Source organism: Kitasatospora sp. NPDC032757, assembly GCF_055579305.1.
Map to the genome: position 1 here is coordinate 1 of NZ_JBVINN010000054.1, position 52,522 is coordinate 52,522.

Below are 52,522 nucleotides of genomic sequence, written 5' to 3' on the forward strand. Positions count from 1 at the left end.
CAACGCCTCGAAGAACCTCGTCTTCAGCGCCTCAAAATCCATGATCCCCGCAACCCCTGAACTCCAGGGTGTTGCGGGGATCAGTAGAACCCACGGGTGGCACGCGGGACGCCGGAGTGCGCCCCGCGTGCCCACCGCCGGGACGGGTCAGATGCGGGTGTCCTCCACGACGGGGAGGAGGTCGCGGGGCGCCACGCCGCTCTGCTGCTCGCCGCCGCCCCCCTGCGAGGTCAGGGTGCGGGGCGCGGCGGCGGGGGCGGGCTGCTTGCCGCAGAAGGCCGGCTCCAGCACGTTCATCAGACCCTGGGTCACGGCGCCGTTGTTGGAGGCGTTGGCGAAGACGACGACGCTGCGGCGGCCGTCCGGGGTCGCGAACGACTGGGTCTGGAAGCCCTGGACGATCCCGCCGTGGCCGAACACGTTGCCGCAGGAGAGCGCGATCTGCCGCAGCCCCAGCCCGTAGCTGATCTTCGCGGTGGGGGTGGGGAGCACGCTGGTCATCTGCTTCAGCGAGGCGTCCGAAACCAGCCCGCCGGCGCTGCCGGCCATCAGCGCGGTGAGGAAGCGGTCCATGTCGCGGGCGGAGGAGACGACCCCGCCGGCGCTCCACACCCAGGAGGCGGTCTGCTCGGTGGAGTCCAGCAGCGGCTTGGAACGGTCGTCGTTGGTCAGGTAGCCGGTGACGTGCCGCCCCTCGATCTCCTCGTCCGGCACCTCGAAGGAGGTGCGGCTCAGGTCCAGCGGATCGATGATCGCGTCGCGCAGCACCTCCGCGTACGGCCGGCCGGTGAGGTGCTCGACCGCCAGGCCCATCAGCACGAAGTCCGTGTTCGAGTAGGAGTAGCGCGATCCGGGCGTGTACTGCACGCCGTGCGCGACCGACATCGCCACGAGCTTCGCGGGGTCGTAGACGTTGTGGCGGATGCGCGCCTCGAAGGCGCTGGTGGTCTCCTCGCCGGCCTGCTCCAGGAGGTCGTTGGTGTGGTCGTAGATGCCGGCGCGGTGCTCCATCACCTGACGGCCGGTCATCGTCCAGCCCTCCGGCAGCGTGCCGGCCGGGAGGTAGTCCCGCAGCGGCTTGTCCAGGTCGATCCGCCCCTGCTCGGCAAGCTGCATGACCAGGACCGCGGCGAACATCTTGCTGTTGCTGCCGACCCGGAACCGCAGGTCGGAGTTGATCGGCGTCCCGTCCAGATCGGCCTTGCCGACCGCCAGCGAGACCTTGGTCTCCGCACCGCCGTGATCCCTGATCACCGCGAACGCACCCGGCGCCCCGGCGTTCACCGTTCCCTGCAGGGCGGCACGCACCCCGGCCGTGTCCGGCACCGCCGCTGCCGCCGGCGCCGCCACGGCCCCCGTCGCCCCCGTGGCCACGACCACCACACCGGTCGCGGCCACGGCCAGCGCACGCACAAATCCAACCCGCGTCATCAGAAACGCCCCTGACTCTCCGTCACCTGGGAAACCGGTCCCGTCGGGACCATGATCCAATATCCCGGACGGCGGGTCATCCGACAAACGGAGCCGCTGTGGCCGCTGCTGACGGCGGGCCGGCGGCCCGTGTGGGCCGGGCGCCGGTGATCCTGTCCACTCGGGGAACGGGGCCGGGACGCGCGCGGGTTCAGCCGGGCGTCCGCAGCCGGGTCCGGCCACCCGGACCGCCGTGCGTCCCCCGGCGGGTTCAGCCGCGCAGGCCGCCGGGCGTCCGCGGGTGGGCCGGCTGCGGGGCCGCGGAGCGGCGCAGCTCGGTGGCGATCAGTGCGGCCTGGACGCGCCGTTCCACGCCCAGCTTGGCCAGCAGCCGGGAGACGTGGTTCTTCACCGTCTTCTCGGCGAGGTAGAGGCGCTCGCCGATCTGCCGGTTGGTCAGTCCCTCGCCGATCAGCGCCAGCACCTCCTGCTCGCGCGCGGTCAGCTCCGGCCCGCGCGGCACCGGTCGTGCCGCCGCCGCATCGCTGCGCAGGCGGTTGAGCAGGCGGGTCGCCGCACCCGGGTCGAGCATCGAGCGGCCGGAGGCGACGGTGCGCACCGCCGCGACCAGGTCGGTGCCGCTGATCTGCTTGAGGACGTACCCGGCGGCGCCCGCCATGACGGCGTCGAGCAGCGCCTCCTCGTCGTCGAAGGAGGTGAGCATCAGACAGGCCAGGTCGGGCATGCGTGAGCGCAGTTCACGGCAGACGGCCACACCGTCGCCGTCGCCGAGCCGCACGTCCAGGACGGCGACGTCGGGGCGCAGCGCGGGCACCCGGACGAGCGCCTGCTCCGCGGTGGCGGCCTCGCCGACCACCTCGAGGTCCGGTTCGCCGTCCAACAGGTCGTGGACGCCGCGGCGCACCACCTCGTGGTCGTCCAGCAGGAACACCCTGACCGGTGCCTGCGCGCCCGCCGTACTGCTCGCCATCGCGCGACTCCACCTTCCTCGTGCCCGGCACGCACCTGCTGCGGGCCCACCGCATCATCCCCGACCGGGCCGCCGCGCCCCAGGGCCGAACGACCCCATTGAGCGCCGTCCGGGGGCGTTGATCCACGGTCAGGCCGGGGCGTGACCGCGGCTGGCGGTGGTGATGGACGTGACCGCGGCCGAGGATGCCGCCGAGGCCGCGTGGACGGCCTTCCCGGCCCTGGCGGTGTCCCGGCATGCCGGAGCGCGGGCCGGGGAGTTCGCCCGGACTCCCCCGCCCGTGCCGGTGCGGCCGCGGGGCCGCTACCCGGCCCCGGCGGCGCCCTCGGTGAGCCGGTGGCCGGTGACCAGGTCGGGCCGGATCGCCACCATGTGCTCCATCGCGCCCGCCACCCAGGGGCGCAGCAGTGCCCGGTAGCGCGTCAGTCGGTCCGGGTCGGTGACCGGGCGGGCGTAGCCGGTCACGACCACGCTCCAGCCCAGGTGGGTCGACGGGTCGATGGCGTCCGCCTCGTAGGCGACCACGACGCCGGCCGCGTCCGCCCCGAGTGCCTCCGCGCTCAGGGCCGCAGCGTCGTGGGTGCGGATGACGATCGTGTCGTCGACCAACACGTGGTTGACGGGCCGGACGGCCGGCAGCGCCCGCGCGGTGAACACGATCCGGCCGAACGGCGCTCCGCCCAGCAGCCGCAGCGCCTCGGCGCGTCCGATCGGCACCAGGTGGCGCGGCGGGGCCACGCCGTCCGGCAGCGGGCCGGGCGGGCCGGCCTCGCCGGTCACGGGGCGGCCGCGATCAGGCCGAGCCCGCCGTCGTAGCGCCGGTAGAGCACCCGGCCGCGGCGGGTGCCGGGCTGGGCGAAGAAGAGGAAGGGCAGGTCGGCCCCGGAGAGCCGCGCCACGGCCTGGTCCTCGGTCAGCTCCGGCGCGCCGCAGGGGCTGACGGTGAGCGGCACGGCCGGGCCGGTGGGCGGAGCGGCGGCCACCGTGCGGGCCAGCCGGTAGCCGGTGGGGCCGACCCGGTAGACCACGGCGTCGGTCTCGGTGGCGGGGTCGGTGAACAGGTGGATGTCGAAGTCCATCGCGTCCATGGTCCGGGCCGCCGCGTCGGGCGAGCACCACACCAGGGCGGCCGCCTTGCGACGGACGATCCGCTCCGCCCGGGCGCCGTGCGGGATTTCGGTGCACGGATCGGCCCCGACCGGGCCCGCGCCCACACGCACGAGCGAACGTTCGCCCCGCGGCGCGCCCTGCGCGGCGACCGCGCCGAGCAGCCCCCGGCCACGCATCCGGTGCGGCCAGGGCCTGGGCGTCCAGCCGGAGGTGACGGCCGCGATCCGGCCGCGCAGCCCGTCGGCCAGCCGGTCCAGCGCCTCGCCGAGGTCGGCGGCGGCCTCCTGGACGCGGATCCGCCGGCCGTCCACCTCGGCGTTGACCTGCGCCAGCACGGCGACCCCACCGACCGGTCCGACCCGCACCCGCGGCGCCTCGACCAGGGCGTCGGCCCCGCTCACCACGGCCGCGATCCGGGCCCTGGCGTCGCCCGCGGCGCCTCCCGACATCCCCTCGCGCACCTGCACCGTGACCAACTCGCCCATCTCCGGCCTCTCCCGTCCCATCACGCAGATTTCCGTACTTTCACGTCCTGCCACGTCTGCCCTCGGCGCACCCCGCGCACACACCCGCACGGCGATCACGATCCCCGCACCGCTGCGGACCGGACAAGGGCCGAACGGCCCACCGCCCCCGGCCGGCCTCTCCCGCCACCGCTCGGCCCTGAGCCACCCCGCGCGGCCGTGGGCCACCCCCGCTCGGCCCCGGCCCCACCCCCGCTCGGCCGTACCCCGCTGCGCGAACGGGCGTGCGATGATCGGGACATGCCTGCTCTCGACAACCAGTCCGACTACTGGAACTCCACCGGGACGGCGAAGACCTTCGGGCACCCGCTCCACCCGGACTGGCTGGCGCGCCTCGACCGCGGCGCGGCCGTCCTCGACTACGGCTGCGGCTACGGCCGCCTCGCCGGCGAGCTGGCCGCGCTCGGCTTCACGGACGTCGAGGGCGTGGACGTCGCGCCCAGCCTCGTCGCCCGCGCCCGGGCCGAGCAGCCGGCCGCCCGGTTCACCGTGCTGACCGACCCCCCGCGGCTCGCCCACCCGGACGGCACCCTCGACGCGGCGCTGCTGTTCGCCGTCCTCACCTGCGTGCCGGGCGACGACGGCCAGCGCGCCCTGGTCGCCGAGCTGCACCGGGTGCTGCGGCCGGGCGGCCTGCTCCACGTCAGCGACCTCTGCCTCCAGCCCGACGCGCGCAACCGCGACCGCTACGCGGAGTTCGCCGAACGGTACGGCCGGTACGGGGTGTTCGAGACCAGCGACGGCGCGGTCTGCCGCCACCACACCCGGCAGTGGCTGGACGAGCTGCTCGGCGCCTTCGAACCGGTCGCCGAGCGCGAGCTGCCGGTGCGCACCATGAACGGCCGGCCGGCGGTGGCCACCCAGCTGCTGGTCGCCCGGCGCTGACCCTCCGGCCCGCGCACCGCGGGACGACGGCCCGCACACCCCAGATGATGCGGGCAGGCCACCGCAAAGATGGGGGCCTGCCCCCCATGCCCCGGTGGCCACGGCAGCGCAAGGATCGGCCCGAGGGCGGCGTCTTCGACGGCAGCGCTGCCCTCTCCCGGCATCGGAGGTGCGGTGGTGGCTGAGGTGAACGCCGTGCGAAGAGCACGCCCCGACGGGGGTGGCGCACCGGTTCAGGGCCCGGTCGCACCGGCCGCAGCCCCGGCCGCCACGGCTCAGCGCCCTCCGGTGCCCGGTGACGCCCCCAGCCGCGTGGCGGTACCCGGCCCGTCGCGGCCGCCGGCGCAGCCCCGGCCGGCTCGGCTCCGGCTCACGGGGGCCGCCGCCTGCGCGCCGTGGTGGGAACGGGCCCTGACGCCCGGCCGGCCCCTTCCGGCCGGCCGGCCCGAGTGGGCCGCCTTCGCCGAGGCCGCCGTCGCCGCGGCGCCCGTCCGCCCGATCGTGCCGCGGGCCGCCTACCCGGGTCTCACCGGCTTCGGCCTGGTCCTGGCGCCCTTCGCCGAGCGCGCCCTGGTCCGGCTCTGCGCGACGCTGGAGACCACCGCCCACCTCGACCTGCCCGCCCTGCGCGCCGGCTTCACCGCCCGCCTCACCGCCCGCCTGAGCCGGATCGCGGCGCGCACCCTGGTCCTGGAGCTGCACACCGCCCGCGCGGCCGGCTGGCTGAGCGGTGCCACCCCGCAGGACCGGTTCCGCTCCTTCCTGGCCCTCACCGCCCGGCGCGACGGCCTCGCCGTGCTGGTGCGCGCCTACCCGGTGCTCGCCCAGCTGCTCGCCCAGGCCTGCCTGGACGCCGCCGAGGCGCAGGCCGAGCTGCTCTCCCGCTTCGCCGCCGACCGCCCGCTGCTGGTTCCCGCCCTGCTCGGCGGCACCGACCCCGGCGCGCTGGTGGCCGTCGACTCCGAGGCCGGCGACCGCCACCGCCGCGGCCGCGCCGTCGCGGTGCTGCACTTCGCGAACGGAGCCGCCGTCGCGTACCGGCCCCGGCCGCCCGCCGCGCACCGGCACTTCAACGCGCTGCTCGGCTGGTTCAACGCCCAGCCCGACGTGCCCCGGCTGCGCGCGCTCGGGCTGCTGGACCGCGGCGGCCACGGCTGGACGGAGTTCGCCGAGGCCCGGCCCTGCCGCACCCCGTTCGAGGTGGAGCGGTTCTACCGGCGCCAGGGCGCGCTGCTGGCGCTGCTGCACGTGCTGGACGGCACCGACCTGCACTTCGAGAACGTGGTCGCCTGCGGGGAGCACCCCGTCCTGGTCGACGTGGAGACGCTGTTCCACCCGCCGGCGCAGGCCGGACCGGCGGAGGACCCGGCCGCCCGCGCGCTGGAGGAGTCGGTCCACCGGGTCGGTCTGCTGCCGCAGTTGCTGCTGGGCGACGACGGCGCCGTGGACGTCTCCGGCATCGGCGGCGGCCGGCGGGCGACCTCCCCGGTCGAGGGCGTGGACTGGGCGGGAGCCGGCACCGACGAGATGCGGCTGGTGCGACGCCCCCGCCCGTTCGGCGAGGCCCGCAACCGGCCCCGGCTGGACGGCACCCCCGCCGACCCGGCCGCGTACACCGAGGCGCTGGTGGCCGGATTCCGCGCCGGGTACGCCGCGCTCGCCGCCGGCCGCGGCCAACTCAGCGGCCCACAGGGACTGTTGCACTCCTTCGCCGAGGACGAGGTGCGGGTGGTGCCGCGCGCCACCCGGGTGTACGCGCGGCTGCTGGACGAGTCGACCCACCCGGACGTACTGGGCGACGCCGCGGCCCGGGGGGCGGTGCTGGAGCTGCTGCGCACCGACGCCGTCGCCGACCCCGGCCGGCCCGGCCTCGCCGGCCACGAGCTCGCCGACCTCCGGGCCGGCGACGTCCCGCTCTTCACCACCCGCCCCGGCAGCCGCGACCTGTGGACGTCCGGCGGCCGCCGGCTCCCCGGCGAACTGGCCGAAACCGGACTGTCCCGCGCCGAGGCCAAACTCGCCGCCCTCGGCGGGGTGGACCGCAAGGACCAGGAGTGGATCATCCGGGCGGCGATGGCGGGCGCCGCCACCGCGCCCGCACACCGCCCCGGCCGCCCGGTGCCGGAGAACGTCTGGGCGACCGCGCCCGAGCCCGAGCAGCTGCTGGCCGCCGCCCGCGGTGTCGGCGACCAGCTGGTCGCCGCCGCGTACCGGGGGCGCACCCGTACCAACTGGCTCGGCCTGGAGCTGCTCGCCGACCGGTACTGGCGGGTCCGCCCGCTCGGCGCCGACCTGGCCGGCGGGTACACCGGCACCGCGCTCTTCCTCGCCCAACTGGCCGCGCTCACCGGCTCCGACCGCTACGCCGAGGTCGCCCGCCGCGCGCTCGCGCCCGTCCCCGGCCTGCTCGACCTGCTCGGCGCGCACCCCGACCACCCGGCCGCCGTCGGCTCCGGCGCGTTCGCCGGGCTGGGCGGCATCGCGTACGCGCTCACCGAGATCGCCCGCGCCCTGGACGACCCGCTGATCCGGCAGTGGACCGGCCCGGCGGTGGCGCTCACCGCGGCCGCCGCCGAACGCGAGAGCGACACCGGCGTGCACAGCGGCACCGCCGGCGGCCTGGCCGCGCTGCTCGCCGTCCACGCCGCCTCCGGCCGGGCGGAGGCCCTGCGCGCCGCCGCCCGCTGCGCCGAACGGCTCGCCGCGGCGCCCCTGCCCGCCGGCCCCGGCTTCGCCCACGGCGCGGCGGGCACCGGCTGGGCGCTGCTGCGGTACGCGCGGGCTGCCGGCGAGACGGCCGACGGCCCGCACCACCGGGCCGGCCTGGCCGCACTGCACGCCGCCACCACCGGGCGCGCCCGCGAGGCGTCGTGGTGCCGCGGCCGCCCCGGCATCGCGCTCGCGGTGGCCGACAGCCCGGGCGCGCAGGCCGACCCACAGCTCGCCGACTGGCTCCCGCGCGCCGTCCGGAACACCGCGCGCGCCGCGCCGCTGCCCGACCAGAGCCTCTGCCACGGCGAGCTCGGCGTCCTGGAGCTGCTCGGCCGCGGCGGGCCGGCGTACGGGCGGACGCCGTGGGTGCGGCGGGCGGCCGCGCTGCTGGCCGGGGTCGACCAGGAGGGCCCGCGCTGCGGCACCCCGGACCACGTGCCGCACCCCGGCCTGCTCACCGGCCTGGCCGGAATCGGGCACGGGCTGCTGCGGCTGGGCTTCCCCGAACAGGTGCCGCCCGCGCTGCTGCTCCGCCCCCGGCTCCCGGCTCCGCCGCCCGCCCTTTGACCGCACCACCGTCCGCGGTCCGCCCGGACCCGGTACGGTGCGGTGCGGCGGGCGGGCGTTGCCGCCCGCCCGGTTTCCACCTGCCAACACCCGGTCCAACGACGAATGGGAGTACCTGAGCACATGCGCGACACCGACCTGACGCCCAGCCGGAAGCACGCGACCGGCCGACCCGACGAGGCGGCCGACCACCCCGCCGGCGAGATCCGGCTGCGGGCCGGCGGCGGCCTGGGCCTCCGCTCCCAGCTGCTCGCCTCCGGCGGCACCACGGCGCCCGCCTTCGAGTTCCCGACCATGACCGTCCCGGCCTGACCGGCCCGGAACGAATCCATCGCCGGCTCCCGGACGACGCGTGCCCCGCGCACGCGCCCGCCCGGCCGGACCGCCACCGGGGACCGGGCAGCCTCCCGGTGGCGGTCCCGGCGGTGAACCGGAGGCCACCGCCACGAATGTGGTCGTACGGTAACCATCCCGCAATGGCACGGTGGACACTTCGTGGCCGATTCTCCACCCTACAGATCCGACAGACCGTCAAGTAGCCTGCGGCCATGCGCACCACTTCGTCGATCACCATCGGGCGGGCGGCCGAGATCGGCCTGCTCGGCAGCGCGCTCGCGGCCTCCCGCCAACAGTCCGGGCAAGCGGTCTTCCTGCTCGGCGAGGCCGGGATCGGCAAGTCCCGGCTGGTCGGCGAATGCGCCTACCAGGCCTACGGGCTCGGGCTCCCGGTGCTGCGCGGCCGCGGCTCCTCCACGCTGACCGTCACGCCGTTCCGGCCGCTGATCGAGGCACTCTCCTCCCGCTTCCGCGCCGCCGGGACCCCGGCCGACCCCGAGCTCGCCCCCTACCGCCCGGCCCTGGCCCGGCTGGTGCCCGAGTGGCGCAGCGAGCCGGCGGGGGCGGCCGGCTACCCCGAGACGGTGGTCGAACTCGCCGAGGCGCTGCTGCGGCTGCTCGCCGTCCTCGGCCGGGATCAGTGCTGCGTCCTGCTGCTGGAGGACCTGCACGACACCGACGCGGAGACGGTCGCCGTCCTGGAGTACCTGGTCGACAACCTGGCCGGCCTGCCGGTCCTGCTGGTCGGCACGCTGCGCGCGGAGCCCGGCCCGGCGCTGGACCTGGTCCGGGCCGCCGAGCGCCGGCGGGCCGCGACCGTCGCCGAACTGCGGCCGCTGCCACCGGCCGACGTGCGGGCGATGGCCGCCGCGATCCTGGAGACCGAGGTCGCCGAGGTGCCCGCGGCCGCCCTGGAGCAGCTGGCCGAACGCGGCGACGGCTGCCCCTACCTGATCGAGGAACTGCTCTCCGACATGCTGACCTCCGGCGCACTGCGCCGCGCGGGCGACGGCTGGGAGGTGGCCGGGGACCTCTGTACCGCCGTGCCCAGCACCATCGTCCGCAGCTGGGGCCGGCGGATCGACCAGCTGGACCCGCCGGTGCGCGAACTCCTGCTCACCGCCGCCACCCTGGGCAGCCGGTTCTCGGTCGCCACCGTCCAGCTGATCACCGGCCACGACGACCGGACGCTCTTCAGCCACCTGCGGTCCGCCTCCGAGGCCAACGTCATCGTGCCCGACGGCGCCGCCCCCGACCGCTACGCGTTCCGGCACACGCTCACCGCCGACGCCGTCACCGCCGCTCTCGCCCCCGCCGAGCGAGCCGCCGTGGCCCGCCGGGCGGCCCGGGAGATCCTGCGAGCAGACCCAGAACTCGGCGACGAGCGGCGCCAGTTGGTCGCCTCCCTGCTGCTGGCCGGCGGTGACCGGGCGGGCGCCGCGGTGCACTTCGCCGAGGCCGGCCGCCGGCTGCTGGAGGCCGGCGCGGCCGGCTCGGCGGTGGTGCTGCTGGAGCGCGCGCACGAGCTGGCCGGGGGTGCCGAACGGGCCGCCGTCACCGAGCAGTTGCTGCCGGCACTGGCCGAGTCCGGCCGGCTGGACCGGGCGTTCGAGCTGGCCCGCACGCTCCCGTCGGTGCCGGCCCCGGCGCCGGACACCCGGCACCCCGCCGTCGAGCGCCGGATCGAGCTGCACACCCGGCTCGCGTGGGCGGCGGTGATGGCCGAGCGCACCGCCGAGGCCTCCGCGCAGGTCGCCGCCGCCCGTGCCCTCACCGGCGCGCACCCGCGCCCCGAGCAGGACGCCGCCCTCGTGGTGGTCGAAGGCCACCTGGCCCTCCTCCCCGACCACCACGCCCCCGACCGCGTCTCCCCCGCCGAGACCGAGCGCCTGGCCCGCCGCGCCGCCGAGGTCGCCGAACGCGCCGGCCTGCCGGTCGTCGCCTGCCAGGCCTGGCAGTTGCTCGCCCTGCTGGCCCGCGAACGCGGCTTCGACGACGCCGACGCCTGTCTGGAACGCATGCTCGCCGTCGCCGAGTCGCACGCCCTCCCCGTCTGGCGCGTCGAGGCACTGCTCCGCCTCGGCGCCAACGCCTTCATGCGCACCGGCGACGGCACCCGCCTCGCCCACGCCCGGGAGGCCGCCGCCGGGCTCGGCGCGATCGTGCTCACCCAGACCCTGGACGGCCTGCTCGCCATGAACGCCGTGCTGCGCGGCGACTGGCCGGCCGCCCAGGAGATCATCGATCGCTGCCTCGACGCCACCGCCCGGCTGCACAACCTCGCCGCCCACCGCTACCTGCTGCTCGGCTCCGCCACCCTGGCCGCCCACCGCGGCCGCGGCCGCGAGATGGAGCGCGAGCTGGTGCGGTTCCGGCAGGCCGGCGGCGAGGAGTCGTTCCTGGTGCCGCTGCGCTACGGCCTCTGCCGGGCCGTCGGCGCCCTGCTCGCCGAGGACCGCACCCGCGCCCGCGCCGAACTGGCCGCCGGCCTCGCCTGGGAGCTCGACCACCCCAGCGTCTTCTACCTGGCCGGCCGGCACGGCCTGCACCCGCTGCTGGAGGTCGTGACCGGCGCCTGGACGCGCACCGAGTTCGCGCCGGCCACCACCGCCCCCGCCGCCGGGCTCGCCTGGAACCGCCAGTTCCTGCTCTTCGCCGAGGCCGTGCTGCTCGGCCGTGAGCACCGCCCGGAGGACGCCGCCCGCACCCTCGCCGAGGCCCGCGCGGCGGCGGCCCCCTTCCCGCTCGCCCACCACCTGGCACTGCGGCTCACCGCCGAGGCCGCGCTCGCCGACGGCTGGGGCGAGCCGGTGGCCTGGCTGCGCACCGCCGAGGAGTACTTCCACGCCGCCGAGGTCCAGCCGGTGGCCGCCGCCTGCCGGTCGCTGCTGCGCCGCGCCGGCGCCAGCGTCGCCCAGCACCGCGGCGGCCGCGACGCCGTCCCGGCCCGCCTGCGCACCTTCGGCGTGACCCTGCGCGAGTACGAGGTGTTCGTCCTGCTCACCGACCGCCCCGGCAACCAGCAGCTGGCCAGCAGGCTCTCGATCTCCCCGCGCACCGTCGAGAAGCACGTGGCCAACCTGCTCGCCAAGACCGGCCGCCCGGACCGCGCCGCCCTCTGCGCCCTCGCCGCCGACCTCTGCGCCGAGCCGTCCACCCCCTGACAGGGTTCACCGACGCCGTCGGACGGTCACTCCTCCGGGGCCTGCGGGCAGGGGCGCCGCGGCACCGGCGCGAGCCGCAACTGCCACGGTGCGGACTTCAGGTGTGCCGAGAGGTCCGGCAACGGGCGAAGTCGTTCACGCCCTGCAGGCCAGAGCCGCTCCACTGTCATCTCCTGTCAGCGGAAGTGAATACTGGCAGCCATGCGCGCCGGCCGACTGATCTCGCTGCTCCTGCTCCTGCAGAACCGGGGGCGGATGACCGCCCATCAGCTCGCCGACGAGCTGGAGGTCTCCGTCCGGACGGTCTACCGGGACGTCGAGGCGCTCGCCGCGGCCGGCATCCCGCTCTACGGGGACGCCGGGCACGGCGGCGGCTACCAGTTGCTCGACGGGTACCGCACCCGGCTGACGGGGCTCACCGCCGATGAGGCGCAGGCCGTCTTCCTGGCCGGGCTGCCCGGCCCGGCGGCCGAGTTGGGCCTCGGCGAGGTGCTGGCCGCCGCCGAGCTCAAGCTGCGGGCCGCCCTCCCGGCGGAGCTGCGCGAGCAGGCCGGGCGGATCCAGGAGCGCTTCCACCTCGACGCACCCGGCTGGTACGGGAACATGGACGAGACGCCGCACCTGGCGGCCGTCGCCGCCGCGGTCTGGGGCCGGCACGCGGTACGGGTCCGCTACCGGCGGTGGAAGGCGCCCACCGAGGTCGAGCGGCGGCTGGAACCGTACGGACTGGTCCTCAAGGCCGGCCGCTGGTACCTGGTCGCCGGCGCGGGCGGCGGCGCGGGCGGCGGCAGCGCGCGCACCTACCGGGTCGACCAGATCCTTGAGCTGCACCCCTTGGAGGAGCATTTCGAGCCACCGGCGGGCTTCGATCTGGCCGCCCACTGGCGGGACCGGCTCGCCGACTTCCACGCGCGGCTGCACACCGCGGAGGCGGTGGTGCGGCTGTCGCCGCGCGGAGCCGCCCGGGTCCGCGAACTACTCGGCCACGCGGCGGGCCGGGCGGTCGCGGAGGGCGGGGTGGTGGAGGCGGACGGCTGGACCAGGGCGGCCGTGCCGATCGAGTCGCTCGACCACGCCCACGGCGAGTTCCTGAAGCTGGGCGCCGACGTGGAGGTCCTCGAACCACCCGCGCTGCGGTCCCGCCTCGCGGCGACCGTCCGCGAGCTCGCCGACCGGTACGGCACCCAGGCCCCGTGACCGGCCCGCCGGCTCAGACCGCCAGGCGGACGATCTCGCCGATCTCCAGCGCCGCGTACACGGCGCCGTCCGGCCCGACGGCGATGCCGTGCGGCTCCGCGCCCTCGACCGGCAGCCCGTACCCCTCGTAGCCGCCTCCCGGGGTGAGCGAGCCGATCCGGTTGCCGGCCCACTCGGTGAACCAGAGGCGCCCGTCCGGACCGGCCGCGACGGCGTGCGGGCGGGCGGCCTCGTCGGGCAGCGGGTACTCGGTCACCGTGCCGTCGACGGCGATCCGGGCGACTCGGCCGGCGCCGATCTCGACGCACCAGAGCGCGCCGTCACCGCCCGCGGTGATGCCGACGGGCGCGGCCCCCTCGGTGGGCAGCGGATGCACCGTGACCTCCCCGCCGAGGGTGATCCGGCCGACGGCGTGGGCCTGGTTGAGGGTGAACCAGAGCGCACCGTCCGGCCCGGCGGTGATCATCGACGGGTAGGCGCCGGCCACCGGCAGCGGATACTCCGTCACCTCGCCGTCCGCCGTGATCCGGCCGATCCGGCCGGCGGCGAGCTCGGTGAACCAGAGCGCGCCGTCGGGCCCCGCGGCGATCCCGAACGGCCCGGCGCCCTCCGCCGGCAGGTCGAACGACCGCGCGCGGCCGTCCGCGTCGATCCGCCCGATCCGGTGGTCCCGCATCCGGGTGAACCAGAGCGCACCGTCCGGCCCCGCCGCGATCACCGACGGCCCGCACTCCGGCGCCCCCAGTCCGAACCGCCGCACCGTCCCGTCCGCCGCCAGCCGCCCGATCTCCCCCGCGTGCACCAGCGTGAACCAGACCGCGGCGTCCGGCCCGATCGCGACCCCGTACGGCCCGGCCCGGCCGTCCGACACCGGGAACCTCTCGAACGTCATGCGCATCCCCCTTCAGTGCTATCACGACTTCCGTCGCATTAGCACTCTCGCACACGCGCCGCCCGCAGGACAAGCGCCGGCCGGCCCGGCTACTCCTGCACGGGTTCCTGCTCCTGGTCGGATGCCCGCCCGGCCGTCGCGCCGCGCCGGCCACCCGGGCGGGAGCGGCCGATCTCGCCGCGCAGGACGGAGACGACACCGAGGCCGGCGGCGCAGACCGGCACGGCGAGCAGGGCGCCGAGGATGCCCGCGATGCCTGAACCCGCCACCACGGCGACCATGATCGTGGCCGGGTGCAGCTCGACGGTGCGGCTCTGGATCAGCGGCTGGAGGACGTTGCCCTCGATCATCTGGACGGCGAGCACCACGCCGAGCGCCCAGAGCGCCGTACCGAGCCCGCCCTCGGCGAGCGCGACCAGCACGGCGACCGTCCCGGAGAGGAAGGCCCCGACGAACGGGATGTAGGCGCCCATGAAGACCAGTGCGCCGAGCCCGGGCGCGCCGGGGACGTCGAGCAGCAGCAGGCCGACGGTGATGAAGAAGGCGTCGATCAGGGCGATCAGCGTGGTGCCGCGCATGAAGCCGGCCATCGCCTCGAAGGCGCGCTCGGCGCAGGCGACGACCGTCTCGGCCGTGCGGGCCGGCAGGTAGGAGCGGACGGCGTCGGGGGTGCGGTGGCCGTCCCGCAGGAAGAAGAAGACCAGGGCGAGGGCGAGGACGCCGCCGGTGGCGATCTGGGTGGCGAGGCCGAGCCCGGAGAGCACGCCGTTGGTGAGCGCGGAGACCAGCGAGCTGGTCTCGCCCTTGGCGTTGTCCAGGGCGTGGCGGATCTTCTCGCCGAACGGGCCGAGCCAGTTCGCGAGCCGGTCCCCGGCCTGCGGGAGCGCCTCCGCGATCTGCGGGGCGCTGTGCACCAGCGAGTTGACCAGCAGGGCGATCACCCCGCCGACGGCGGCCACCAGCAGGGCGCAGGTGAGCCCTGCGGCCAGTCCGCGGCCGGCCCCGCGCCGCACCATCCACGGCATCGCGGGGTAGAGCAGCGAGGTGCCGAGCAGCGCCAGGATCACCGGAACGGTGGCGGCGCGCAGTTCGACCAGGGCGAAGACGACCAGCGAGGCGACGGTGATGAGGAGGATGCCCGCCACCGACCAGGCGGCCGCGGCCCGGACCGGGGGCGGGAGCATCAGGTACGGCCTGCGGTGGTCCGGCCTGCGCTCGCGGGCGGTACCGTCCGGATCACTGCCGGAGGAGGGCTCCGCCGGCTCCCCGGCCTCTCCGGACTCCCCCGACATCTCCACCTCCGCCTGGGCCGATCAGTCCGCGTTCGCCCCATCTCAGCAGATGATCTGACTGATCGCCCGTTTTGCCCCGGCACGCCCGGGCCGGCCGCCACCGGTCCGGGCATTCGGGACACTCAACCCCGGCCGGTCACTCGTGGAAGTTGAACCGGAACGCCTGCCGCTGGTTGCTGACCTCCAGCGGCCGCAGCGCGAGGCGCGGCGGGAAGATCCGCAGCAGGCTCAGGTCCATCGCCAGTTCGGTCCCCTCGATCGGGCCGCCCGGGACGACGACATGGAAGGAGAACGGCTCCGCGGCCTGGTAGAGCGCCCACGGGCGGGGCTCGGTGCTCCCCATGATCATCTCGTTGATGTTCGGGTCGCTGTCGTAGGTCAGGTACGTCCCGTGCCGGAGGTTCTTGATGGTCACGTTGCCGTCGTCGAGCCCCTGCACCTCCCACTCCTGCTCACCGGGGTTGCCGGTGGGCGGCAGCAGGACCGCGAGGTCCTTCGGGTCCAGGAGCGTCACCAGCTGTTCCTGTGGCTTGCTGATGGCGTAGACGCCGTTCGGTACGGGTGCCATGGTCGACTCCACTCTGACGGGCGGCGCCGCACAGGCACCGCCGACTATTGGGCGAGTCGATTCAAACGGCGACACCCCGGCCGTACACGGAGGAACGCCGGAGCCTCACCCCATCGGGTTCATTCACCCGCACACCCGCATGAAACTCGAACACCCACACTGTCCGGCCTCCTCGCACCGGACCGCCCCGCCGGAGAGCCCGGACCACCGGCCACCGGACCACCGGCCCGAACGCCCACGGGCCGGGCAGCCGGGCCGGGCCGGGCCTAGGGAAGGTGGATCAAGAAGTCCCAGGCCTGCTGCCGGTCGTCGACGTCCAGCGGTCGCAGCGCGATCCGGGTGGGGAAGATGTCCAGCACACTGATGTCGAGAGCCAGCTCCTCGCCCTCGACCGGCCCGCCGGGGACGACCAGGTGGAACCGGAAGTCGTCCTGACCGCCCACCGGGCGCGGCTCCCACTCCCGGGCCTCGGGCGAGCCGACGACCTCGGTGTTCTCCTGCGGGTAGCCCTCGTAGCCCGCGAAGGACCGGTGCCGCTGGTTGCGGAGCACGATGTTGCCGTTGTCCAGCTCCTCCACCTCCCACGACTGCGCCTCCAGCTCGCCCTCGGTCGGCGGGATGAGGACCACGAGCTCCTTGGCCCCCGCCAGGGAGAGCAACTCCTCGTTCGGCTTGCTGATGCTGTAGGTGCCGTTGGGTACGGATGCCACGGTCGACTCCACTCTCACGGGCGGCGCCGTGCGGGCACCGCCGGCTGCTGGGCGAGTCGATTCAAGCGGCGGCGCCCCGGCCGTACACGGAGGAACCGCCGGAGCCTCACCCCATCGGGATCCCGGCCTCGTACGCCCGCACGAGGCTCGAACGCCCGCGCTACACCGCCTCCTCGAACCGGACCGCCCCGCCGCCGCCCGCGAAGGCCAGCACCCGCTGCGCCTCGGCCTCCGCCGCCTGCCGGTCGGCCCGGCGCAGCGCCGCGTACGGGCGGATCACCACCGCGCGCTCCTCGCCCCGGCCGCCCTCCGCGAGCTGCCAGCTGCCGGCGACCAGGCCGTCCACCAGCAGGATGCCGGGCACGATGCCGTTCTGCGTCATCAGCCGGTGCCGGTACTCCTCGGGCAGGACGCGGCTGCGGTCGGCGTGCGAGAGCACCAGGTTGTCGAAGGGGGCGACCAGCCGGACGGGGGCCGGGACGGACGGGTCCGGCCGGGGCGCGTCGGGCAGGTCGTAGAGCAGCCGTCCGTGCTCGTCGCGGAAGGTGAGCAGCCCCGGGGCGAGCCGCTTCAGCACCGGGCCGAGCCGGCTGAGGCCGCACCACTTCTGCAGGTCGGCAGCGGTGGCCGGGCCGAAGGCGGCGAGGTAGCGCAGGGCCAGGTCGTCCAGCGAGGGGGCCGGGTCGAGGGGCCGGCCGAGCCAGTGCTCGGCGGTGGTGTGCGCGGCGCCGCCACCGCGGCCCCAGACCCCGCGCGGCGGGACCTGCACCAGTGGCAGCCGGCAGCGTGCGGCCTGGGCCAGCGCGGCCGGGTCGCGGTCGGGGCGGGTGGCGGCGAGCAGCGGGCCGAGCTGCCGGAAGGTGCGCGGCTCCTCCTCGACCAGGGCGCGGGCCTCGTCGGCGAGCGCGCCGAGGTCGAGGCCCGCAAGCTGCTTGCCGTAGCTGCCGCGCAGGCCCTGGTCGAGCTGGGGCTGGAGGAGCGGACGCAGGGTCAGGCAGTCGTCCCCGGTGACCAGGTGGATGGTGCCGCGCTGGAGCGCGATCCGGACGACCCGGCGCTGCTCGATCAGCGCGGTGAGCTCCTCGGCGGCGAAGCCCTCCAGCCGGCAGAGCAGGCCGAGGTAGGGCGGCTGCGGTGCGGCCTGGGCCTGGAGCCACCGAGGTGGCGGACCAGGTCGGCGGCCGTCATGGTGGCGCGGTCGAGCAGGTGCTGACGGGCCAGCAGGGCGCGGCCGAGCGCGCGGGGGCCCAGGACGTCCGGTGAGGTCACCGAGGGCCGTCCAGGACGGAGCGCAGCACGCCGATCCGGTTGCTGGTGATCGAGTCCACGCCGGCCCCGCGCAGCCGGCGCATGGTGCGGCGAAGGTCGGCGGTCCAGGTGGAGACGGCGAGCCCGGCGTCGTGGGCGGCGGCGGTGAACTCGGGGGTGGCCAGGCCGAACGGCGGGTTGAGGTAGCGCGGGCGGAGGTCGTCCAGCAGGGCTCGGGCGGGCAGCCGCGGCTGCTTCCAGGTGAGCGCGATCTCGGCGTCCGGGGCGAGGGCGCGGACGGCGAGCATCGCGGTGGCGGGGCCGCAGAAGGCGACCCGCTGCTCGGCGCCGAGGCCGGTGACGGCCTGCCAGGTGGCGGCGGCGGGGTGCGGGTCGTCCAGGTCGATCAGCAGCCGGGCGGCCGGGGTGGCGGCGACGGCCTTGACCGCCTCGGCCAGGGTGGGGACGGCGAGGTCGCCGTCGCGCAGCTCGTCCAGCTGGTCGAGGGTGACCCGGCGCAGGGGGCGCGGGTCCCCCCAGAGGCGTTCGAGGGTCTCGTCGTGGAGCAGGACGGGCACGCCGTCGCGGGTGAGCCGGACGTCGACCTCGACGGCGTCGGCGCCGGCGGTCAGCGCGGACTCGACGGAGGGCAGGGTGTTCTCGCGGTACCGGTAGGGGTCGCCGCGGTGGGCGACGGCGAGGACGGGGCGGCGGTCGGCGGGGATGGGTGCGTTCACGGCGGTGGCGGTCCTCGGGGCCTTCGTCGGGGTCTCGGGTGGAGTGCTCGGCAGGCCGGCGGGGTTCACCGGATCAGCCCCGCGAGCCACGGGGAGAGGTGCTGGTGGGTGACGGCCTCCCGGTAGGGGGCCTCGCCCGGCACGGTGACGATCAGCATGCAGGACGGCGGGAAGGTCCGCTGCCTGACCTGGACCAGGCCGCTCCAGACCGAGTCGAGGAAGGCCGGCACGCTGTCGCGCGGCACGTCGAAGGCGATGCTCTCGACGGTGACCACCGCCTCGTCGTGGACGAAGAGCCGGACGGTGGTCCCGGGCCGGCCGGTGATCTCCAGCAGCGCCTCGTGGGGTATCTCGTCGAGTTCGCCGTCGGCGCCGCCGACGCCGACCAGGCCGGCGAAGGTCTGGTCGCGGCCGATGTCATGACCGGCCCGGACCTCGCGGCCGTGCCGGGCGGCCATCGCCTCGACCGCGAACACGGCGCTCTGGGTGGACGGCAGTGGCGGATGGGGCATCGGGCGGCGGTCCTCTCGTCGGCGGGGCTCTGCGGGGTATCGGGGGTCTACGGGGCGTCGGGGGTCTACGGGGCGTCGGGGGTGCTCGGCGGGGCGTGCGGCCGGGAGCCGCAGGGCGTCGGCGGGCCGAAGCGGCGGAGCCGGCTCAGCGCCTTTCGACCATCACGTTGGTCGACTTGATGACCGCCGTCGCGGGCGCCCCGGGCACCAGGTTGAGCTCCTCCGCCGACTCCCGGCTGATCAGCGAGACCACCCGGAACGGCCCGGCCTGGATCTCCACCTGCGCGGCGACGTCGCCGAGCACCACGTGGGTGACGATGCCCGGGAACCGGTTGCGGGCGGACGACGGCCGCCCCTCGGCCTCGGCGTTCTCGGGGCGGGCCAGCTCCCGGGCGAAGGCGGCCAGCTCGGTGCCGGGGATGATCCGGTGGCCGTGCTCGTCCCGCTCGGCGGCGACCCGGCCGGCGTCCACCCATCGCCGCATGGTGTCGGCGCTCACGCCGAGCATCGCCGCCGCCTCACCGATCCGGTACGGGTTGACCGGTCCCTCGGGGTGGCCCATGTACGACTCCTGACGGTGGTTCGGTGGCACGGCGGACTCCGGTGTCACGGCGGTCTTCGGCAGCACGTCCGTATCACAGGGGGCGACGGCGGTGGTCCGGCCGTCGCCGCCATCCTGCCGCACCGGGGGCCCGCTCGGCCAAGCGGAGCACCCGCCGTGGCGGCGCGGCCCGGCGGTCCCGGCGAGCCGGGACCGCCGGGCGGCTCGCTACGGCTCGCCGAAGAGGTCCCGCCGGACGGCGTCGCCGGCGGTGAGGACGGCGCCGCCGAGCACCGCTCCGCCGCCGGCCGTCCCGGCCCGGACCTCGGTGCGCAGCGGGGAGAGCCCGGCGAGCCGGCGCTCGACCCGGCGGGCCAGCTCGGCGCCGCCGGCCCGGCCGATCTCGCCGCCGAGCACGACGCAGCCCGGGTCGAGGACGACGCAGACGGCGGCCGTGCCGACGGCGATCCGCCCGGCCAGCTCGTCCAGGAACGGCCCGCCCAGCTGCCCGTCGCCGAGGGCGTCGAGCGCGGCCCGGACGGCGGCTTCGGCGGCGGCCGCGTCGTCGCCCGGGCCGGCCGGCAGGCCGTGGGCGCGGGCCAGGGCGCAGACGGCGGCGCTGCCGACCAGGCCGTGGAAGCCGCCCTCGCAGTCGGTGGCGCTGGGCAGGGCGACGGTGCCCGGCACGGGCAGGAAGCAGATCTCGCCGGTGCCGCCGGAGGCGCCCCGGCGCAGCCGTCCGTCGATGATCACGGCGGCGCCGACGCTGTGGCCGAGCCAGACCAGGACGAAGGTGTCCTGGCCCCGGGCGGCACCGGTCCGGTACTCGGCGCGGCCGGCGAGGTTGACCTCGTTCTCCAGGATGACGTCGGTGCCGGGCAGCTCGCGCAGGGCGGTGAGCAGTTCGGCGTGCCAGGCGGGCAGCGCGCCGGTGCTCTTGAGCCGGCCGGTGGCGGGGTCGACCAGGCCGGGGGCGCCGACCGCGACGGTGTGCAGCTGCTCGACGCCGGACCGGCGGGCGGTGTCGAGCAGGGTCCGGACGATCCGGGCCGCCGTGCCGCTCTCGCCGTTGCCCTCGACGGCAAGGTCCGCCGCCGCCAGCGTCTGCCCGGCGAGGTCCGCGACGACCAGGCTGACGCCGCCGGAGCGGACGTCGATGGCGCCGATGTGCGCCCGGGAGGCCACCAGCGCGTAGAGCCGTGCGTTGGGGCCGCGCCGCTGTTCCCCGCGTTCGCCGACCACGGCGACCAGGCCGGCGCGCTGGAGGCGTTCGAGCAGGTCGGCGACGGTGGGCCGGGAGAGCCCGGTGAGGTCGCGCAGCTCGGTCGCGGTCAGCGGTCCCTGGTCGAGGAGCAGGTCGAGCGCCAGCCGGTCGTTGATCGCCCGGGCGGTGCTGGGCGTGGCCGTTCGCGCGATGGTCATGGAAGCGCATCCTTCCAGAGTGTTTCTATCAGGGTCCCTTCCTGATAATTTATCGAACCGCGGCGCCGCACACGAACCAGGTCGCGCCGGGCACATGGGGGCAGGACACCTGTGTGCGGAAACCACCCACAGGGCACCGCCGCGCCTCGGCGCGGCCGGGAGGGAAGACCGGATGACCGACACACCGACCGCAGTTCCGCGCCACGACCCGGCCGGCCCCGGCCCGCTGGAGCGGCCCCGCCGGGCCCGGACGGCCGTCGCCCTGGTGTTCGCCGTACACGGCGCCGTCGGCGGCACCTTCGTCACCCGGATCCCGTGGATCCAGGACCGCCTCGACCTCTCCCCCGGCCAGCTGGGCCTGGCGCTGGTGATGCCCGCCATCGGCTCGTTCCTCGCGATGCCACTGGCCGGCCGGTTCGTCCACCGCTTCGGCGGGCGGGCCGCGGTGCGCGGACTCCTCACCCTCTGGTGCCTGACACTGACCATGCCCGCCCTCGCCCCCTCGCTCCCCGCCCTCTGCGCGGTGCTGTTCGTCTACGGCGCGACGGCCGGCATGGCGGACGTGGCGATGAACGCGCAGGGCGTCGAGATCGAGCAGCGGCTCGGCCGCTCGATCATGTCCGGGCTGCACGGCATGTGGAGCGTCGGCGGGCTGCTGGCCTCCGGCTTCGGCATCCTCGCCGCCCACCAGGACCTCGACGCCCGGATCCAGCTGCTGGTCACCGCACTGGTGCTGACCGCCCTGGCCCAACCGGTCTGCCGGGAGCTGCCCGACTTCCGGGCCGCCGACGGCGCCGAGGCACCGCCGCGGTTCGCGCTGCCGCCGCGCAGTTCGCTGGTGATCGGGCTGGTCGGCTTCTGCGCGGTGTTCGCCGAGGGCGCGTCGATGGACTGGAGCGGCGTCTACCTCAAGGACGTCACCGGCGCCTCGGCCACCCTGGCGGCCGCCTCCTACACGGCGTTCTCGCTCACCATGGCGGTCAGCCGGCTGGCCGGTGACGCGGCGATCCGCCGGCTCGGGGCCGTCCGGGCGACCAGGCTCGGCGGCGCCGTGGCCACTGCGGGCGGCCTGCTGGTGGTCGGCGCGGACAGTCCGGCGCTGGCCATTCCCGGCTTCGCGCTGATCGGCATCGGGATCGCGGTGATCGTGCCGCTGGCCTTCGCCGCCGCCGGCCGGATCGGCACCAACCCGAGCCAGGCCATCGCGGGCGTCGCCACCGTCACCTACACCTCCGGCCTGGTCGCCCCCGCGATCGTCGGCGGGCTCGCCCAGGCCACCTCGCTCACCGTCTCCTTCGGGGTGGTCACCGCCCTCGCCTTCGCCCTGCTGCTGAGCGCGGGCGCGCTGCGCCGCGCCGAGCCGGACTTCCCGGGCGGCGCCGACCCCCGGGAGAAGGCCGCCGAAAACGTGACGGCATTGTCACCGAAATAGCCTTTCGGAAATAATCTCCGAGCGATATGATCCATATCCGGAAGAGGATTTCCGCACTAATATCGCCAGCTGCCGGACGCACCCGCGCCCGGCAGTTCCGCGACCAGTGGAGTCCTTTCCCGTGTGCTATGACGCCCATGCCGCGCCACCTGCTTTCACCCCTCCCACCAGCGCGATCGCCGAGTTCACCCGGGTGACCCTGCGGTCCGCCGACGGCACCGCGTTCGCCGCCTTCCTGGCCAGGCCGGAATTCCCCACCGGCCCGGGAGTCCTCGTCCTGCCCGACAACAAAGGCCTTTCCGGTTTCTATCGGAAGACCGCCGTCCGGCTCGCCGAACAGGGCCACCCGGCGCTCGCCCTGGACTATTACGGCCGCACCGCCGGACCCGAGCCGGAAATGCGCGCCCCGGAATTCGGCGAACTGCCGAACCTGCTGCCGCACCTGCTCGCCCTCACCCCGGACGGGCTCGACGCCGACCTCGCCGCAGGCGTCACCCGTCTCCGGGAGTCCGGCGCGGCCGAGGTGGTCGCGCTCGGCTTCTGCTTCGGCGGCCGCCAGGCGTTCCGCGCCGCCGCCCCCCGCTTCGGCCTGGCCGGCGCGGTCGGCTTCTACGGCTACCCCGACGCCCTCAACGGCGCCCCCGGCCCCACCCAGCTCGCCCCCGGCCTCACCGCCCCGGTCCTCGCCTTCTGGGCCGGGGCCGACGAACACATCCCACCCGCCGCCGTCGCCGCCTTCGATGCCGCGCTCACCGAAGCCGGCTGTCCGCACGAGTTCACGACCTTCCCCGGGGCGCCGCACAACTTCTTCGAGCGCGGCGAGGCCGAGCACGCCGAAGCGGCCAGGACGGCCTGGTTGCGGCTGCTGGCCTTCCTGGCCCGCCCCGACGCGTCCGGGCCTGCCTGACCCCGCCCCCGCACGTCCCCTCCCCGGGCCCGCCGGCCCGGCCGTCGTGCCCCGGACCTGCCCCCGGGGCACGACGGCCCACCGATTAGGCTCGGGGCCGTGCCCCTCCCCGCATCGCCCGCACCGGCCGCCACGCCCGTGGCGCCGGCCCCGCCGAAGCCCTCCGACACCGACCCGCACCCACCGCTGCGCTCGTCGTGGCTGCGGTTCGCCCTGCTGGTGGTGATCCTCGCGGCGGCGGCCGGCTCGCTGCTGCTCTGGAGCCCGACGGCGCTGCTCTCCGGCGGGCTCCCCGCCGGGATGCCGGGGTACTGGCTGGCGCCCGCGTTCACCGCCGTCTACGCGGTGGGGACGCTCGCCTTCGTGCCGCGGCCGGCGCTGAACGCGGCGGCCGGCCTGCTGCTCGGCATCCAGCAGGGCGTACTGCTGGCCGTGCTGGGGACGACGCTCGGAGCCGCGATGGCCTTCGTGCTCGGGCGGCTGCTCGGACGCGAGGCACTGCGCCCCCATCTGCGCGGGCGGATGCTCACCGCGCTGGACCGGCGGTTCACCGAGCAGGGGTTCCGCAGCGTGCTGCTGCTGCGCCTGCTGCCCGGACTGCCGTTCCAGGCCGGCAACTACGGCGCGGCCTTCTCCGGCGTACGGTTCCTGCCGTTCCTGACCGCGACCGCGCTGGGCGTCGTCCCGACCACGGCGGTCTACGTGACGGCGGCGGCCAGTGCGGGCGAGCCCGGGTCGGCGGCGTTCCTCGTGTCGGCCGGGGCGATCGCCGCCCTGGTCGTGGTGAGCCTGGTCTCGCTCTGGCGGGCCGCGTCCCGGCGGCGCTCGACCGCCGCCTGAGCGCCCGCCGGGCCCGCCGCACCCCGGCGCCGCGCGCGCCCCGCCGGCTAATCGGTGGCTTCCGCCGTACCCCTGCGCCAGGATGACCGCCATGACAACCCCCGTGACGACCGCCACCACCCGGTCCGAGCCCCCGTTCGCCGCGGACGAGACCGCCATGCTGACCGCCTGGCTGGACTTCCACCGTGCCACCCTCTCCGTCAAGTGCGAGGGCCTGAGCGCCGACCAGCTGCGGCTGCGCTCCGTCCCGCCGTCCTCGCTCTCCCTGCTCGGCCTGGTCCGGCACATGGCCGAGGTGGAGCGCTTCTGGTTCCGCGCCATCCTGCTCGGCGAGGAGACCGGCCCCGGTGGCCTCTACTGGAGCGAGCAGCACCCCGACGGCGACTTCGACCTCGTCGACGCCGCCGACGCCGAGGCGGACTTCGCCACCTGGCAGGCCCAGATCGCGGCGGCCCGCGCGGCCTGCGAGGGCCTGCCGCTGGAGACGGTGGGCAAGCGCGACCGCCGGGGTGAGCAGGTGACGCTCCGCTGGATCCTGGTGCACATGATCGAGGAGTACGCCCGGCACAACGGCCACGCCGACCTGTTGCGGGAGCTGGTGGACGGCACAACCGGCGAGTGAAATCGTTCCCGCATTGTTGACAGAAGGTCAATTAAGCGGTGACCGCGACCGATATGGTCTACGCGCGCAACCGTCCGCCGTTCCGCTGCGTCGCAACAGTTGCCCGGGTTCGCCCGGGTTTCCGGCGCGGCACGACTCGTACGGGTCGCGAGCGGGCACGGGACCGGTGATCAGTGCGATACTCGGACAGTTCCGACGAGTGGATGACGTGTCAAAAGGGCACGCGCACCGGGGGACCTGTACGGAACGAGGCAGGGAGGCGCGGCATGGGAGCACTTCGCGACGAGCACCACAACGGGTGGCTGATGCCCTCCGGGAACTACCCGGCCGCGGTGTACGACGACGAGTGGATCGAGCAGGAGACAGTACCGTCCTCCCCCGCTCCCACGAAGATCGTCTCCCTGCGGCCGACGGGCTTCGAGGCCGCCCGGACGGTCGGCGAGCACATCCGGGCCAGCACGCCCGTGGTCATGGACCTCACCGAGATGGAGGAGGCCGAGGCCAAGCGCATGGTCGACTTCGCCTCCGGCCTGATCTTCGGCACCCGCGGCGGCATCGAGCGGATCGCCCGCCGGGTGTTCCTGCTCACCCCGGCGGACGTCGAGGTCATGGTGATCGACCGCCCGCTGGACGACACCGGCTTCTACAACCAGAGCTGAGCACGACCGGCGCCGAGCGGAGCCGGGCCCGAACGCAGTCGGGTCCGAGCAGAGCCGGACCCGAGCACGACCGGGCCCGAGCAGAGCCCGCCGGCCGCACAGCGCGCACGACCGGGGACGGCACCGCCGTCCCCGGTTTTTTTGCTGCCGCCGCACCGGCCCCTCCCGCCTCAGGTGAGGCGTCGAAGAAATTATTGAGACATCCATGTCTCATTCGACGTACACTCGCCCCATGGCCACCGACCGCGACTCCGTCCTCGAGGCCGCCGTGGGCGTGCTCTCCCGCCGCCCCACCGCCCACCTCGACGAGATCGCCCGCGCCGCGGGCATCAGCCGCGCCACCCTGCACCGGCTCTTCCCCGGCCGGGAGGCGCTGATCCGCGAGGTCGGGCTGCTCGGCCTGCAACGGTTCGGAGCCGCGCTCGACACCGCCGCCGTCGAGGACGGCGACGCGCACACCGCACTGCGCCGCCTGGTCGACGCCACCGCCCCGGACGCCGCGCTCTGCGCCTTCCTCGCCGGCGAGAACCAGCTCTACGACGACGACGAGATCAACGACCTCTGGGAGTCGCAGATCTCCCGGCTGCACGCGCTCTTCCTACGGGGCCAGCAGCAGGGCGTCTTCCGCATCGAGCTCTCCGCCGGCTGGCTCAGCGAGGCCTTCTTCGACCTGGTGGCCGGCATCGGCTGGGCCATCCAGGACGGCCGGCTCGCCCCGCGCGACGCCGCGTTCTCACTCGCCGAGCTCTTCCTCGGCGGCGCCCTGCGCCGCCCGTAGTCCACCAGCCCCCCACCCACAGCACCTCGGATCACAGGCCCTCGGAACAGCGGCCGGAAACCGATACCCCATGAGCAGCACCGTCCTCACCCGCCCCCGCCAGCGCTGGACCGGCCTCGCCGTCCTCGTCCTGGCCGTCACCCTGGTCGCCGTCGACGCGACCGTCCTCTCCCTCGCCATACCGTCGATCAGCGAGACGCTGCGCCCCAGCGGCACCCAGTTGCTCTGGATCGGTGACGCGTACTCCTTCGTGCTGGCCGGCCTGCTGGTCAGCATGGGATCGCTGAGCGACCGGATCGGCCGCAAGAAGCTGCTGCTGGCCGGCTCCTCCGCGTTCGGTGCCGCCTCGCTGCTGGCCGCCTACGCGCCGAGCGCCGGCTGGCTGATCCTGGCCCGCGCGCTGCTCGGCGTGGCCGGGGCGACCATCATGCCGTCCACCCTGTCGCTGATCCGCTCCCTCTTCCCGGACGACCGCGAGCGGGCCACCGCGATCGGCATCTGGGGCGCGGCCGCCACCGCCGGCGCCGCACTCGGCCCGGTGGTCGGCGGGGTGCTGCTGGAGCACTTCTGGTGGGGCTCGGTGTTCCTGCTCAACATCCCGGTGCTGGTGCTGCTGCTCGTCCTCGGTGCCTGGCTGCTGCCCGAGTCGAAGGACCCGAAGCCGGGCCGCTGGGACGTGCTGAGCGTGCTGCTGTCGCTGGCCGGTGTGATCGGCGTGGTCTACGCGATCAAGGAGGCCGCGGCCCACGGCGTGGCCCGCTGGGACGTGCCGGTCGCGGCCGTGCTCGGCGCCGCCGCGCTGACCGTCTTCGTCCGCCGCCAGCTGCGGCTGCCCACCCCGCTGCTGGACGTCCGGCTCTTCGCCGACCGCCGCTTCACCGGCGCCGTGCTGGCCTCGCTCACCGCGCTCATCGGCCTCTCCGGCGTGGTCTTCGTGACCTCCCAGTACCTCCAGCTGGTCCGCGGGTACGAGCCGCTCAAGGCCGGCCTGGCCGAGCTGCCGGCCTTCGCCGGCGCGGTGGTCGGCGGGCTGCTGACCGCCCGGCTGGCCCGGCGCACCGGCGCCCGGGCCGCACTGACGCTCGGCCTGCTCGCCATGGGCACCGGCCTCGGCCTGATCGGCTGGGTGCACCAGGACACCACGTACCTGCTGCTCGCCGCCGCCTTCCTGATCGTCGGCACCGCGGAGGGCGTCGTCTACACGCTCGGCGCCGACCTGGTCCTGGGCGCCGCGCCCGCCGACAAGGCGGGCGCCGCCTCGGCCGTCTCCGAGACGGCGTACGAGCTGGGCACCGCGCTCGGCATCGCGCTGGTCGGCTCGGTGGTCGGCGCGCTGTACACGGACGCACTGGCCGTCCCGGCCGAGGCCGGGGCGGAGGCCACCGCCCGGGCCGGCGAGTCGCTCGGCGGCGCCGTCGAGGCCGCGCACGGCCTGCCGCAGACGGTGGCCGGGCCGCTGCTCGGCAGCGCCCGGGACGCCTTCGTGCACGGCATGAACGTGGCGGCGGTCCTGGCCGGCGCGCTGCTGCTGGCCGCGTCGGCCCTGGCCTGGCGCCTGCTGAAGGGGCTGCCGCGGGCGGCGCAGCAGCAGGCGGCGCAGGAGCACGCGGGCCGCGCGCAGACGGAGCAGGAGCGGGCAGCGCAGGAGCAGGCGGGCCGCGCGCAGACCGAGCAGGAGCGGGCGGCCCAGGTGCCGGAGAACGTGGGCGCCTGACCGCACGGGAACCCCTCGCCCCGGCCGGGCGCGGGGTTCCCGTCTACCCGGGAGCCGTCAGACCGTCCCGAAGGGGAGCTCCAGCTCGGCCCAGACCACCTTGCCGTCGCGGGTGAGCCGGCTGCCCCAGCGCTGGGCGAGCTCGCTGACCAGGAACATGCCGCGGCCGCCCTCGTCCTGCTCGGCGAAGGGCCGCAGCTGGGGCGTCTGCCCGCCGGCGTCGGCGACCTCGACGGTGAGCACCCGGTCGCGGAAGAGCCGGAGCCGGCGCGGGGCGTCGGCGTGCAGCAGGGCGTTGGTGACCAGCTCGCTGACCAGCAGCTCGGCGTAGTCGGAGAGGGCGGACAGACCCCAGCCGTCGAGGGCGGCGCGGGTGAAGCGGCGGGCCTTGCCGGGCAGCCGGCCGCCGCCGGTGAGCGGGAGGGTGGCGATCCGGTCGGCGGGCAGCGGCAGCACCCGGGCCATGATCATCGCGATGTCGTCCTCGGTCCCGTCGGTGACCAGCGCGCCGAGGACGGCGTCGCAGCTCTCCTCCAGGGTGCGGCCGGGGCCGGAGAGGGTTTCGGCCAGCAGGTCGATGCCGTTGTCGAGGTCCTGGCCGCGCCGCTCGACCAGGCCGTCGGTGTAGAGGGCGACCATTCCTCCCTCGGGGAGGGTGAACTCGATCGACTCGAAGGCCACGCCGCCGACGCCGAGCGGCACGCCCGGGGGGACGTCGATCCTGCGGGCGGTACCGTCGGGGCCGACCCAGACGGGGGGCAGGTGCCCGGCCGAGGCGACCTGCACGGTGCGCTCCAGCGGGTCGTAGACGGCGCAGATGCACGTGGCGAACTGGCCCTCGCCGATACCGGAGGCGGTCTCGTCCAGTCGGGTGAGCACCTGCTCGGGCGGCATGTCCAGGGTGGCGAGCGTGCGGGCGACGGTGCGCAGCTGGCCCATGGTGGCGGCGGCGCGGATGCCGTGGCCCATGACGTCGCCGACGACCAGGGCGACCCGGCCGCAGGAGAGCGGGACGACGTCGAACCAGTCGCCGCCGACCTCACTGACCACGCTGCTGGGCAGGTAGCGGTAGGCGATCTCCAGGCCGAGGGTGCGGTGGATCTCCTGCGGCAGCAGGCTGCGCTGCAGGGTGAGCGCGGTCTCGCGTTCGCGCCGGTAGAGCCGGGCGTTGTCGATGGCGAGCGCGGTGCGGGCGACCAGCTCCTCGGCGAGGGCGACGTCGGCGGCGGTGAACGGCTCGGGGTTGCGCATCCGGATGAACTCGGCGCCGCCGAGCACCATGCCGCGGGCGGTCATCGGCACCATCAGGTACGAGTGGATGCCGGCCTCTATGCCGGGCCCGACCCGCTCGGGGGTGGCGACCAGGCCGCGCAGCACCTCCGCGTCCACGTGGGCGCGCAGCAGCGGGCGGCCGCTGCGCAGGCACTGGGTGTAGCTGCGGTCGGGCGCGTACTCGGAGACCTCGCCGACGGTGTCGACGGCGTGGACGAGGCCGGACTCGTAGGACTCGCCGACGGCGACGGCGCGCAACTGGACCGTGCGGTCGTCCGGGATGGGGGTGGGTTCGGCGCCGCGCAGGACGGGTTCGAGCAGGTCGACGGTGGCGAAGTCGGCGAACCGCGGGACGACGGCCTCGATCAGCTCCTCGGCGGTGCGCTGGAGGTCGAGGGTGGTGCCGATCCGGGCGGTGGCCTCGGCGATGGTGGCGAGACGTTCCTGCGCGCGGGAGGCACGGGCCTCGGCCTGGAAGCGCTCGGTGACGTCGATGATGGAGGAGCAGACGCCGAAGACCCGGCCGGTGGAGTCCTCCAGCCGGAAGTAGGAGGCCGACCAGGCGCGGTCGCGCTTCGGGTCGCCGGGGACGCGGCCGTGCGAGCGGGCGTCGACCACGGGCCGGCCGGTGACCAGCACCTGTCTCATGGTCTGTTCTATCTCGGCGCTGTTGATGCCGGGCAGGACGGCGCTGATCCGCCGGCCGAGGTGCTCCTCGACGGAGACGCCGTTCATCCGGGCGAGCGCCTCGTTGAGCCGGACGTACCGCAGGTCGGTGTCGTAGACGGCCATGCCGATCGGGGACTGGCCGAAGATGCCGTCGAGGACGGCGAGGTCGGCCTCGACCCGGTGCAGGGCCTGGGTGTCGGAGGCGGTGGCGAGCAGCAGCAGGGTGCCGCCCGGGCCGGCTATCGGGTAGGTGCGGAACTCCAGCTCGACCAGGTGGCCGTCCCGGTGGCGGACCGGGAAGACGCCGGACCAGCCCTTGCCGCTCAGGATGCGCTCGAACAGGGCGAGCACCTCGGGGCGGTCGGACTCGTCGGTGAGCAGCCGGGCGGCGTACCGGCCGACGACCTCGTCGGCGGAGTAGCCGAGCAGGGCCTCGGCGTCCTCGCTCCAGTGCAGGATCAGACCGTCGTCCTGGAGCAGGGCGGTGGCGAGCGGGACGAGGCGATGGCCGTCCAGGCGTGCGTGGGCTCCGCCCGGCGCGGGTCCGGCGGCGTCGGTCGCGTCCCACTCGTGTCCGTGCATGATCAGGCAGCACCCCGGTTCGGCTCGTGCCCGGCCGGGCGGGGGCCTCGCGGTCCGCCGGCCGGGTTCTTCTCCAGACTGCACGGACATCGGCCGCCCGGCGACCCCTTCGGTCAGGAGGTGTTCCGGGCATCCGGGTGTACGGGCGTCATGGGCGTACCGGCCGCAGCGTACCCTCCAGAACGCTTGCCCACTGCCGGATCACCCCGGATCGTCTGGCGCTGTCGTCGGTGAGCAGGTTGGCCAGTCCGAGACCGCGTGCCATGTCGAGGGTGGCCTGGACGGTTTCGCGTACGCCGGGCACGGTTTCGTCGGCTCCGAGGAAGTCCACGGCGGCCCGGTGGGCCTCGCGGCCGACGTGGCCCTCCAGCGCGACGATGCGCTCGCGCAGCGGTTCCTCGGTGGCGGCGGCGACCCACAGGTGCAGGGCCGCGCGGAACAGCGGACCGGTGTAGAGGCGCACGATCATGCCGACGACGGCCTCGGTGCGGGCGGGGCCGGCGGGCGGCAGCTCGTCCGCGTGGGCGCGGACGGCTGCCAGCCGCTCGGCGGTGACGTGCTCGACGGCCGCGGTGAAGAGGTCCTCGCGGGTCGGGAAGTGGTGCTGGGCCGCGCCGCGGGAGACGCCGGCCCGCTCGGCGACGACGCTGACGGTGGAGCCGTTCCAGCCGACCTCGGCGAGGCAGTCGACGGCCGCCGCCAGCAGCCGTTGCCGGGTGGCGCGGCTGCGGTCCTGCTGCGGGGTGCGGGCGGCGGGGTGGCTGGTCATCGTCGGCGGCTGGTCCTGTTCGTGCGGCGGCGCGGCGGGTCGATCCTCGCAGATCTCCGGGTACTGCCCGGTGGCAGGTGCGGTGGCGTGGTCCGCGGCAGGTCCGGCAGCCGCCCCGCGGGCCGGGGAGGGTCAGCGGGCGGCCTCGCGGGCGCGCAGCTCGCGGCGGAGGATCTTGCCGGCGGGGGACTTCGGGACGGCGTCCAGGAACTCCACCGCGCGCACCTTCTTGTACGGCGCGACCTGCCCGGCCACGAAGGCGGCGACCTCCTCCTCGGTGAGCGTGCTGCCCGGGGCGCGCACCACGAAGGCCTTGGGGCGCTCGGTGCCCTCCGCGTCCGTCACGCCGATCACCGCCGCGTCGGCGATCCCGGGGTGCCTCAGCAGCAGCGCCTCCAGCTCCGCGGGGGCGACCTGGTACCCCTTGTACTTGATCAGCTCCTTCACCCGGTCGACGATGTACAGGTAGCCGCGTTCGTCGACGTACCCGACGTCGCCGGTGTGCAGCCAGCCGTCGGCGTCGACCGTGGCGGCCGTTTCGGAGGGGCGGCCGAAGTAGCCCCTCATCACCTGCGGCCCGCGGATCAGCAGCTCGCCCGGCTCGCCGGGGCCGAGGTCGGCGCGGGTGCCGTCGAGGGCGGTGACGCGCAGCTCGGTGGAGGGGACCATCCGGCCGACCGAGCCCGGCGAGGGGTCGGTCTCCGTAGGGGAGACGACGTGCGAGACGGGCGACAGCTCCGTCATGCCGTAGCCCTGGAGGACGCGCGGCAGGCCGAGCCGGCGGGCACAGGCGGCGGCCAGCTCGTTGTCCAGCGGGGCGGCCGCGCAGAGCAGGTACTCGACCGAGGAGAGGTCGAAGCGGTCGGCGATCGGGTGCTTGGCGAGGGCGAGCGCGATCGGCGGGGCCACGATCAGGGCCTGGACGTGCTGCTCCTCGATGGTGCGGCAGAACTGCTCCAGGTCGAAGCGGGGCAGCACGACCACGGTGGCGCCGCACCGCAGCGGCTGGTTGAGCAGGGCGGCCAGGCCGTAGATGTGGAAGAAGGGCAGGACGGCGAGGATCCGCTCGCCCTCCTTCGGATGGTAGAGGGCGTCGGTCTGGGCCAGGTTGGTGGCGATCGAGCGGTGGGTGAGCATCACGCCCTTGGGCAGCCCGGTGGTGCCGCTGGAGTAGGGCAGCACCGCGATGTCGTGGCCGGGGTCGATGACGACGTCGGGCGCCGGGCCGGTGGCGGCGAGGAGGTCGGCCAGCGAGCGGTGGCCCTCGGCGCCGTCCAGCACGATCAGCTCGACCGGCGGGAAGCCCTCGGCGGCAAGCTGGCCTGCGGCCTGGCGGGCGGTGGCGAGGAACGGCGAGACGGTGACCAGCCAGCGGGCGCCGCTGTCGGCGAGCTGGCCGGCCAGCTCGCCGGGGGTGGCGAGCGAGGAGACGGTGGTGACGGTCGCGCCGGCCCGGGTGGCGCCGTAGAAGGCCATCGGGTAGCCGATCGTGTTGGGGCTGAACAACGCCACCACGTCGCCCTTGCGCACGCCCGCCTCGGCAAGTCCGGCGGCCACCCGCCGCACGGCCGCACCGAGCCGGGCGTGGCTGACCGTCTCCCCCGTGACACCGTCCACCAGGGCCGGCCGGTCGCCGTAGCGCTCGGCCTCGCCGAGCACCGCGTCATGGATCGGCAGGTCGACGATCGCGACGTCCGGGAACTCACTGCGGAACACCAAGGCGTGCCTCCAAATAGGTAGTTGACGCACGATCGGGCGCCCGGCGAAGGCGCTGGAGAGCGGCCGGCCGGGCGCGCGGGACAGGAGCATACGGACAGTCACGCGGAACTGCGCCAATGTGGCGAACAATCGGGGGAGCGCGCGTGGCACGCTTGCCGCGTGCGGCGAGGAGACCGGACGGTGTGCGCATGGCCGCCCGCCCCCGAGGGCGGCCCCGGCCAGGGAGCACCCCCACCGTGACACGCACTGCCTTTCTGCCGTCCTCCCCCGCCGGCTGCCGGCCGCCACCGCGGCGGCCGCAGCGCTGACCTTCGGTGCCGCGCCGCTCGCCCTCGCCGCGCCGGGCGACAACGGCGACGTCAAGTGCACGACAGCACCACCTCGCCGGACAGCCGGAACGACGACCCGAAGGTCTGCCAGTTCTATCTGGATGTCTTCAACTTCGACACCGTCACGCTGGTCAACTGGACGGTCGAGCAGCAGCAGCCGACCGGGCAACGCGCTGGTCCTGGCCGGGGCCTGGTGCTGGCCCACGGCACCGGGAGGACGGCCGACTACAGCCTGCCGGACGGGGCACCACCGGCTCAACTGGACGTTCGTGGGCGAGAACCGCAGTGCCAGGCACAACGTGTTCGACGTTACGAGTCCAACACCGTGGTCCTCGCCCATCTCTCCTCCGCCAGGTGACCCGCGTCCGGCCGGCGGTCAGTAGGACTTGGGGAGGCCGAGGGTGTGCTGGGCCACGTAGTTGAGCACCATCTCCCGGCTGACCGGCGCCACCCGGCCGACCCGGGTGGCGGCGAGCAGGGTGGCCAGCCCGTACTCCTGGGTGAGCCCGTTGCCGCCGAGGGTCTGCACGGCCTGGTCGACGGTGCGGGCGGCGGCCTCGCCGGCCGCGTACTTGGCCATGTTGGCGGCCTCGCCGGCGGCGAGGTCGTCGCCCGCGTCGTAGAGCAGGCCTGCCTTCTGGGTCATCAGCCGGGCCAGTTCGATCTCCACCGCGCACTGGGCGAGCGGGTGGGCGAGGCCCTGGTGGGCACCGATCGGGGCCGACCAGACGGTGCGCTCCTTGGCATAGCCGACGGCCTTGCCGAGGGCCTGGCGGGCGAGCCCGAGCGAGAAGGCGGCGGTCATGATCCGCTCGGGGTTGAGGCCCGCGAAGAGCTGGAGCAGCCCGGCGTTCTCGTCGCCGACCAGCGCCTCGGCGGGCAGCCGGACGTCGTCCAGGAAGACCTGGAACTGCTTCTCCGGGGCGACCAGCTCCATCGGGATCGGCCGGTACTCGAAGCCTGGGGTCTCGCGCGGGACGATGAAGAGAGCCGGCTTGAGCTTGCCGGTGCGCGCGTCGTCGGTGCGGGCGACGAACAGCACGGCGTCACAGTGGTCGATGCCGGAGACGAACACCTTGCGGCCGGTGAGCAGCCAGTCGTCGCCGTCGCGGCGGGCGACGGTGGTGATGCGGTGGGAGTTGGAGCCGGCGTCGGGTTCGGTGATGCCGAAGGCCATCCTCCGGGTGCCGTCGGCCAGCCCGGGCAGCCACTGCCGCTTCTGCTCCTCGGTGCCGTAGCGGGCGATGACCGTGCCGCAGATCGCCGGCGAGACGATCAGCAGCAGCAACGGGCAGCCGGCGGTGCCGAGTTCCTCCAGGACGATGGCGAGGTCGGTGATGCCACCGCCCCCGCCGCCGTACTCGGCGGGCAGGTTGACGCCGAGGTAGCCGGCCTTGCCGGCGTCGGCCCAGAGTTCGTCGGCGGCCTCGCCGGCACGGGCCTTTCCGAGGTAGTACGCGGAGCCGTACCGGTGGCCGAGGCCGGCCACCGCGCTGCGCAGCGCCTGGCGTTCGGGGGTCTCGATCAGCGGGCTTCCGGGGGTGGTGGTGCGCGGTGCGGACATGCGGGGGTCCTTTCCGGGCGGGGGGTTCGGAGCGGCTCTCAGGGCTTGGGCTGCACGACGGCGAGCAGGGTGCCGAGTTCGACCTGCTGGCCCGGGGTGGCGCGGAGTTCGGCGAGGACTCCGTCGGCCGGGGCGGTGACGCGGTGCTCCATCTTCATCGCCTCCAGCCAGAGCAGCGGCTGGCCGGCGGTGACGGTGTCGCCGACCGACGCGGCCGTGCGGACGACGGTGCCGGGCATCGGGGCGAGCAGGGCGCCCGGGTCGGTGTGGGCGGCGGGGTCGGGGAATCGGTCCAGGACGGTGAGCACGGTGGAGCCGCCGGGGGTGTCGACGTACACGCGGTCGCCGTGGCGGGCCACGTCGAAGGTCCGGCGGACCGGCCCGGTGCGCAGGGTGACCTGCTCCGCCGAGGAGGACACCAGGGCCGCGTCGGGGTGGCCGTCGGCCTGCAGGCCGTCACGGGTGAGCCGGTAGCGGACCTCGAACTCGGCTCCGCCGGCGGCCCGGTAGCGTTTGACCTGCGGCTGGGAAGGCAGATTGCGCCACCCGGACGGCAGCGGGGTGCGACGGGCCGCCGCGTCGGCGAGGGCCGCGGCGAGGGCGGCGAGGGCCGTGTGTTCGCCGTCCGGGGCGGTGAGTTCGGCCGCGTGCTCGGCCAGGAATGCGGTGTGCATGCGTCCGGCCAGGAAGTCCGGGTGCCGCAGCGACCGGACCAGCAACTCCCGGTTGGTGGCGGGCCCGTGGACGCGGGCCCGGGCGAGCGCGTCGGCCAGCTGCCGGGCGGCGGCCGACCGGGTCGGCGCCCAGGCGATCACCTTCGCCAGCATCGCGTCGTAGTGCGCGGTGATCTCTCCGCCGTTGGCGACGCCGGAGTCGAGCCGCAGGCCCGTCCGCCCCCGGCCGCCGAACTCGCTGTGCGGCGAGGTGAGTTCGAGGCGGTGGAGGGTGCCCGTCGCGGGCCGCCAGTCGTTGCCCGGGTCCTCGGCGTAGAGCCGGGCCTCGATCGCGCAGCCGACCGGCTCCGGTGCCCGCCCGGTCAACTTCTCGCCTTCGGCGACGGCGAGTTGGAGGGCGACCAGGTCGAGTCCGGTGACGGCCTCGGTCACCGGGTGCTCGACCTGGAGGCGGGTGTTCATCTCCAGGAACCAGAACCGGCCGTCCTCCGCCAGCAGGAACTCCGCCGTCCCCGCGCCGGCGTACCCGATCGCCTTCGCGGCCGTGACCGCGGCGGCGTGCAGCTCCTCGCGCAGCCGCGCGGAGAGGCCGGGCGCCGGCGCCTCCTCGATGACTTTCTGGTGCCGCCGTTGCAGCGAGCAGTCCCGGTCGCCGACCGCCCAGACGGTGCCGTGGGCGTCGGCGAGCAGCTGGACCTCGACGTGCCGGCCGGTGGGCAGGAAACGTTCGCAGAACACCTCGTCGGAGCCGAAGTTCTTCGCCGCCTCGGCGCGGGCGGCGGCGAGCTGTCCGGCCAGCTCGTCCAGCCGGCGGACCACCCGCATGCCGCGCCCGCCGCCGCCGGCGGCCGCCTTGACCAGCAACGGCAGGTCGGCGGCGACGGGGTCGGTGACGGCGTCCAGCACGGGGACGCCGGCGGCGGCCATCAGACGTTTGGCGGCGGTCTTGGAGCCCATCGCGGCGATGGCAGCCGGGGGCGGGCCGACCCAGGTGAGGCCGGCGTCCCGGACGGCCCGGGCGAACTCGGCGCTCTCGGAGAGGAAGCCGTAGCCCGGGTGCACGGCGTCCGCCCCGGCGGCCAGCGCGGCCCGGACGATCAGGTCGCCGCGCAGGTAGGTGTCGGCGGGCGCCGCGCCGGGCAGGCGGACCGCGGCGTCGGCCTCCCGCACGTGCGGGGCGTCGGCGTCCGGGTCGGAGTGGACGGCGGTGGTGGCGATGCCCAGGCTCCGGCAGGTGCGGAAGACCCGGCGGGCGATCTCGCCGCGGTTGGCGACCAGCAGGTTGGTGATCAGCATGGGGAACCCCTCACATCCGGAAGACGCCGTAGCCGCGCGCGCCCTCGACCGGCGCGTTGTGGATCGCGGAGAGGCAGAGGCCGAGCACCGTCCGGGTGTCGCGCGGGTCGATCACCCCGTCGTCGTAGAGCCGGCCGGAGAGGAAGACCGGCAGCGACTCCGCCTCGATCTGCTGCTCGACCATCGCCCTGATCGCGGCGTCCGCGTCCTCGTCGTAGGGCTGTCCCTTGGCCGCGGCGGACTGCCGGGCCACGATCGAGAGCACGCCGGCCAGTTGCTGCGGGCCCATCACCGCCGACTTGGCGCTCGGCCAGGCGAACAGGAACCGCGGCTCGTACGCCCGCCCGCACATGCCGTAGTGGCCGGCCCCGTAGGAGGCGCCCATCAGGACGGAGATGTGCGGCACCCGGGAGTTGGCGACGGCGTTGATCATCATCGCGCCGTGCTTGATGATGCCGCCCTGCTCGTAGTCCTTGCCGACCATGTAGCCGGTGGTGTTGTGCAGGAACAGCAGCGGGGTGCCCCGCTGGTTGGCCAGCTGGATGAACTGGGCGGCCTTCTGGGACTCCTGGCTGAACAGCACGCCCTGCGCGTTGGCGAGGATGCCGACCGGGTACCCGTGCAGGCTCGCCCAGCCGGTGGCGAGGCTGGAGCCGTAGAGCGGCTTGAACTCGTCGAAGTCCGAGCCGTCGACGATCCGGGCGATCACCTCGCGCGGGTCGAACGGCACCTTGAGGTCGCCGGGGACGATGCCGAGCAGCTCCTCCTCGTCGTACTTCGGCGGCGCGGCGGCCGCGTCCGGACCGGGGCCCGGCTTGCGGTGGTTGAGCCGGGCGACGATCCGGCGGGCCAGGCGCAGCGCGTCCGGCTCGTCCACGGCGAAGTGGTCGGCCAGGCCGGAGGTGCGGGCGTGCATCCCGGCGCCGCCGAGCGACTCGTCGTCGGACTCCTCACCGGTGGCCATCTTCACCAGCGGCGGCCCGCCCAGGAAGACCTTGGCCCGCTCCTTCACCATCACGGTGTGGTCGGACATCCCCGGCACGTACGCGCCGCCGGCCGTGGAGTTGCCGAACACGACCGCCACGGTGGGGATCCCCGCCGCGGAGAGCCGGGTGAGGTCGCGGAAGAGGGCGCCGCCGGGGATGAAGATCTCCTTCTGGCTGGGCAGGTCGGCGCCACCGGACTCGACCAGGTTGACCAGCGGAAGGCGGTTGGTGAGGGCGATCTCGTTGGCGCGCAGGGCCTTGCGCAGCGTCCACGGGTTGCTGGCGCCGCCGCGGACGGTGGGGTCGTTGGCGGTGATCACGCACTCGACGCCCTCGATCACGCCGATTCCGGTGACCAGCGCCGCACCGACCGGGTAGTCACTGCCCCAGGCGGCGAGCGGGGAGAGTTCGAGGAACGGCGAGTCCTGGTCGATCAGCAGCTCGATCCGCTCGCGCGGCAGCAGCTTGCCGCGGCCGCGGTGCCGTTCGACGTACTTGGGGCCGCCGCCGGCCAGTGCCTTGGCGTGTTCCCCGGCGAGGTTCTCCAGCTTCGCGAGCATCGCGGCCCGGTGCTCGGCGTGGTCGGCGCCGGCCGGGTCGAGGCGGGTGGGCAGGACGGTCACAGCAGCGCCTCCGGGATGTCGAGGTGGCGGGAGCGCAGCCACTCCCCCAGTGCCTTGGCCTGTGGGTCGAACCGGTGCTGGGCGGCGACGCCCTCGCCGAGCAGGCCGGTGAGGGTGAAGTTGACGGCGCGGAGGTTGGGGAGCAGATGCCGGGCGATGGGCAACCCGGCTGCTTCGGGGAGGAGTTGCCGGAGACGCTCGGTGGTGAGGGTGTGCGCGAGCCAGCGCCAGCCGGCGTCGTCGCGGGCCCAGACGCCGAGGTTGGCGTCCCCGCCCTTGTCACCGCTGCGGGCGCCGGCCACCAGGCCGAGCGGGGCACGGCGGGTCCGGCCTGCGGGGAGCGGGTCGGGGAGGTCCGGCTCGGGCGGCTCGCCGTCCGGGCCCTTGCCCGCCGGCACCGGCGGGACGGCGATCCGGCGGCCGTCGGGCAGCACGGCGGTGTGCCCGATCGCCGCGGCGTCGATGTGGGCGGCGGTGAACACCCCGTACGGCGCGCCCGGCCCGGGCGGGGCGGTGAGGTGGAATCCCGGGTAGCCGGCCAGGCCCAACTCGACCGCGGCCCTGCCGAGTTCGCGGCCGACCTTGGCCGGGTCACGGTCCCGGGCGGTGAGCCGCAGCAGCGCCGAGGCGGTCTCCTCGGTGGCGGCGTCGGGGTGGTCGGTCCGGGCGAGCGTCCAGCGCAGCTCGGCGGGGCGGTCCTGCGGCGGCAGGGCTTCCTCCAACTGCCGCCGCACCAGGGCTGCCTTGGCCTCGATGTCGAGCCCGGTGAGGACGAAGACCACCTCGTTGCGGTGGCCGCCGAGCCGGTTCAGCCCGACCTTGAGGGTCGGCGGCGGCGCCTCCCCGCGCACCCCGTCGATCCGGACCCGGTCGGGCCCCTCCTGGGTGAGCCGGACGGTGTCCAGGCGGGCGGTCACGTCCGGGCCCAGGTAGCGCGCCCCACCGGTCTCGTAAAGGAGTTGGGCCGTGACGGTGCCCGCGGTGACGGCCCCTCCGGTGCCCGGGTGCTTGGTGATGACGCTGGAGCCGTCGGCGTGCAGCTCGGCGACCGGGAAGCCCGGCCGGGTGACGTCGTGCTCGCCGAAGAACGCGTAGTTGCCGCCGGTCGCCTGCGCACCGCACTCCAGGACGTGCCCGGCCACGACGGCTCCGGCCAACGCGTCCAACTCGTGGGAACTCCAGCCGAAATGGGCGATCGCCGGGCCCGCGACCAGCGCCGCGTCGGTCACCCGGCCGGTGACCACGATGTCCGCCCCGCCCCCGAGGCACTCGGCGATCCCGAATGCGCCCAGGTAGGCGTTGGCTGCCAACAGCCCATCGGGAAGGCCGAGTTCGGCCCTGCGCGGCAGCAGGTCGTCGCCCTCGACGTGCGCGACGGCGGGCGCCAGACCCTGCCGCTTCGCCAACGCCCCGATCGCCTCGGCGAGTCGGGCCGGGTTGAGCCCGCCCGCGTTGACGACGATCCGCACCCCGCGCTCCAGCGCCAGACCGAGGCACTCCTCCATCTGCCGGAGGAAGGTCTTCGCATAGCCGAGGGCGGGATCCCGGAGCCGGTCCCTGGCCAGGATCAGCATGGTGAGCTCGGCCAGGTAGTCCCCGGTCAGCACATCCAGCGGCCCGCCCGTCAGCATCTCCCGGACCGCCGAGAAACGGTCCCCGTAGAAGCCCGACGCATTCCCGACCCGCAACACCGCACGCGACCCCACAGGCACGCCTCCCCTACCGGTGGCCACAACCTTGCCGTCGCGCAGCAGCGTGGCACCGGGGCGAAGAAAAAGCAATCATGCCTGCTTGTTTTTGCGCGATTGACCACCCCGCTCTCGTCGGCGCTGACGACGGGCTTAGGGCGCGACCGGGTGGTCTGCACGCAGAAAGTGCCTTCCGCTCGGACCGACAGAACCCCTCGACAAAGTTCATCGTCCTGGCCCGGAAAGCACGTTCGCACTTCCCTATGCTTCCGGCCTCATCGAGGCCTGCAAGGGCGAGGCCCCGTGCGCCCGGCAAGACCCCGGCCGACGGGCCCGATCGCCCATCGGTGACCGAGTCCCCCGGTCGGGACCACAGCGATCGCCGGTCGGCCAACCGGGCCGCCCGGCGCAGGACGGCTTCTGTAGGGGCGTGTTCCCGGGCGAGACTCGGTCGTTCGGGCCGTTGTCGGCAATACGCGCAGCCAGGATCACCGCAGACGCCTTCACGCCACTGGTCGCACAGCACGCACAGCGCTGCGTCATACCGTTCGCAGTAATCCTGCCTGGTGCCGCACCGCAGGCATGATCCGGACTCCGGCCGGACGGCGGAGGGGCGCCTACGAGGCATCCCCCAGTCCGAGGTTCAGCATCTCCGCAACCACCACGGCTGGGACGGATCGCCGTAGGAGTCCACGATCGTGCGGGAACAGTAGAGCTCGTCAAGAGGATGCACCCGTCGCCGGAGCTCCCCCGACGCGCCTGGCGGAAGCCCGCGCAGAGCCTGCTCCAGCAGCTCTCGTGGGTGAGCCTCAGAGGGGCAGCACGCCTCGACTCCGCAGCCGCGGGGCTGCACGTCTGTCAGCCTGCGGGCCGGCCCGTGAACGGTTGCGGCCCACCGCGTCATCGCGTCGGCGGCGGCCCCCGGCCACAGATGTGAGTCCTCGAACCTGGCGATCTCGCTCTGTGTGCGCGCCGAGACCCCGGAAACGGTCGCCCTGCCCTGCTCCGGGCGGAGCCTGCGCGACAGCTTGGCGCGCACCTGCCCTGGCGGTCTACGCGCCATGGGCCTTTCGTCGGTTCGTCATGGCCGACATCCTCCCAGAGGGAGGCCGCATCGATCAATGCGGCCCCGTCCGTCCGGCCTGTCCTCGCTCCGACGGTCAGACCCCCGGCCTTTCGTGATCCCCCGTCGAGAGGGGGCAAGCCACTCATCGCCGCGGCCCGAAGACCATCCGTGGACTCCCGCCGTCCGTGAAGCGGTGTGGCAGCACCGGGAGCCGGGCGCTTGTGCGCCGAGCCGGGCACCGGGCGCGCGAAGCACGGCCCGAACTCCCTGTTCGCGGCAGCCGAGTCCGGATCCGTGCTGCACAGCACCGCCGAGCCCGATGTGTTCGTCGCGGAGACCGACACCGTCTTCGACGGGGACGACGGCCGGGCGGCGGCCCGGTGCGCATGCGCCTCCACGGCCGGTGGCGGCGTCAGCGCAGCAGCAGGGCCATCTCCAGCAGTCGGCTGCTCGGGTCCAGCTCGTAGGGCTCGCCGAGGCCGGTGAGCTCGAAGCCGCGGCGGCGGTAGAAGGCCGTCGCCCTGGGGTTCTGCTCGTGCACCCGCAGCATGAGGCGCTCCGCCCCGGCCTCGGTCCGGGCCCAGGCGAGGACGGCGTCCAACAGGGCGTCCGTCACGCCGAGTCGGCGGCCCCGGTACGCCGGGTCGGTCCAGACGCCCACCAGCAGCGCCGCCTGGGGCTCGGGGGTGAAGGAGATCATCGTGCCGACCCACCGGCCGTCCGGGGCCACCGCCGCGAACCCCACGCTCCCGTCCGCGCTGACCCGGGCCACCCGTGAACGCCACTCCTCCTCGCCGTGGCCGAGCGCCGTCTCGTGCGTCTCCATGAACGCCATCGGCGCGTCCAGCAACTGTGCGAGCCGCACCTCGCGCATCCGCTCCCAGTCCCCGGGGCCGATGCGCTCCACGCGGTAGTCCATGTGCGCCTTCCCTCCGTTGTACGTGCTCACGTGATCACCGAGACCGCAGCAGCATAGGGCGGTGCGGCCGGCCCCCGGCCGCCCGGGGCCGCCACCGTGACCTCCGACGGGTCTCGGCCGAGCGTGCCGTCAGGAACGGTTCGTCGAGCGGGGCTGGACCGACGGAATCCGCTGGGTGAAGAACAGCGCGACGAGCCCGATGAGGGCCAGCACGGCCAGCGCGGCGCGAAGGCCGTCGAGCCTCGCGGCGGCGTTCGCGTCGAGCGCGGCCCGGCTCACCTCCGGGCTCACGCCCGCGGTGTCGAGGGCGGACTGCAGCTGGGCGTCCGACAGGAAGGGGACACCGCTCTCCAGCTCCACGACCGCCTGGGCACCGACCTCGGCCGGCACAGCCGGGTTCTGTTCGACGGCGGTCAGGAAGGAGGACGTGAGCGCGGCGATCAGGATCGATCCGGCCAGCGCGGTGCCGATGGAGGAGCCGAGGTTCATCACGGCGTTCTGGACACCGCCGACCTCCGCACTCCGTTCGTCCGGTACGGCGGACACGGTGACCGCTCCCAGCTGGGACGCCAGCGCTCCCATCCCGAGCCCGATGAGCAGCAGCGGGATGGTGACGATCTCCGCTCCCGCGTCCGCGTCGAGCGCGGCCAGCAGCACCACCGCGCCGACGAGCAGCGAGAGGACACCGAGCCGGACCACCCGCCGCGGCGAGACGTCCGGAAGAAAGCGCGGGATCAGGATCGCCGCGGCCAGCAGTGTCAGCGACAGCGGCAGGATGCGCGCGCCGGTCTGGAGCGCGGAGAGACCGAGGGCGACCGACAGGTAGAGCGGCACGACGAAGAACACGCCCATCTGGACGAGGTACTGGAAGAAGAACATCGTCAGACCGCCGGTGAGCTGCCGGTTCCGCAGCATCGCCGGGTCCACCAACGGTTCCCTGCCCCGCTCGACGAGGTGGGCCTCCCAGCGCAGGAAGAGCCAGATCAGGAGCAGACCGGAGAGCATCAGCCAGACGACCAGGGAGATCCCCAGCCAGGCCGGGGCGTCGGGCTTCGGCCGGAACCAGCCCCACTCGTCCGAACGGAGCACGCCGTAGACGAAGAGCCCCAGCCCGAGGGCGGAGAGCACCGCGCCGACGAGGTCGATGCGCGGCTGCTCGCCGTGCGGCGCGTCCGCGATGCGGCGGGCGAGGACCAGGATCCCGAGGACGATCGCGACCTCGCCGGCGAAGACCCAGCGCCAGGAGAAGTACGTCGTGGCCACACCGCCGATGAGCGGCCCGACCGCGATCGCCACCGCTCCTGCCGCCGTGACGAGTCCGTAGGCGGCGGGCCGCCGTTCCACGGCGAAGTTGCCGGCGACCAGCGCCACGATCGCAGGCATGATGAGCGCCGCCCCGACCCCTTCGAGGAACGACCAGCCGAGCAGGAGCACGGGCAGGCTCGGGGCGAGTGCGGTCGTCAGGGATCCGCATCCGTAGACGACACAGCCGATCAGGAACGCCCGCTTGTGGCCGATGAGCGCGCCGACCTTGCCCCCGGGGATCATGAGCATCGCCATCACGAGCGTGTAGGCCGTGATGGCCCCCTGGATCCCGGTCACGGTCGTGTCGACGTCCTCGGCGACGGTCGCGATGGAGACGTTCATCACCGAGCTGTCGAGGGTCATCAGAAACTGACCGGCCGCGAGCGTGAGCAAGACGAGTCCTGCTCTGGCCGTCGGCCCGGGAGTGCCTGTGCTGGGTGCCATAGCCGCCATGGTCCCGGCGGCCCCGGCAGCCCCGGCCGACGGATCTCCGACCCGCCACGGATGTCAGCCGGTTGGCGGCGCTCGGCGGGCCGGCTCCCCCGCGGCCGCCGGGCGGGTGGCGGCGCGCGGGCGCCGGTGCGCAGGCGCCGCAGGCCCGGTGACAGGGCGCGGGGTGCATACGGGGCGGTTTGTTCTTAAGGTCGGTATGCGGGGTTGCGGGAGCACACCCCGCATACCGAACCCCAACGATGCGGTCCGGACACCCATCCCGTGTCCCCCGTCCCCCCGAGCCCCGGCGCCCCACCCCGGCCGGACGGACGGCGGACGCGGCCCACCCCGGCGCGAGACGCGCCGCCGTTTCCGTCGGTGCCGCCGTCGGCGCTGTGGTGTCGTCGGCGCGGACTCCGCAGCGCCCGCGGCCTCCCGCCACAGCCCCCGTGACGGGCCTGACCAGACGAATCGAGTCGCCCCATGTTCTCACCCACACCCGCGACGGGCGTCGACGCCGGCCGTTCCCCCGGCGTGGCGGGCGGCCCGGACGACGGCTCCGCGACCGCATGAGCGGCCCGCCCGGGGCTCCGCACCAACCGGGTCGGTCCGGCCCGGGCACACCCCCGGGCGTCCGCCTCCGGGCCCGGCTCGCGGTGGCCTGCGCCCTGGGCGCGGTGGCGGCGCTGGTGGCCGCGAGCGGGCCCGGCGGCCTGTTCATCCTGGTCGTCGGCGTGGTCGGCTCGGCGCTCACGGCGGCCGGCGCCTGGTGGGTGGTGTCCCATCACGGGGTGGTGCGGACCGCCGGGGCGGTACTCGTGGTCGCCTCGCCCATGGCCGTCGTGGTGCTCTACGCCCGGGCGGACCTGTGGCCCGCCGCGCTGGTCGCGGTGGCGCTGGCGGGGGTGGCCGTGCTGTGCGCACGGTCGGCGATGCGCCGGCTGCGACGGCCCGACGGTATGCGTGGGGTCGCGGCAGAGCTCCCCCGGCATCCGGTCCTGATCATGAACCCGAAGTCCGGCGGCGGCAAGGTCGGCCGTTTCGGGCTGGTCGAGAAGGCCGAGGCGCTCGGCGCCCGGGTCGTGCTGCTGGACACCTCGGTCCCGACGGACGTCGCCGCGCTGGCCCGCCACGCCGTGGCCGAGGGTGCGGACCTGCTCGGGGTGGCGGGCGGCGACGGCACCCAGGCCGCGGTGGCCGAGGTGGCGGCCGCGAACGACCTGCCGTTCCTGGTGATCTCGGCGGGCACCCGGAACCACTTCGCCATGGATCTCGGCCTGGACCGGGAGGACCCGGCGCGCTGCCTCGACGCGCTCACCGACGGCGAGGAACTACGGGTCGACCTCGGCGTGGTGGGCGGCCGCGCCTTCGTCAACACGGCCTCGTTCGGGGTCTACGCGCAGATCGTCCAGCACCCCGAGTACCGCGACGACAAGGCGGGTTCGGCACTGGGCGCGCTGCCCGACCTCCTGCTCGGGTACTCCGGCCACCGCCTCGACGCCCGCGCGGACGACACACGGCTGGAGGCCCAGCAGGCGCTGCTGGTCAGCAACAACCCCTACGCCGGCTCCGAAGCCGTCGCCTCGGGCGGCCGCCGGCCCCGGCTGGACCTCGGAGTACTGGGCGTGGTCGGGATCCGGGTGGCCAACGCGGCCCAGGCGGCCGAGCTCGCGCTCCGCGGCGCCAGGGCGACGGGCCTCCAGGTACTGGCCTGCCGTCACATCACCGTCGGATCGGACACGGACCGCATCCCGGTGGCCGTGGACGGCGAGGCCCTCGTCCTGCCCGCGCCCGTCAGCTGCGAGATCCGTCCGCAGGCCCTGCGCGTCCTGGTGCCGAGGCACCGGCCCGGCACCCCGGCGGCCGGTCCTCCCACGGACTGGCGTGCGATCGTCGCCCTGGCCTTCACCCGGCCGCGGCCCGGACCTGCGGCGGGCGACCGAGCCGGCTGACCGCGGTTGCGCGGGCAGGGGGCAGGGGGCAGGGGCAGCGGACGGCGGGCAGCGGACGGGACCCGGGCCGCCGTGGAAGGGGACGAACGGCCACCCCACCACCCGGCGGCCCGACGTGCAGGGACCGCCGGGGACACACAGGCTTGAAGGACCTGGGGCCCCACGCGGGTCGAGGGCCAGGCGGCCACCACCACCCGTGGCCGTCGAAACCCGGGGCGGGGCGCCGCCGCCGTGCCCCTGCTGATCCCACCGGATTGGAGAGATCCGTGAAGGACCTCAAGTTCGAGCAAAAAGGTTCGCTGTCCCGCCTTGAAGCCGCCGATCTGCTCGCCTCACTCGCGGCCGCGCTGCGGCACGAGGGCAACGCCGAGCTGGAACTCGGTCCCGGAAGGATGACCCTGCGGATCCCCGACGAACTCCGCAGCGAGGTCGAGGTCGAGGTCGGCGACGACGAGATCGAGCTGGAGATCGAACTCAAGTGGTCGACCGCGCCGAACGGGGCGAACCCGTCGCAGTGACCGTGCGACGGGGCCTGCCACCGGAAGCGAGGGGCGGCTGACCCGAACGACGACGGCTTGCCCCAACGGCACGACGGCTGCCCCGAGCACACGGGGCCCGCCGTCGCCGGGTCGCCGGGTAGTGGTGGGCGCCGGGGCTGGCCGCCCCGCGCCGGCCGGGAGGGGAGTGCGCCCGTCAGGGAGTGGCCGAGACCTCGATCGAAACCCCTCGCTCGAAAACCCCTGGCCGGGCGAGGCGAGGAACGTTAGGCTCCCCGCCATGACGACCTGTTCTGCTCGCAGATTGGGGGTCCCGTCCGCGCAAGGTGAGTGCTGATGCTCACTCGAAGCGCCGAAGGGAACCCCCGGCTTTCGTTCTGGCTGCGCGTGCGTGAGTACGCCGTGCCGCCCTCCATGATCGAGAAGGCCACCGACCGGCGTCGTGCCGGGGACTGGGCCGGGGCATGCGCCGCCGCCGGCGTCGACGCCGATCTCGACCTACGATCCGTGGCGCGCACCCACGGACATCACCTCATGGCCCAAGTCCGCGCCGACCTACGCTACTTGGCCCCTGACCTGTTGCGCTGGCACCTGCCGAGGATCGCTCCCGACGGGCTGTTGCGCCCCGGGCTGACCGTCTCCCTGGCCCGGTACGAGACCGGGGAGCGGGACGGCGCGGGCCCGATGCACCTGGTCGCACGGACTCCGCCCGCCTGGGCGGACGCCGGACAGCGGATCAGCCTCGCGCTGTGGGACGGCTCCTACGGCGGGGCCGGCGACCGCCGCCACCCGCACCCCCACCCCGACCGGCGGTTCCGGCTCGACCTGCACCGGCATCTGTGGGACGCACGCAGGGCCGGGGAGCTGCGGGTCCGCTCCGGGGCCGACCGGCCGCCCGCCGAGAACCCGCCCGCGAGCCCGACCGCGAGCCCGCCCGGGACCGGCCCGGGGACGCTGCCGCCGGGGCACCGCTGTGCCGTCGACCGGTGGGCGGCCGAGGCGGGGCTGCTGCTCCGCTCCGAGGGCCGGACCGCCGGAGACGTCACGGTACGGCTCGGGGGCCGCCACCGGCTGCTCCTGACCCTGGGCGCGGACGGGAACGGGCTCGACCTCTCGCCGGCGCCCACCGACCGCGGCACCGCCGCACTCCCCGTTCTGCCCGACGCGGCGACCTGGGCACTACCCGACCTGGAGCTGCTCCGCGCCGGGCTGATCGAGCCCGGCCGACTGCACCCGCTGGTCGGCCCGGCACTGGTGCCGGGGCACCTGCCGGCCGGCCCGCCCCGGAGCACGGACCCGCCGGGGCAACCGGGGCAGCCGCGCATCGTGGAGTGCCGGGGCGCCCGGCACCGGATCGGCCTGGTCGACGGGGTGCTGTCCCCGCTGGACCACGACCCGGCCGAGATCCGCCGGGAGGAGCTGCTGGTCGCCCTGACCGGCACCCCGCTCCCCTGCCTCCGGGCCATCGACGAGGCGCACCGCCGGCCGGACTGCCTCACCGGCGTCCGCGAACGCCTGGACCACGGCGACACCGCCGGTGCGCTGGCCGTCGTCGAGGGCCTTCTCGGCCCCGACGCACTGCTGTGCAGCGGCCCGTTGCAGGACGAGTTGGAGGCGGCCGCCCAACGGCGGATCGCCTACGGGCTGTTCCGGGCGGGCCTCGCCGACGGCCGGCCCCAGCCGCCTCGCCGACGGCCCCCCGGCCACCGCGCACGCCCCCGCCTCGCGGCCGACAACTGACTCCGGGGCCGGCACCGCCGACCCACGGCCGGCACCGCGCGACCACAGCTGACCCGGCACCCGCGCCCCGGACCCGAAACGTCCTCCCACACGAACCCACAGGTGATCGAACATGCCCACGCACACCCTCACGGCCCCTGCCACCCACCCCTCCCGGCTCGACGTGGCCGGCCGACTGCTGGCCCTGCTGCGCGAGACCACCACCGAGCCGCGCCCCGACACCCAGCTGGAGGCGCTGACCCTGGCCGTGGCCGCCGACCTGCCGGTACTGCTCTGGGGTGAGCCGGGCATCGGCAAGACCGCGGCCCTCACGCAGCTCGCCGACGCCCTCGACCTTCCGCTGACCACGGTGATCGCCAGCGTGCACGAGCCGTCCGACTTCTCGGGGCTGCCCGTCGTCGGGGACGACCCCGCGGAGCAGGGCGTCCCGATGGCCCCGCCGGACTGGGCGGTCCGGCTGGTCCGGGCCGGCCGGGGGCTGCTGTTCCTGGACGAGCTGTCCACGGCGCCGCCGGCCGTTCAGGCGGCCCTCCTCCGCCTGGTGCTGGAACGCCGGATCGGCGCGCTCCGGCTGCCGCCCGAGGTCCGGATCGTGGCCGCCGCCAACCCGCGTTCCTCGGCGGCCGACGGCTGGGAGCTGAGCCCGCCGCTGGCCAACCGGTTCGTCCATCTCCAGTGGACCCACGACCACGAGGTCGTGGTCCGCGGCCTCGGCGGTACCTGGCCCCGGGCCACCCTGCCCCGGCTCGCCCCCGAGCGCCTGCCGGAGGCCGTGGCGTTCGCCCGCCGTGCGGTGTGCGGGCTCCTGGCCGCCCGCCCCGCCCTCGTGCACCGGCTGCCCAGCAGCGAGACCCGCCGGGGTGGCCCGTGGCCGTCGCCGCGCAGCTGGGAGATGGCACTGTGCCTGACCGCCTTCGCGACCGCGGCCGGCTCCTCCCGGGAGGTCCTCTCCGAGTTGGTCCGGGGCACCGTGGGGGACGGTCCGGGGCTGGAGCTGCTGGCGAGCCTGGACCGGATGGACCTGCCCGACCCCGAGCTGCTTCTCGCCGACCCGGCGGGGGCCACCCTGCCCGAGCGGGGGGATCTGCGCCAGGCCGTGCTCGACGGTGTGGTGGCGGCGGTCCGGGCGCGCCCGGAGAAGTCCCGCTGGGACGCGGCCTGGGCGCTCCTGGTCCGGGCGCTGGAGACCGGGGCCCCGGACCTGGTGGTCGTCCCGGCGACCACGCTCGCCTCGCTGCGCCAGGAGGACTGGGACGTTCCGGCGGCGATCGAGCGGCTCGCCGGCGCGGTGACGCTGTCCCGGCGCGCGGACCAGGCGGCGGCCCTGGTCGCCGCGAAGGCCGGCCGATGAGCCGGGACGCACGCGCGGCCCTGAACACCCCGGAGGCCCCGGACACCCCGGAGGCCCCGGACGCCGCACGCCCCCCGGACACCCCGGACGCCCCGGCGGGGCTCGACCTCGACAAGCTGTTCGCCGCCCGGCTGCACGCCTCCCGGGCCAGGCCCTACCTGGCGACGGCGCTGTTCGCCCTGCACACCGTGGAGTCGCGGCTGGTGCCGACGATGGCCGTGGACCGGCACTGGCGGTGCTACGTCTCACCGGCGTTCGTCGCCCGGACGCCGCTGGAGGAGCTGGCCGGCGTCTGGGTGCACGAGGTGTCGCACCTGCTCCGTGACCACCACGGGCGCAGCGACCGGGTCGCGCGGGAGCGCGGGCTGACCGGCCCGGGGGAACGGCTGCGGATGAACATCGCCGCGGACTGCGAGATCAACGACGACGTGTTCGGCGACGGGCTGGCCCTGCCCGAGGGGGCCGTCCAGCCGGGCTCGCTGGGGCTCACCGAGGGGGAACTGATGGAGGACTACCTCCGCCAGTTCCGGCTGGGGCCGTACACGGAAGGCCTGGCCTGGCTGGACTGCGGCAGCGGCGCCGACGGGCTGGACCGGGTGTGGGACCAGGGACCGGACGGCGCGCACGGCCTCAGCGTGCAGGAGCGGGATGCCGTCCGGTTCCGGGTCGCGCAGGGCATCACCGGTCGCCCGGGGAGCGCGTCGGAGGGCTGGCAGCGGTGGGCGGAGGAGGCGTTCCACCCGCCGCAGCCGTGGCGGGAGCTGCTGGGGGCGGCGGTCCGCTCGGCGGCCTCCGGGCCCGGCGCGGGCGAGGACTACAGCTACGGCCGGCCGTCCCGGCGCTCGGCCGGGGTGCCCGGCGCCGTACTGCCGAGCCTGCGGCGCAGACCGCCCCGGGTCTCGGTGATCATCGACACCTCCGGTTCGGTCAGCGACACCGAACTGGGCAGCGCACTGCTGGAGGTCGCCGCGATCTCCCGTGCCGTGGGCGGCCGCCGCGACCTGGTCACCGTGCTGCCGTGCGACGCGTCGGCCCGGATCGTGCACCCGCTCTGCCGCGCCGAGGGGATCCCGCTGATCGGTGGCGGCGGCACGGATCTGCGCACCGGCTTCGCCAGGGCGCTGCGGTCCCGGCCCCGGCCGGACGTCGTCGTGGTCCTGACCGACGGCCAGACGCCCTGGCCGAGCAGCCGGCCCTCGTGCCGGACGGTGGTGGGCCTGTTCCCCCGGCCGCGGGCGGCCCGGTCGTGGAAGGAGCACGATCCCGACTACGTACCGGACGCGCCGCCCGCGTGGGCACGGGTGGTCGACATCGGGTAGCCGCCCCGGGCCCCGCCGCGGAGGCCCGCCGGTCGCCAAGGCCCCGCCGGTCGCCGATGCCCGGCAGCGGCCACCGGCGCACCACACGGGGCAGGCGAGCGGGGGGGCAGGCCGGCGTGCGGGCGTGGGAGGCTACGGGAGCACTGCCCGCCCCCGCCAGGAGAACCCCCCGTGAACCGCGCCCCGGACCACCTGCCGGACCAGCCGCTCGACCACCCGCCGGGCCACCGACCCGGCCACCTGCCGGACCAGCCGCTCGACCACCCGCCGGGCCACCGACCCGGCCACCCGGAGGACCGCCCCGGGGACCGCCCGCGCTCCGCTCTGCGCCTCGACGCGCAGGCGTCCGGGCATCCCGCGGGCATCCTCGACGCCGCCGCGCGGGCCGAGCGCCGGGGCATGGACCGGCTGGTGGTCGCCGAGACCGCGTACGACCCGTTCCTCCAACTGGCCCGCGCCGCCGACCGGACCAGCACGATCGAACTGGCCACCGGCATCGCCGTCGCCTTCGCCCGCACCCCGATGACCCTGGCCTACGAGGCCTGGGGCCTGCACGCGGCCTCCGGCGGGCGCGCCGTGATCGGCCTCGGCTCGCAGGTCAAGCCGCACATCGAGAAGCGCTTCGGGATGCCCTGGGACCGGCCGGCCGCGCGGATGCGCGAGTACGTCCACGCGGTACGGGCGATCTGGCACAGCTGGCAGACCGGCGAACGGCTGCGGTTCCGCGGCGACTTCTACACCCACACCGTGATGACCCCGGTCTTCTCCCCCGACCCCGTCCCCGCCGGCGCGCCCCGGATCCTGCTGGCCGGCGTGGGGCCGCTGATGACGCGCACCGCCGGGGCGGTGGCCGACGGCTTCCTCAGCCATCCGTTCACCTCGGTCGCCTACCTCACCGGGCAGGTGCTTCCCGGTCTGGCCGAGGCCCGCGCAGGCGCCGAGGCGGACGGCGCCGCCTGGACCGCCCGGCCCTTCGAGATCACCGGCAACGTCCTCACCGCCACCGGCCGGACCGAGGAGGAACTGCACGCCAACCGGGCCGCGGTACGCGAGCGGCTGGCCTTCTACGCCTCCACGCCCGCCTACCGCCCGGTGCTGGCGCAGCACGGGTGGGAGGACCTCCAGGAGCAGTTGCACCACCTGTCGGTACGGAGCCGGTGGCAGGAGATGGCCGCGCTGGTCGACGACGAGGTGCTGGACACCTTCGCCGTCACCGGCCCGGTCGAGGACGTCGCCCGGGAGATCCACCGCCGGTACGCCGGCCTGGTCACGCGCCTCTCGGTCAGCCTCCCGGACGACGCCGACCCGGAGCTCGGCCTGGACGTCCTCGCCGCCGTCCGCGCCCTGGGCTGACCTCACGGGCGGGGACGGCGCCGACGGCTACAGGACGGCGAGGCTCTCCGCCAGATCGTCGAGGCCGAGCGATCCCAGGGACAGCGCACCCGTGTGCCAGGCCTTGAGGTCGAAGGCGGCTCCGTGACGGCGGCGGGCCGCCTCGCGCCCCCGAAGCCAGGCCCGTTCGCCCAGTTTGTAGCCGATGGCCTGGCCGGGCCAGCCGAGGTAGCGGTCGATCTCGCCGGCCCGCCGGGCGGGCGAACTGCCGTGGTAAGCGGCCATGAACCCGGTCGCGAGGCCCGGCGTCCAGCGTTCGCCGGGGTGGAACCCGGAGCCGGCGGGCACCGGCAGCTCCAGGTGCATCCCGATGTCGACGATGACCCGGATGATCCGCAGCATCTGCTTGGCCAGGTAGCCGAGGCGGCGGGCCGGGTCGGTGAGGAAGCCCAGCTCGTCCATCAGGCGCTCGGCGTAGAGGGCCCAGCCCTCCTTGTTCGCGCTGACCGCCCCCACGGTGACCTGGTAGCGGCTGAGCCGGCCGACCTCGGCGACCCAGCGGGCGGTCTGCAGGTGACTCCTCCCCCGGATGAATCCGGGGGCTTCTCGCTAAGCCGGGTTGGCCTCGCGACGGACCAGCCCGGCCCGTAGGACGTTGATGGCTCCCA

The 52,522-nt window shown here is 75.1% G+C and carries 41 protein-coding genes and 1 pseudogene; 19 read left to right on the top strand and 23 right to left on the bottom strand.

Annotated elements, in window-relative coordinates; genetic code table 11:
* Positions 1 to 147 precede the first annotated feature (147 nt).
* The 4 genes from ACZ5WK_RS36290 to ACZ5WK_RS36305 all read right to left on the bottom strand — a co-directional run bounded on the left by ACZ5WK_RS36290 (position 148) and on the right by ACZ5WK_RS36305 (position 3,996).
* Positions 148 to 1,413: a serine hydrolase domain-containing protein gene (locus ACZ5WK_RS36290; protein ID WP_465554169.1), complete on the bottom strand. Its 1,266-nt coding sequence runs from the start codon at positions 1,411 to 1,413 to the stop codon at positions 148 to 150.
* A 268-nt stretch (positions 1,414 to 1,681) separates the two neighbouring features.
* Entirely contained in the window at positions 1,682 to 2,401 is a 720-nt protein-coding gene (locus ACZ5WK_RS36295) for a response regulator (RefSeq protein WP_465554171.1), read from the bottom strand.
* A 303-nt stretch (positions 2,402 to 2,704) separates the two neighbouring features.
* Entirely contained in the window at positions 2,705 to 3,181 is a 477-nt protein-coding gene (locus ACZ5WK_RS36300; RefSeq protein ID WP_465554173.1) for a pyridoxamine 5'-phosphate oxidase family protein, read from the bottom strand.
* Positions 3,178 to 3,996: a sigma 54 modulation/S30EA ribosomal C-terminal domain-containing protein gene (locus ACZ5WK_RS36305; RefSeq protein WP_465554175.1), complete on the bottom strand. Its 819-nt coding sequence runs from the start codon at positions 3,994 to 3,996 to the stop codon at positions 3,178 to 3,180. The genes ACZ5WK_RS36300 and ACZ5WK_RS36305 overlap by 4 nt, the downstream gene beginning before the upstream one ends.
* Before the next feature lie 279 nt (positions 3,997 to 4,275).
* Between ACZ5WK_RS36305 and ACZ5WK_RS36310 the strand changes: the two genes are divergently transcribed.
* The 5 genes from ACZ5WK_RS36310 (at position 4,276) to ACZ5WK_RS36330 (ending at position 12,896) form a co-directional block, all read left to right on the top strand.
* Positions 4,276 to 4,920, top strand: a complete 645-nt coding sequence (locus ACZ5WK_RS36310; RefSeq protein WP_465554177.1) for a class I SAM-dependent methyltransferase — start codon at positions 4,276 to 4,278, stop codon at positions 4,918 to 4,920.
* Positions 4,921 to 5,208: 288 nt separating this feature from the next.
* Positions 5,209 to 8,199: a type 2 lanthipeptide synthetase LanM family protein gene (locus tag ACZ5WK_RS36315; protein ID WP_465554179.1), complete on the top strand. Its 2,991-nt coding sequence runs from the start codon at positions 5,209 to 5,211 to the stop codon at positions 8,197 to 8,199.
* A 123-nt stretch (positions 8,200 to 8,322) separates the two neighbouring features.
* Positions 8,323 to 8,511, top strand: coding sequence for a hypothetical protein (locus tag ACZ5WK_RS36320; protein ID WP_465554181.1), 189 nt, complete (start codon positions 8,323 to 8,325; stop codon positions 8,509 to 8,511).
* Between the two features lie 236 nt (positions 8,512 to 8,747).
* Positions 8,748 to 11,699 (top strand): helix-turn-helix transcriptional regulator, encoded by a 2,952-nt coding sequence (locus ACZ5WK_RS36325; protein ID WP_465554183.1) that lies wholly within the window; start codon positions 8,748 to 8,750, stop codon positions 11,697 to 11,699.
* Positions 11,700 to 11,900: 201 nt separating this feature from the next.
* Positions 11,901 to 12,896, top strand: coding sequence for a helix-turn-helix transcriptional regulator (locus ACZ5WK_RS36330; RefSeq protein ID WP_465554185.1), 996 nt, complete (start codon positions 11,901 to 11,903; stop codon positions 12,894 to 12,896).
* Positions 12,897 to 12,909: 13 nt separating this feature from the next.
* On the opposite strand, the gene ACZ5WK_RS36335 is transcribed toward ACZ5WK_RS36330, so the two are convergent.
* From ACZ5WK_RS36335 to ACZ5WK_RS36375, 9 genes are all read right to left on the bottom strand, one after another.
* The gene (locus tag ACZ5WK_RS36335) at positions 12,910 to 13,788 is read right to left on the bottom strand and encodes a Vgb family protein (RefSeq protein WP_465554187.1); all 879 of its coding nucleotides are present in this window, start codon (positions 13,786 to 13,788) and stop codon (positions 12,910 to 12,912) included.
* Between the two features lie 89 nt (positions 13,789 to 13,877).
* The gene (locus ACZ5WK_RS36340; protein ID WP_465554246.1) at positions 13,878 to 14,972 is read right to left on the bottom strand and encodes an AI-2E family transporter; all 1,095 of its coding nucleotides are present in this window, start codon (positions 14,970 to 14,972) and stop codon (positions 13,878 to 13,880) included.
* 244 nt (positions 14,973 to 15,216) lie between these two features.
* A complete protein-coding gene (locus ACZ5WK_RS36345; protein WP_465554189.1) occupies positions 15,217 to 15,648 on the bottom strand; it encodes a hypothetical protein in 432 nt (143 codons plus the stop codon).
* 266 nt (positions 15,649 to 15,914) lie between these two features.
* Positions 15,915 to 16,358 (bottom strand): hypothetical protein, encoded by a 444-nt coding sequence (locus tag ACZ5WK_RS36350; protein WP_465554191.1) that lies wholly within the window; start codon positions 16,356 to 16,358, stop codon positions 15,915 to 15,917.
* Positions 16,359 to 16,518: 160 nt separating this feature from the next.
* Complete coding sequence (locus tag ACZ5WK_RS36355; protein WP_465554248.1) at positions 16,519 to 17,472, bottom strand: winged helix DNA-binding domain-containing protein; 954 nt, start codon at positions 17,470 to 17,472, stop codon at positions 16,519 to 16,521.
* 151 nt (positions 17,473 to 17,623) lie between these two features.
* Positions 17,624 to 18,343, bottom strand: a complete 720-nt coding sequence (locus ACZ5WK_RS36360; protein WP_465554193.1) for a glycerophosphodiester phosphodiesterase — start codon at positions 18,341 to 18,343, stop codon at positions 17,624 to 17,626.
* Positions 18,344 to 18,408: 65 nt separating this feature from the next.
* Positions 18,409 to 18,855 carry a hypothetical protein gene (locus ACZ5WK_RS36365; protein ID WP_465554195.1) on the bottom strand — a complete coding sequence of 149 codons (447 nt, stop codon included), beginning with the start codon at positions 18,853 to 18,855 and terminating at the stop codon, positions 18,409 to 18,411.
* Positions 18,856 to 19,000: 145 nt separating this feature from the next.
* Positions 19,001 to 19,417, bottom strand: a complete 417-nt coding sequence (locus tag ACZ5WK_RS36370) for a TOBE domain-containing protein (protein ID WP_465554250.1) — start codon at positions 19,415 to 19,417, stop codon at positions 19,001 to 19,003.
* 207 nt (positions 19,418 to 19,624) lie between these two features.
* Entirely contained in the window at positions 19,625 to 20,818 is a 1,194-nt protein-coding gene (locus ACZ5WK_RS36375) for an ROK family transcriptional regulator (protein ID WP_465554197.1), read from the bottom strand.
* A gap of 172 nt (positions 20,819 to 20,990) precedes the next feature.
* Here ACZ5WK_RS36375 and ACZ5WK_RS36380 point away from each other — a divergent pair, with 172 nt between their 5' ends.
* From ACZ5WK_RS36380 to ACZ5WK_RS36410, 7 genes are all read left to right on the top strand, one after another.
* Positions 20,991 to 22,250, top strand: a complete 1,260-nt coding sequence (locus tag ACZ5WK_RS36380; RefSeq protein ID WP_465554199.1) for an MFS transporter — start codon at positions 20,991 to 20,993, stop codon at positions 22,248 to 22,250.
* Between the two features lie 121 nt (positions 22,251 to 22,371).
* Complete coding sequence (locus ACZ5WK_RS36385) at positions 22,372 to 23,157, top strand: dienelactone hydrolase family protein (protein ID WP_465554201.1); 786 nt, start codon at positions 22,372 to 22,374, stop codon at positions 23,155 to 23,157.
* A gap of 99 nt (positions 23,158 to 23,256) precedes the next feature.
* Positions 23,257 to 23,997, top strand: a complete 741-nt coding sequence (locus ACZ5WK_RS36390; protein ID WP_465554203.1) for a TVP38/TMEM64 family protein — start codon at positions 23,257 to 23,259, stop codon at positions 23,995 to 23,997.
* Between the two features lie 91 nt (positions 23,998 to 24,088).
* Positions 24,089 to 24,619, top strand: a complete 531-nt coding sequence (locus ACZ5WK_RS36395; protein ID WP_465554205.1) for a DinB family protein — start codon at positions 24,089 to 24,091, stop codon at positions 24,617 to 24,619.
* Positions 24,620 to 24,885: 266 nt separating this feature from the next.
* Positions 24,886 to 25,278, top strand: coding sequence for a cell division protein SepF (locus ACZ5WK_RS36400; RefSeq protein WP_465554207.1), 393 nt, complete (start codon positions 24,886 to 24,888; stop codon positions 25,276 to 25,278).
* A gap of 232 nt (positions 25,279 to 25,510) precedes the next feature.
* On the top strand, positions 25,511 to 26,056 hold the full coding sequence (locus tag ACZ5WK_RS36405) for a TetR/AcrR family transcriptional regulator (RefSeq protein WP_465554209.1): 546 nt from the start codon (positions 25,511 to 25,513) through the stop codon (positions 26,054 to 26,056).
* 70 nt (positions 26,057 to 26,126) lie between these two features.
* A complete protein-coding gene (locus ACZ5WK_RS36410) occupies positions 26,127 to 27,770 on the top strand; it encodes an MFS transporter (RefSeq protein WP_465554211.1) in 1,644 nt (547 codons plus the stop codon).
* Positions 27,771 to 27,827: 57 nt separating this feature from the next.
* Here ACZ5WK_RS36410 and ACZ5WK_RS36415 read toward each other — a convergent pair whose 3' ends face one another.
* The 3 genes from ACZ5WK_RS36415 to ACZ5WK_RS36425 all read right to left on the bottom strand — a co-directional run bounded on the left by ACZ5WK_RS36415 (position 27,828) and on the right by ACZ5WK_RS36425 (position 32,781).
* On the bottom strand, positions 27,828 to 30,293 hold the full coding sequence (locus ACZ5WK_RS36415) for a SpoIIE family protein phosphatase (RefSeq protein WP_465554213.1): 2,466 nt from the start codon (positions 30,291 to 30,293) through the stop codon (positions 27,828 to 27,830).
* A 148-nt stretch (positions 30,294 to 30,441) separates the two neighbouring features.
* Positions 30,442 to 31,062 (bottom strand): TetR/AcrR family transcriptional regulator, encoded by a 621-nt coding sequence (locus ACZ5WK_RS36420; protein ID WP_465554215.1) that lies wholly within the window; start codon positions 31,060 to 31,062, stop codon positions 30,442 to 30,444.
* A gap of 132 nt (positions 31,063 to 31,194) precedes the next feature.
* The gene (locus ACZ5WK_RS36425; RefSeq protein WP_465554217.1) at positions 31,195 to 32,781 is read right to left on the bottom strand and encodes a 4-coumarate--CoA ligase family protein; all 1,587 of its coding nucleotides are present in this window, start codon (positions 32,779 to 32,781) and stop codon (positions 31,195 to 31,197) included.
* Between the two features lie 363 nt (positions 32,782 to 33,144).
* Between ACZ5WK_RS36425 and ACZ5WK_RS36430 the strand changes: the two genes are divergently transcribed.
* Complete coding sequence (locus tag ACZ5WK_RS36430) at positions 33,145 to 33,468, top strand: hypothetical protein (protein ID WP_465554219.1); 324 nt, start codon at positions 33,145 to 33,147, stop codon at positions 33,466 to 33,468.
* Between the two features lie 18 nt (positions 33,469 to 33,486).
* Here the strand turns inward: ACZ5WK_RS36430 and ACZ5WK_RS36435 are convergent, their stop codons facing one another.
* From ACZ5WK_RS36435 to ACZ5WK_RS36460, 6 genes are all read right to left on the bottom strand, one after another.
* Positions 33,487 to 34,674 (bottom strand): acyl-CoA dehydrogenase family protein, encoded by a 1,188-nt coding sequence (locus ACZ5WK_RS36435; RefSeq protein ID WP_465554221.1) that lies wholly within the window; start codon positions 34,672 to 34,674, stop codon positions 33,487 to 33,489.
* A 38-nt stretch (positions 34,675 to 34,712) separates the two neighbouring features.
* Positions 34,713 to 36,644, bottom strand: a complete 1,932-nt coding sequence (locus tag ACZ5WK_RS36440; RefSeq protein ID WP_465554223.1) for an acetyl/propionyl/methylcrotonyl-CoA carboxylase subunit alpha — start codon at positions 36,642 to 36,644, stop codon at positions 34,713 to 34,715.
* A 10-nt stretch (positions 36,645 to 36,654) separates the two neighbouring features.
* Positions 36,655 to 38,253 carry an acyl-CoA carboxylase subunit beta gene (locus ACZ5WK_RS36445; protein WP_465554225.1) on the bottom strand — a complete coding sequence of 533 codons (1,599 nt, stop codon included), beginning with the start codon at positions 38,251 to 38,253 and terminating at the stop codon, positions 36,655 to 36,657.
* Positions 38,250 to 39,959, bottom strand: a complete 1,710-nt coding sequence (locus ACZ5WK_RS36450; RefSeq protein WP_465554227.1) for an acyclic terpene utilization AtuA family protein — start codon at positions 39,957 to 39,959, stop codon at positions 38,250 to 38,252. Before ACZ5WK_RS36450 ends, ACZ5WK_RS36445 begins: the two co-directional genes overlap by 4 nt.
* A 1,460-nt stretch (positions 39,960 to 41,419) precedes the next feature.
* A complete protein-coding gene (locus tag ACZ5WK_RS36455) occupies positions 41,420 to 41,926 on the bottom strand; it encodes a GNAT family N-acetyltransferase (RefSeq protein ID WP_465554229.1) in 507 nt (168 codons plus the stop codon).
* 129 nt (positions 41,927 to 42,055) lie between these two features.
* Positions 42,056 to 43,675 (bottom strand): MFS transporter, encoded by a 1,620-nt coding sequence (locus ACZ5WK_RS36460; protein WP_465554232.1) that lies wholly within the window; start codon positions 43,673 to 43,675, stop codon positions 42,056 to 42,058.
* A 644-nt stretch (positions 43,676 to 44,319) separates the two neighbouring features.
* Between ACZ5WK_RS36460 and ACZ5WK_RS36465 the strand changes: the two genes are divergently transcribed.
* The 6 genes from ACZ5WK_RS36465 to ACZ5WK_RS36490 all read left to right on the top strand — a co-directional run bounded on the left by ACZ5WK_RS36465 (position 44,320) and on the right by ACZ5WK_RS36490 (position 51,875).
* Positions 44,320 to 45,615 (top strand): diacylglycerol/lipid kinase family protein, encoded by a 1,296-nt coding sequence (locus ACZ5WK_RS36465; RefSeq protein WP_465554234.1) that lies wholly within the window; start codon positions 44,320 to 44,322, stop codon positions 45,613 to 45,615.
* 266 nt (positions 45,616 to 45,881) lie between these two features.
* Positions 45,882 to 46,133, top strand: coding sequence for an amphi-Trp domain-containing protein (locus tag ACZ5WK_RS36470; protein WP_465554235.1), 252 nt, complete (start codon positions 45,882 to 45,884; stop codon positions 46,131 to 46,133).
* Positions 46,134 to 46,448: 315 nt separating this feature from the next.
* Positions 46,449 to 47,852, top strand: coding sequence for a hypothetical protein (locus tag ACZ5WK_RS36475; RefSeq protein ID WP_465554237.1), 1,404 nt, complete (start codon positions 46,449 to 46,451; stop codon positions 47,850 to 47,852).
* A gap of 112 nt (positions 47,853 to 47,964) precedes the next feature.
* Positions 47,965 to 49,203: an AAA family ATPase gene (locus ACZ5WK_RS36480; protein ID WP_465554239.1), complete on the top strand. Its 1,239-nt coding sequence runs from the start codon at positions 47,965 to 47,967 to the stop codon at positions 49,201 to 49,203.
* A complete protein-coding gene (locus ACZ5WK_RS36485) occupies positions 49,200 to 50,522 on the top strand; it encodes a vWA domain-containing protein (protein ID WP_465554242.1) in 1,323 nt (440 codons plus the stop codon). The genes ACZ5WK_RS36480 and ACZ5WK_RS36485 overlap by 4 nt, the downstream gene beginning before the upstream one ends.
* A gap of 171 nt (positions 50,523 to 50,693) precedes the next feature.
* On the top strand, positions 50,694 to 51,875 hold the full coding sequence (locus ACZ5WK_RS36490; protein ID WP_465554244.1) for a TIGR03617 family F420-dependent LLM class oxidoreductase: 1,182 nt from the start codon (positions 50,694 to 50,696) through the stop codon (positions 51,873 to 51,875).
* A gap of 27 nt (positions 51,876 to 51,902) precedes the next feature.
* Here ACZ5WK_RS36490 and ACZ5WK_RS36495 read toward each other — a convergent pair.
* Positions 51,903 to 52,430, bottom strand: a pseudogene (locus ACZ5WK_RS36495) (DUF885 domain-containing protein); the annotation flags it as partial.
* Positions 52,431 to 52,522: the final 92 nt, after the last annotated feature.

Coding starts and splice junctions, on each gene's coding strand:
- ACZ5WK_RS36295 (WP_465554171.1), bottom strand. CDS start 2,401: ATGGCGAGCAGTACGGCGGGCGCGCAGGCACCGGTCAGGGTGTTCCTG.
- ACZ5WK_RS36305 (WP_465554175.1), bottom strand. CDS start 3,996: ATGGGCGAGTTGGTCACGGTGCAGGTGCGCGAGGGGATGTCGGGAGGC.
- ACZ5WK_RS36310 (WP_465554177.1), top strand. CDS start 4,276: ATGCCTGCTCTCGACAACCAGTCCGACTACTGGAACTCCACCGGGACG.
- ACZ5WK_RS36320 (WP_465554181.1), top strand. CDS start 8,323: ATGCGCGACACCGACCTGACGCCCAGCCGGAAGCACGCGACCGGCCGA.
- ACZ5WK_RS36325 (WP_465554183.1), top strand. CDS start 8,748: ATGCGCACCACTTCGTCGATCACCATCGGGCGGGCGGCCGAGATCGGC.
- ACZ5WK_RS36330 (WP_465554185.1), top strand. CDS start 11,901: ATGCGCGCCGGCCGACTGATCTCGCTGCTCCTGCTCCTGCAGAACCGG.
- ACZ5WK_RS36335 (WP_465554187.1), bottom strand. CDS start 13,788: ATGACGTTCGAGAGGTTCCCGGTGTCGGACGGCCGGGCCGGGCCGTAC.
- ACZ5WK_RS36340 (WP_465554246.1), bottom strand. CDS start 14,972: ATGCTCCCGCCCCCGGTCCGGGCCGCGGCCGCCTGGTCGGTGGCGGGC.
- ACZ5WK_RS36345 (WP_465554189.1), bottom strand. CDS start 15,648: ATGGCACCCGTACCGAACGGCGTCTACGCCATCAGCAAGCCACAGGAA.
- ACZ5WK_RS36365 (WP_465554195.1), bottom strand. CDS start 18,855: ATGCCCCATCCGCCACTGCCGTCCACCCAGAGCGCCGTGTTCGCGGTC.
- ACZ5WK_RS36370 (WP_465554250.1), bottom strand. CDS start 19,417: ATGGGCCACCCCGAGGGACCGGTCAACCCGTACCGGATCGGTGAGGCG.
- ACZ5WK_RS36375 (WP_465554197.1), bottom strand. CDS start 20,818: ATGACCATCGCGCGAACGGCCACGCCCAGCACCGCCCGGGCGATCAAC.
- ACZ5WK_RS36380 (WP_465554199.1), top strand. CDS start 20,991: ATGACCGACACACCGACCGCAGTTCCGCGCCACGACCCGGCCGGCCCC.
- ACZ5WK_RS36395 (WP_465554205.1), top strand. CDS start 24,089: ATGACAACCCCCGTGACGACCGCCACCACCCGGTCCGAGCCCCCGTTC.
- ACZ5WK_RS36400 (WP_465554207.1), top strand. CDS start 24,886: ATGGGAGCACTTCGCGACGAGCACCACAACGGGTGGCTGATGCCCTCC.
- ACZ5WK_RS36405 (WP_465554209.1), top strand. CDS start 25,511: ATGGCCACCGACCGCGACTCCGTCCTCGAGGCCGCCGTGGGCGTGCTC.
- ACZ5WK_RS36410 (WP_465554211.1), top strand. CDS start 26,127: ATGAGCAGCACCGTCCTCACCCGCCCCCGCCAGCGCTGGACCGGCCTC.
- ACZ5WK_RS36415 (WP_465554213.1), bottom strand. CDS start 30,293: ATGCACGGACACGAGTGGGACGCGACCGACGCCGCCGGACCCGCGCCG.
- ACZ5WK_RS36420 (WP_465554215.1), bottom strand. CDS start 31,062: ATGACCAGCCACCCCGCCGCCCGCACCCCGCAGCAGGACCGCAGCCGC.
- ACZ5WK_RS36435 (WP_465554221.1), bottom strand. CDS start 34,674: ATGTCCGCACCGCGCACCACCACCCCCGGAAGCCCGCTGATCGAGACC.
- ACZ5WK_RS36440 (WP_465554223.1), bottom strand. CDS start 36,644: ATGCTGATCACCAACCTGCTGGTCGCCAACCGCGGCGAGATCGCCCGC.
- ACZ5WK_RS36455 (WP_465554229.1), bottom strand. CDS start 41,926: ATGGACTACCGCGTGGAGCGCATCGGCCCCGGGGACTGGGAGCGGATG.
- ACZ5WK_RS36460 (WP_465554232.1), bottom strand. CDS start 43,675: ATGGCACCCAGCACAGGCACTCCCGGGCCGACGGCCAGAGCAGGACTC.
- ACZ5WK_RS36475 (WP_465554237.1), top strand. CDS start 46,449: ATGCTCACTCGAAGCGCCGAAGGGAACCCCCGGCTTTCGTTCTGGCTG.
- ACZ5WK_RS36480 (WP_465554239.1), top strand. CDS start 47,965: ATGCCCACGCACACCCTCACGGCCCCTGCCACCCACCCCTCCCGGCTC.
- ACZ5WK_RS36485 (WP_465554242.1), top strand. CDS start 49,200: ATGAGCCGGGACGCACGCGCGGCCCTGAACACCCCGGAGGCCCCGGAC.